50 protein-coding genes and 1 pseudogene (1 of these 51 running past the window's edge) are annotated in these 57671 nt (G+C 44.7%); 35 read left to right on the top strand and 16 right to left on the bottom strand.

Translation table 11 applies throughout. The features are described from left to right. From AC58PV_RS23145 to AC58PV_RS23125, 5 genes are all read right to left on the bottom strand, one after another. Positions 1-325, bottom strand: the 5' end (the start) of a protein-coding gene (locus AC58PV_RS23145; RefSeq protein ID WP_497435025.1) for a manganese catalase family protein. It extends 533 nt beyond the left edge of the window; the window shows 325 of its 858 coding nt (coding positions 1-325); its start codon is at positions 323-325; its stop codon lies beyond the left edge, outside the window. Between the two features lie 399 nt (positions 326-724). Beyond that, positions 725-1210 carry a hypothetical protein gene (locus tag AC58PV_RS23140; protein WP_497434823.1) on the bottom strand — a complete coding sequence of 162 codons (486 nt, stop codon included), beginning with the start codon at positions 1208-1210 and terminating at the stop codon, positions 725-727. A 103-nt stretch (positions 1211-1313) separates the two neighbouring features. After that, a complete protein-coding gene (locus tag AC58PV_RS23135; protein WP_497434822.1) occupies positions 1314-2402 on the bottom strand; it encodes a nucleoside-triphosphatase in 1089 nt (362 codons plus the stop codon). Between the two features lie 189 nt (positions 2403-2591). Continuing rightward, the gene (gene cyoE / locus AC58PV_RS23130; RefSeq protein ID WP_497434820.1) at positions 2592-3512 is read right to left on the bottom strand and encodes a heme o synthase; all 921 of its coding nucleotides are present in this window, start codon (positions 3510-3512) and stop codon (positions 2592-2594) included. 136 nt (positions 3513-3648) lie between these two features. Continuing rightward, on the bottom strand, positions 3649-4866 hold the full coding sequence (locus tag AC58PV_RS23125) for an MFS transporter (RefSeq protein ID WP_497434818.1): 1218 nt from the start codon (positions 4864-4866) through the stop codon (positions 3649-3651). A gap of 193 nt (positions 4867-5059) precedes the next feature. On the opposite strand from AC58PV_RS23125, the gene AC58PV_RS23120 reads away from it, so the two are divergent. The 4 genes from AC58PV_RS23120 to AC58PV_RS23105 all read left to right on the top strand — a co-directional run bounded on the left by AC58PV_RS23120 (position 5060) and on the right by AC58PV_RS23105 (position 7278). Then, positions 5060-5650 carry a TetR/AcrR family transcriptional regulator gene (locus AC58PV_RS23120; RefSeq protein WP_497434817.1) on the top strand — a complete coding sequence of 197 codons (591 nt, stop codon included), beginning with the start codon at positions 5060-5062 and terminating at the stop codon, positions 5648-5650. 159 nt (positions 5651-5809) lie between these two features. Continuing rightward, on the top strand, positions 5810-6199 hold the full coding sequence (locus AC58PV_RS23115; protein ID WP_497434816.1) for a hypothetical protein: 390 nt from the start codon (positions 5810-5812) through the stop codon (positions 6197-6199). 38 nt (positions 6200-6237) lie between these two features. Next, positions 6238-6942 carry a formylglycine-generating enzyme family protein gene (locus tag AC58PV_RS23110; protein WP_497435024.1) on the top strand — a complete coding sequence of 235 codons (705 nt, stop codon included), beginning with the start codon at positions 6238-6240 and terminating at the stop codon, positions 6940-6942. 156 nt (positions 6943-7098) lie between these two features. After that, complete coding sequence (locus AC58PV_RS23105; RefSeq protein ID WP_497434815.1) at positions 7099-7278, top strand: hypothetical protein; 180 nt, start codon at positions 7099-7101, stop codon at positions 7276-7278. 89 nt (positions 7279-7367) lie between these two features. Here the strand turns inward: AC58PV_RS23105 and AC58PV_RS23100 are convergent, their stop codons facing one another. Beyond that, positions 7368-7886, bottom strand: a complete 519-nt coding sequence (locus AC58PV_RS23100) for a DUF3231 family protein (protein WP_497434814.1) — start codon at positions 7884-7886, stop codon at positions 7368-7370. Positions 7887-7966: 80 nt separating this feature from the next. Further along, positions 7967-8239 (bottom strand): WGxxGxxG family protein, encoded by a 273-nt coding sequence (locus tag AC58PV_RS23095; protein WP_497434812.1) that lies wholly within the window; start codon positions 8237-8239, stop codon positions 7967-7969. A gap of 193 nt (positions 8240-8432) precedes the next feature. On the opposite strand from AC58PV_RS23095, the gene AC58PV_RS23090 reads away from it, so the two are divergent. After that, a complete protein-coding gene (locus AC58PV_RS23090) occupies positions 8433-8810 on the top strand; it encodes a hypothetical protein (protein WP_497434811.1) in 378 nt (125 codons plus the stop codon). A gap of 111 nt (positions 8811-8921) precedes the next feature. Beyond that, positions 8922-10289: an amino acid permease gene (locus AC58PV_RS23085; RefSeq protein ID WP_497434810.1), complete on the top strand. Its 1368-nt coding sequence runs from the start codon at positions 8922-8924 to the stop codon at positions 10287-10289. A 23-nt stretch (positions 10290-10312) separates the two neighbouring features. Here the strand turns inward: AC58PV_RS23085 and AC58PV_RS23080 are convergent, their stop codons facing one another. Together AC58PV_RS23080 and bcbE are read right to left on the bottom strand one after the other, a co-directional pair. After that, a complete protein-coding gene (locus AC58PV_RS23080; RefSeq protein WP_497434808.1) occupies positions 10313-10939 on the bottom strand; it encodes a LysE family transporter in 627 nt (208 codons plus the stop codon). 117 nt (positions 10940-11056) lie between these two features. After that, positions 11057-12280 (bottom strand): bacillibactin exporter BcbE, encoded by a 1224-nt coding sequence (bcbE, locus tag AC58PV_RS23075; RefSeq protein ID WP_497434807.1) that lies wholly within the window; start codon positions 12278-12280, stop codon positions 11057-11059. Between the two features lie 162 nt (positions 12281-12442). Here bcbE and AC58PV_RS23070 point away from each other — a divergent pair. Continuing rightward, positions 12443-14117 (top strand): annotated as a pseudogene (locus tag AC58PV_RS23070) (ribonuclease J). Between the two features lie 178 nt (positions 14118-14295). After that, entirely contained in the window at positions 14296-16191 is a 1896-nt protein-coding gene (locus AC58PV_RS23065; RefSeq protein WP_497434805.1) for an ATP-binding protein, read from the top strand. Positions 16192-16252: 61 nt separating this feature from the next. On the opposite strand, the gene AC58PV_RS23060 is transcribed toward AC58PV_RS23065, so the two are convergent. Then, positions 16253-16489, bottom strand: coding sequence for an NHLP leader peptide family RiPP precursor (locus tag AC58PV_RS23060; protein ID WP_497434803.1), 237 nt, complete (start codon positions 16487-16489; stop codon positions 16253-16255). Positions 16490-16720: 231 nt separating this feature from the next. Here AC58PV_RS23060 and AC58PV_RS23055 point away from each other — a divergent pair, with 231 nt between their 5' ends. Both AC58PV_RS23055 and AC58PV_RS23050 read left to right on the top strand, forming a co-directional pair. Beyond that, positions 16721-17035, top strand: a complete 315-nt coding sequence (locus tag AC58PV_RS23055; protein ID WP_497434801.1) for a hypothetical protein — start codon at positions 16721-16723, stop codon at positions 17033-17035. Positions 17036-17231: 196 nt separating this feature from the next. Further along, a complete protein-coding gene (locus tag AC58PV_RS23050) occupies positions 17232-18188 on the top strand; it encodes a sigma-70 family RNA polymerase sigma factor (protein ID WP_497434800.1) in 957 nt (318 codons plus the stop codon). A gap of 171 nt (positions 18189-18359) precedes the next feature. On the opposite strand, the gene AC58PV_RS23045 is transcribed toward AC58PV_RS23050, so the two are convergent. After that, positions 18360-18776: a VOC family protein gene (locus AC58PV_RS23045; protein ID WP_497434798.1), complete on the bottom strand. Its 417-nt coding sequence runs from the start codon at positions 18774-18776 to the stop codon at positions 18360-18362. 1026 nt (positions 18777-19802) lie between these two features. On the opposite strand from AC58PV_RS23045, the gene AC58PV_RS23040 reads away from it, so the two are divergent. From AC58PV_RS23040 to AC58PV_RS23010, 7 genes are all read left to right on the top strand, one after another. Beyond that, positions 19803-22124 carry a helix-turn-helix domain-containing protein gene (locus AC58PV_RS23040; protein ID WP_497434796.1) on the top strand — a complete coding sequence of 774 codons (2322 nt, stop codon included), beginning with the start codon at positions 19803-19805 and terminating at the stop codon, positions 22122-22124. A gap of 258 nt (positions 22125-22382) precedes the next feature. Next, positions 22383-24269 carry a chondroitinase-B domain-containing protein gene (locus tag AC58PV_RS23035; RefSeq protein ID WP_497434795.1) on the top strand — a complete coding sequence of 629 codons (1887 nt, stop codon included), beginning with the start codon at positions 22383-22385 and terminating at the stop codon, positions 24267-24269. Between the two features lie 158 nt (positions 24270-24427). Continuing rightward, positions 24428-26071, top strand: coding sequence for a type 2 periplasmic-binding domain-containing protein (locus AC58PV_RS23030; RefSeq protein WP_497434794.1), 1644 nt, complete (start codon positions 24428-24430; stop codon positions 26069-26071). 99 nt (positions 26072-26170) lie between these two features. Beyond that, positions 26171-27082 (top strand): ABC transporter permease, encoded by a 912-nt coding sequence (locus AC58PV_RS23025; RefSeq protein WP_497435023.1) that lies wholly within the window; start codon positions 26171-26173, stop codon positions 27080-27082. 13 nt (positions 27083-27095) lie between these two features. Further along, positions 27096-27974, top strand: a complete 879-nt coding sequence (locus AC58PV_RS23020) for a carbohydrate ABC transporter permease (protein WP_497434792.1) — start codon at positions 27096-27098, stop codon at positions 27972-27974. 20 nt (positions 27975-27994) lie between these two features. Next, entirely contained in the window at positions 27995-29119 is a 1125-nt protein-coding gene (locus tag AC58PV_RS23015; protein ID WP_497434791.1) for a glycoside hydrolase family 88 protein, read from the top strand. A gap of 21 nt (positions 29120-29140) precedes the next feature. Continuing rightward, positions 29141-29668, top strand: coding sequence for a chondroitinase-B domain-containing protein (locus AC58PV_RS23010; protein ID WP_497434790.1), 528 nt, complete (start codon positions 29141-29143; stop codon positions 29666-29668). Here AC58PV_RS23010 and AC58PV_RS23005 read toward each other — a convergent pair. Then, positions 29612-29890, bottom strand: a complete 279-nt coding sequence (locus AC58PV_RS23005; protein WP_497435030.1) for a hypothetical protein — start codon at positions 29888-29890, stop codon at positions 29612-29614. The genes AC58PV_RS23010 and AC58PV_RS23005 overlap by 57 nt on opposite strands. Between AC58PV_RS23005 and AC58PV_RS23000 the strand changes: the two genes are divergently transcribed. The 7 genes from AC58PV_RS23000 (at position 29771) to AC58PV_RS22970 (ending at position 37909) form a co-directional block, all read left to right on the top strand. After that, positions 29771-30679 (top strand): chondroitinase-B domain-containing protein, encoded by a 909-nt coding sequence (locus AC58PV_RS23000; protein ID WP_497435021.1) that lies wholly within the window; start codon positions 29771-29773, stop codon positions 30677-30679. The two genes, AC58PV_RS23005 and AC58PV_RS23000, sit on opposite strands and share 120 nt — an antisense overlap. A 148-nt stretch (positions 30680-30827) precedes the next feature. Beyond that, positions 30828-31436 carry a class I SAM-dependent methyltransferase gene (locus tag AC58PV_RS22995; protein ID WP_497434789.1) on the top strand — a complete coding sequence of 203 codons (609 nt, stop codon included), beginning with the start codon at positions 30828-30830 and terminating at the stop codon, positions 31434-31436. Positions 31437-31606: 170 nt separating this feature from the next. Further along, entirely contained in the window at positions 31607-32275 is a 669-nt protein-coding gene (locus AC58PV_RS22990; protein ID WP_497434788.1) for a Crp/Fnr family transcriptional regulator, read from the top strand. Between the two features lie 74 nt (positions 32276-32349). Beyond that, positions 32350-32904: a redoxin domain-containing protein gene (locus AC58PV_RS22985; protein WP_497434787.1), complete on the top strand. Its 555-nt coding sequence runs from the start codon at positions 32350-32352 to the stop codon at positions 32902-32904. A 472-nt stretch (positions 32905-33376) separates the two neighbouring features. Next, positions 33377-34762 carry a copper amine oxidase N-terminal domain-containing protein gene (locus AC58PV_RS22980; protein WP_497434785.1) on the top strand — a complete coding sequence of 462 codons (1386 nt, stop codon included), beginning with the start codon at positions 33377-33379 and terminating at the stop codon, positions 34760-34762. Positions 34763-34812: 50 nt separating this feature from the next. After that, complete coding sequence (locus tag AC58PV_RS22975) at positions 34813-35364, top strand: phosphotransferase (RefSeq protein WP_497434784.1); 552 nt, start codon at positions 34813-34815, stop codon at positions 35362-35364. 634 nt (positions 35365-35998) lie between these two features. After that, on the top strand, positions 35999-37909 hold the full coding sequence (locus AC58PV_RS22970; RefSeq protein WP_497434783.1) for an endonuclease MutS2: 1911 nt from the start codon (positions 35999-36001) through the stop codon (positions 37907-37909). A 103-nt stretch (positions 37910-38012) separates the two neighbouring features. Here the strand turns inward: AC58PV_RS22970 and AC58PV_RS22965 are convergent, their stop codons facing one another. Further along, complete coding sequence (locus AC58PV_RS22965) at positions 38013-39386, bottom strand: aminotransferase-like domain-containing protein (RefSeq protein WP_497434782.1); 1374 nt, start codon at positions 39384-39386, stop codon at positions 38013-38015. Between the two features lie 118 nt (positions 39387-39504). On the opposite strand from AC58PV_RS22965, the gene AC58PV_RS22960 reads away from it, so the two are divergent. The 4 genes from AC58PV_RS22960 to AC58PV_RS22945 all read left to right on the top strand — a co-directional run bounded on the left by AC58PV_RS22960 (position 39505) and on the right by AC58PV_RS22945 (position 44149). Next, positions 39505-40371: a DMT family transporter gene (locus AC58PV_RS22960; RefSeq protein ID WP_497434780.1), complete on the top strand. Its 867-nt coding sequence runs from the start codon at positions 39505-39507 to the stop codon at positions 40369-40371. Between the two features lie 200 nt (positions 40372-40571). Next, positions 40572-41063, top strand: coding sequence for an NUDIX hydrolase (locus AC58PV_RS22955; RefSeq protein ID WP_497434779.1), 492 nt, complete (start codon positions 40572-40574; stop codon positions 41061-41063). An 84-nt stretch (positions 41064-41147) separates the two neighbouring features. Continuing rightward, positions 41148-41540 carry a hypothetical protein gene (locus AC58PV_RS22950; RefSeq protein WP_497434778.1) on the top strand — a complete coding sequence of 131 codons (393 nt, stop codon included), beginning with the start codon at positions 41148-41150 and terminating at the stop codon, positions 41538-41540. Between the two features lie 260 nt (positions 41541-41800). Continuing rightward, the gene (locus AC58PV_RS22945) at positions 41801-44149 is read left to right on the top strand and encodes a helix-turn-helix domain-containing protein (RefSeq protein ID WP_497434777.1); all 2349 of its coding nucleotides are present in this window, start codon (positions 41801-41803) and stop codon (positions 44147-44149) included. Here AC58PV_RS22945 and AC58PV_RS22940 read toward each other — a convergent pair. Genes AC58PV_RS22940 through AC58PV_RS22930 form a run of 3 tightly spaced genes read right to left on the bottom strand, consistent with a single transcriptional unit; the run spans position 44146 to position 47640 of the window. Next, positions 44146-45765: an extracellular solute-binding protein gene (locus AC58PV_RS22940; protein WP_497434776.1), complete on the bottom strand. Its 1620-nt coding sequence runs from the start codon at positions 45763-45765 to the stop codon at positions 44146-44148. The two genes, AC58PV_RS22945 and AC58PV_RS22940, sit on opposite strands and share 4 nt — an antisense overlap. A gap of 36 nt (positions 45766-45801) precedes the next feature. Further along, positions 45802-46692, bottom strand: coding sequence for a carbohydrate ABC transporter permease (locus tag AC58PV_RS22935; protein WP_497434774.1), 891 nt, complete (start codon positions 46690-46692; stop codon positions 45802-45804). 18 nt (positions 46693-46710) lie between these two features. After that, positions 46711-47640, bottom strand: coding sequence for an ABC transporter permease (locus AC58PV_RS22930; RefSeq protein WP_497434773.1), 930 nt, complete (start codon positions 47638-47640; stop codon positions 46711-46713). A 249-nt stretch (positions 47641-47889) separates the two neighbouring features. Here AC58PV_RS22930 and AC58PV_RS22925 point away from each other — a divergent pair, with 249 nt between their 5' ends. The 7 genes from AC58PV_RS22925 (at position 47890) to AC58PV_RS22895 (ending at position 57538) form a co-directional block, all read left to right on the top strand. After that, positions 47890-48051, top strand: a complete 162-nt coding sequence (locus AC58PV_RS22925) for a hypothetical protein (RefSeq protein ID WP_497434772.1) — start codon at positions 47890-47892, stop codon at positions 48049-48051. Between the two features lie 19 nt (positions 48052-48070). Next, positions 48071-51673, top strand: a complete 3603-nt coding sequence (locus AC58PV_RS22920; RefSeq protein WP_497434771.1) for a fibronectin type III domain-containing protein — start codon at positions 48071-48073, stop codon at positions 51671-51673. A gap of 211 nt (positions 51674-51884) precedes the next feature. Further along, complete coding sequence (locus tag AC58PV_RS22915) at positions 51885-52634, top strand: 6-phosphogluconolactonase (protein WP_497434770.1); 750 nt, start codon at positions 51885-51887, stop codon at positions 52632-52634. A 31-nt stretch (positions 52635-52665) separates the two neighbouring features. After that, the gene (locus tag AC58PV_RS22910; RefSeq protein ID WP_497434768.1) at positions 52666-53691 is read left to right on the top strand and encodes a Gfo/Idh/MocA family protein; all 1026 of its coding nucleotides are present in this window, start codon (positions 52666-52668) and stop codon (positions 53689-53691) included. A gap of 362 nt (positions 53692-54053) precedes the next feature. Next, on the top strand, positions 54054-55208 hold the full coding sequence (locus AC58PV_RS22905; RefSeq protein ID WP_497434767.1) for an N-acetylglucosamine-6-phosphate deacetylase: 1155 nt from the start codon (positions 54054-54056) through the stop codon (positions 55206-55208). Between the two features lie 835 nt (positions 55209-56043). Continuing rightward, a complete protein-coding gene (locus tag AC58PV_RS22900) occupies positions 56044-57069 on the top strand; it encodes a DUF3231 family protein (RefSeq protein WP_497434766.1) in 1026 nt (341 codons plus the stop codon). A gap of 31 nt (positions 57070-57100) precedes the next feature. Beyond that, positions 57101-57538: a hypothetical protein gene (locus AC58PV_RS22895; RefSeq protein ID WP_497434764.1), complete on the top strand. Its 438-nt coding sequence runs from the start codon at positions 57101-57103 to the stop codon at positions 57536-57538. Positions 57539-57671: the final 133 nt, after the last annotated feature.

Genomic DNA, 57671 nt, shown 5'->3' with positions numbered 1-57671 from the left:
TTGCATGTTTGACGGTTTCATCTAACGGTGCGCCATCGTTACCCGCATTGCCTACTGCTAAGGAGTTGCCAGAATCGTTTAGTAATTGATTGATCGTATTTTGAACCAATTCCACATGCGCAATCTCTTCCAGAAATACGCCACGAATTAAGTCACGATATTGTGTAGCTTTGCCTCGGAAATTAGAGCTTTGAAAAGAATATTGCATCATGGTTCTCATCTCGCCAAATTGTCCGCCAAGTGCTTCTTGTAAAACCTTTGCTGCTGCTGGATCTGGTTGGTCAGGAACAATTTGATTAATTAATTCTTCTTTATAATAATACATACGATCACTCATTTCTCTTCCTGGTTGAATGTCATTTGTTATGTCATCTAATGTTTTCTCCTATGTGTAAATTATTTATACGAATGATATAGTACCCATTAAGCCCACATAATGGTTGGTGTAGTTTATTTCAAACAACATATAATACGGATGTTCCAAATTTATTAGAGATGGGTGGGCTAATGTCATGACTAACCAGAAAAAGAGCATAAAATCGGAAAAGCAAAAAAACCAAAAGCCAAGTAACAATAACAAAAACAGCAGTAACAATGGTATTGATGATGCAAATATTAATTCTGGTGGTTAATAAATACGTAGTGTAAGTAATCCATTCGTAGTCACAACAAACAACCTCACTTCCATTGAAGTGAGGTTGTTTGTTGTGTACAAAATAATTCATTACTCTTGCTGGATTGGTTTCATCTGTGTTTTGGCTACACCTAGTGCTAGATTTTTCCATAGTGTTTGCTCCACAAACTGAGACTGTTCATTAGAACACTGGACAATTAGTATAATTTCACCTAGTTTAATCTTTGCAGTTCGGATCTTCCTTCGTTTGATCAGGTTACTGATCAAATCGTAGATAAAACCAATAACAAATCCGCCAACAGCTCCGATTAACCCCCAAAAAACTGGCCCCCAGTCAAGAAAAAATCCCCTTGCTACCCCAATTGTGGAGCCCATCATGGCAAGAATAAGTCCAATATCAATTAAAGAAGTTCCATCTAAACCGTGTATGGTATCAACGAATTTCAAGTCCATTGAACGATTATCTAGTGGAACAGCATAGATATTATCAATCTCATGTTCTTTCAGTTTACTTATTGCAAGCTCTACATAGTGTGAATGCTGAAAAGTAGAGAAGAATTGGATACCTATCTCCATTAGAAACTTTCTCCTTTATGCCAAATAAAGTCCTGCGCTTAAACGTCTACTCATTATTTGCCATAAAATTCAATTTCATTCGTGTTTCACATGGTTGCCCATATTATAAAGACATGAGTCGTTCATCTATTTCTACCTGAATTTGTTGACTTAATTCCTCAACCACAAGATAATTCGTTGCGCTTACATAGATGGATTTAATTTGTGAATCAATAACCTCAGCTGATGCCAAATACGAAGTTGCTTCCTTCATTTTGGCTGTGTAGCGTTCTTTAATTGCTGCGATTTCTGCTGCAAATGCTTCATCGGTACCGGGGGACATCGTCAGTGTATACATATCCAGTATTTCATCCCCGTCTCGATCCGGAAAGTATTCATGAGGGGCTGTGCTATCAAAGATGGCAGTGCTGAGTTCAGGGAATATCAGCATATCCAGGCTGTTCGGATCAAAACCGCAATGGAACACTTGGACTTCGATTCCCTTCGTTTCAGCAGCTGCAGCTAGCTTTTTGAGCAGTGTCGATTTTCCAGAGCCCGGTCTTCCTTTGATGAAAATCCGTCTTTTTATGGAACTCGTCAGCCGTTGAATGAAATCGAAGGCACCTTTGGGAGTCGCCGCACCAAAAAACAAATGACGACCGGTTGTGGTTGTAGTTTTTTCATGTCCAGCGTACAGTTCTTGAATTAACCCCTGCGCCACTTCGTCTGCTTTCACGAAATCCATGCTCTCGATATAATATTTTTCCCATTCGTCATGAATCTGTAATGCCGTTAAAAAAGTTTCATACGCTTTGTCGTAGGAACTGGTAAGTTCAGCACGTAGCGTATTGATCGTTGTTTGATGCTCTGGGAAAATAAGACTGCTGTCAACGGCCTCCCCGAGATCGATATGAACAACTTCGCACGCCGTAATTACCCCGCTAACGCGCCCATCGACAATTCCTAGCTTCAATTCGGTTGCGATGATGCCATCTAGTTCATTCGACCGAAGAGGGGAGTGGAAGCATTGTACGTGCTGACCTTTCTCCAATAAACGATCCGCCAGTTTACGAATAATGGTGGATTTCCCCGTCCCGGGAGGACCTGTGAGGACGAATATTTTGTTCAAATCAGCAAAGGCGGATTGATATAAGAAATGGGCTCCGCGCGCTGTGTTGCCTCTTGCAAAGTAGTGGGATGATTGATCGATCAACCTGAAACACTCCTTTGATATTAGATAAATGCCTATGTTTTTATATATTCAAGGTCATGTTCAGAGGTGAATGGACGAACAATGCATGTAGCATTTCAATTGGTTTAATCACAATAGAAAAGAGCAAGGACAGTAGAAAGATTCTGCAGTCCTTGCTCTTTGTTATGTTATAACCAACTATCATCGTCATTAAAATAATGGAGCACTTACAGAGTAGCCAACAATCATCACTAACAGGATCGTAATATGATTCAGCGAAAAAATGAACATTGAGCGCGCCCACTTATCCTCTTGCTTCTGACGATATCCCGTGAAACTTAGAATTAACCAGCCTAAGCTCAAGATCGCGTTGACCACAGCGATGTAAGGGTTAAAGGACCAGAACAAAAAACTACTCAGGAACAAAGCTACCAAATAAGTGTTCATCTGCACGTACGTTCTGCGTATCCCTTTGACTACTGGCAACATCGGAATGTTGGCCGCACGATATTCCTCCATGCGACGAATCCCAATCGCGTAAAAATGCGGCATCTGCCAAATAACCATTAACACGAATAGTGCAATTGCACCGGGATGTAAAATGTCAGGCGAGATCGCTGCCCACCCGATTAAAGGAGGCATCGCTCCCGACAAGCTTCCAACCTCCGTGTTGTAGATGGTTCTGCGTTTCGTCCAAATCGTATAGGGCACCACATAGATGAAAAGCCCTAGAAAGCCTAGTAAAGCGGAAAGCGGAGAAGCAATATACAGCGCAATAATACCACCGACCGCGATCCAACTCCCAATGAACAATCCACTCCAGATGTCAATGATGCCAGACACGGTCGGTCTTTTTTTGGTTCTTTCCATAATAATGTCGATATCACGGTCGTATAGATTATTGAAGATACCGGCTGCTCCGATGACAAACACTGTTCCGATCAAAGCCAGCACTATGTTCCCTATTTTATCGAAAAATGGTATGTCGTGAATAAATAACGCCATGCTAAGTCCCGCGATCATCGCAATGAGGTTAGACTTAATAATACCAATCTTTATCGATTCAAAGAGTACCTTGGTCATTGATGTTGGAATCAGTTCAACACTAACCGCATTGTTTTGAAATCGCATGAAGTTAACACTCCCTTTAACTAGATTCACTTATAGGTTACCATATCTCGTCGTGCAAGTACCCTTCCTCAACCAAACCATCATGATTCTGTCATATTTCTTTGTCGCTTTCGTGAATAAAAGATGAAAATTATCCCTATTTTCCGTCCCGTTCCAGAACGGTTTTTTGGTAGCGGTTTTGCCGAATCATCATTCCCGCAAAACAACCCAGGAATGTGATTCCTGCAACAAGGTATGGGAGAGATAAAGACCAATCATACAATACCCCAGCAGCCATCGAGCCTGCGATCGTTCCCACACTCGTGAAAGTGGAATTCAATCCTGCTATGTAGCCCTGATCTTCACCTGCCATTTTAGATAAAAATGTAGTCGCGGCAGGTCGGAGAAGATCGCAGGCAGCGAAGATCAGGATGGTGAAGAATAAAACTGACCAATAAGAATGAACCAGTACAATGAGAAACATCGATGCGCCTGCCGAAATAAGGCCGATATACATCACTTGTATCTCACCGAACTTCTTGACTAATACGTCCAACAAGCCAATCTGAATGATGACTCCGACAATAGCACCGATTGTCATGATTAAGGCGATATCCCGCGGACCAAATTGATGCTTGGCATCTAAATACAAGCCAAATACCGTCTCGAAGTTCGAAAGGCCAAACCCGAGGATAAGCAACACAAGCAGCGCAAAAAAGTAAGGTGCTTTTCTGGAGTGTATCAATTGACTGATCAAACTTTGGTTGGTTGCGGTGCTGCTTGCTGGGTCGACTGTGCCAGACCTGACAATTTTCAGGGATTCGGGCAGAACTAGCCAGGTTAATATCGCAGAAAACGCGATAACGACAGCAGCGGTATAGAACGGCACGCGCATGCCGTATTCCGCAAGAAACCCTCCGAGTCCCGGACCAATGATAAACCCTGTTGACATGGCTGCGGACACGAATCCCATTCCTTTGGCTCGTTCATCCTCCGTAGTGACGTCGGCCGTAAAGGCCATAATGCCAGGGAAAATAAGAGCAAGTCCGACCCCACCAAGCAGCCTGGATCCGAACAGTAGGTAAAGGGAAGAGGCAACTCCGAATATAGCCTCGGAAACCGCAAGCAGCGCCAAACCAGCGACGATGGCCTTTTTCCTGCCAACTGTATCACAGAGCCTTCCTGCCCAAGGAGAGAAGAGTAGCTGAGTAACGGCAAACGCAGCTGTCAATGAGCCCACAGCAGCACCGCTTAATCCCAACTCTTTCATCAAAGTTGGCATGACGGGAACCACAAGTCCATAGGCCGACATAGCTAGGAAAATATTGACCATCAATAATGCTAGGGCTCCGTTGTTTTTCCATAATAACGACATAACGTATCCACCTGCCATGATGTAAATAATCGACTTAAATGTGCTTTAGTAATGTGACACTTGATATAGCGAATGAAAGTCGTCTATAATAATATAGAACGAACGGTCAGTATAAATCAAATTCTAATCATTTCAAATCGTTCTTCCGCAATTTAACTGCGAAGAAGTTTACACATAACGGAGGCGCAAACCGATGAATCAGAAGAAGCTGCAGAAAGAGGAAACGAAGAAAAAGATAGCGGAAGCCGCCGGCCAGTTATTTGCCCAGAAAGGGTATGCAGCGACTTCAATTGGAGACATCGTTGCAGCGACGGGTAAAAGCAAAGGTAATATTTATTATCATTTCGGCAGCAAAGAAGGGCTGTTTCTTCATTTGCTCGACGAATGGGAGCGCGGCTGGAAAGATACGTGGTCGGAGAAGCAGCCCTCACTGACGACCATTTCGGATAAGCTCAGCGGACTAGCGCAAATAATGGTAAATGACTTGAACCATCCATTAACTCAAGCGATGAATGAATTTTTTAGCAGCGAGTGGGATCGGAGCGAGGTACAGGCAAGCGTAACCAACTACTACACTGATCACATTGCGTTTAACCAGGAAATGATTCAATCTGCCATCGCAAACGGGGAACTGGCTGAGGATGACTCGCGAATGCTTGCCATTATTCTGGAAGCAATGCTGCAGGGTCTTTACCACATGTCCCCGCATATTGGGACGGAAGAGTCATTGGACCTTTATCGCAAGGCGGCAACCGTGTTCCTTAACGGTACAGTAATGAGGTGAACATAAGTTATAAAAAGGATTTTAGTATTATCTGAAGAATGATTCATTCTGGGATAAAACCACGGCGATGGAACCGATCCATCGCTTGTTTTCGTTAGTGTCCGCTTTGCACAACTAAATTGAAAACTACCACAAAACAGAAAAATAATGAGGTGAATTGTGAAATACTTCGAAGAGGCTAAGTATTTATGGAAAACATATGTACCAAAGCAAGGTCAATCAGAGACAGTACAAGGCGAATTGATAAGAGCAATAGAGAAATTAAGGGATGAAGCTCAGAGAAATGGAAATGCCAATTGGGATAAATGCTTCGATATGTTTTGTGATTACTTGGAAATAACTTTGTGTAATTCGGAAATTTTTAACATTATACAGAAAATGGAAATTAAAAATAAATTAAAGAGGCTTAGGAAATACAATAATCCTTACTTAGAGGACGACATTTATGATGATTTAACAGATAGAGTTGTTGAATGTATTTTAAAAATCAAGAACCGATTTTTATCGGAGAACATTAATTCAAAAGGATGGGAGAGGAAACATGTTTGAAATTCAGAGAGCATATTCAAAAAGATGTATTGCATAAGATGATACCCATACAAGGGGGAACCATTGAATTACGAGATTATATTAATATGAATAAATGGCTGAGTTCAGATTCCACTTTATCAGACCCTGGAAGCAATAAAAAGGAAGTTACATGGACCGAAACGATCGAACCTTTCCATGTCATGAAGTATCCGGTAACACAGCAGTTGTATCATTTTGTCATGCATGAAGAAGAAGTAGAACCGAACGTGAATAAACTGCCAATTACGGAAGTTTCGTGGATAGATTCAATTGCCTTTTGTAACGAATTGTCCAGAATACTTGGCAGGACGGAATGCTACACAATCACAGATGAAAGTGAGAACACGATATATAATAAAAAAGCAAATGGCTTTCGGTTACTAACAGACGCTGAATGGCAGTATGCGTGCAAAGCGGGAACGACGGGATATCGGTATGCACAAATTGATCAAATTGCATGGTATCAAAGTAACTCCAATGGATCAGCTCAACACGTCGGAAAACTGCTTCCTAATCCATGGGGGCTTTTTGATATGTTAGGGAATGTCTGGGAATGGTGCTGGGATCTATACGATTCTGAGCGATATGGGAACTATAGAGTCTTCCGGGGAGGCAGTTGGGCTGAAGCCCCGAACAATTGTGGTTCTACAAGTAGAAGAAAAAGCATGCCCGATTTCAAGATAGATGATCTTGGTTTTAGAATAGCACTTACAGAACCTTAAGAACACGACTTCTTAAAGGTGAATTATTTGGATTTCATTTTTGTATAGTTCTCAAAGATGAGAAGCACACTACTAGGGTGTTAAGCCATTTCTAATCGAAATATTTCATTGATCACATCGATGCAAACGAAAATTTGAGAGGTGAGCTACATTTAAATGTCCAATAAAAAAAGTTACTATGCATTTGAGGATCCTAACGGGACCACAGTTGAATTCCAAGCCACAAGTTTAAGACAAGCCATGGTGATTAAAAAGAAAAAGGCACATGACTTAGGTATTCCTAAAGAAGCTTTTGAACTTACACGTATACGCAAGAAACCGAGTCATGGCGGTTAGCACTTTAGAGTGGCCAGTAAGCATATTGAAAATTCAAGCCAGGATCCCCTAGATGGTAGGGATCCTGGCTTCTTTATTATCCTGGTTGCTTAAGCGTTCACAGTCTCAGGTCTTTTGATTTGCAGTGGTGGAGGAATTAACCAACCTTTATCTTTACTCATCTCAAGTATTTTTAACCCTAATGCTGTTTTAGTGATATGATATTTCGCAAAAAGAGCCCCAACATCCTCTCTAATCGCTTGTCCCATTACTTGACTACAAGCAACAAGTCCTAATGAAGTATCCGCAGCAATTTTAGCTGAAATTTCTGGATCGGTAAATCTTGCACCAACGGGGATATCCTCGAGTTTAACTGCCGGTCTTTCAGGAAGTGCAGGAATAGGTGAAATACCGTTATCAACAAGAATCTTATCCAGTTCTTTTATCTCAAGCTTTGCTTGATCGATTAGATCGTCTAGCACTTTTTTTAGATCTTTGTCACCAGCGTGATTTAAATAAGCCTGATAGCAAGAAACAGCCCCTTTCGCTACTGTTGAAGCTTGCCATACACTAAAAACCTCACCGAAGTGCAGAGGCTCATCTTTTGGATTTCCACTTAAAATTCCCATGATATTCATTTCTCCTTTGTTTTTCAATTATGAACCCAAGTCTGATGCCTATATGTTGAATCGAACAAAAAAGAGTAAATTTACCTTTCGCTGGCTTGATTTCTTGATCTTAAACCAGCAAGTCCAAGCAAACCAACTAACCCAAGCCAACCCCAATTTGATGCATCAGACTCTGTGTTTGAAGTCTCATAAGCGCGGATAGCATTAGAATTGTTAGAATATGATTGGTTTGTCATAGTACTAGTAGAAACATTAGGCGAGCTAATTGTTTCATTTTCTCGGGCTCCAACTGTTCCAAGACTTAAGGTTGAGGATAATACAACAGCTAAGGCGATAGTTTGAAGCTTTTTCATTTTAGATAATCTCCTCTCAATAATTAAGTTTTATGGTATTGCATAGTTAGGATGCTCAACAAGTGCATTATATAAAGAGGGATTAAAAGGAACTTACTTTGAAGTGCAACCAAAGCTGTGAATCCCTGAATATTTACCCTGAGCGCTTCCCATAATAGCTTAGTATTAAAAACTATTTTCAGGAGGAACTCACATGAATCAATACCAAATGAACAATCAATCTTATTCTCAATTGGGTCAAGCAGATCAAATTATTCAACAATTGATCAGACAAACCCAACAAGCATCCGTACAATATCAACAATTATTACAACAGGAACAACAAAATGCATCTCAACTAGAACAACTAGCACAACGTGAGCGCCAGGCCGCACAAGTGATCCAAACTGCTTTACAAGGTCACCAAACTGCCATTCAGCAATTGCAACAATTAACGAATATGAGCAATCAAATTGCAAATTATACGAATAATAATCATAGTCACTTCAACACGCCATATTCCTACACGAACGCCTCGCATACGAATTCGCTAAGCCAGCAAAACCAAACATCAGGTTTCTACAATAATTAATTACTAACAGATAAGCCAAAACTCCCAAGCATTTGCAAGGGTATTTGGCTTATTATGTTTGTTCTGATTATGAAGATCATGTATATGTCTGGCCATACGGGAGTTTAGGATATGAAATGGTGGCAATTATCACTTCTAGGCGTCGCTTGTACAATCGGTACGGGATATTTTATGGGATCAGGTATTGGGATCAAAATGGGGGGAAGTTCAGTCATCCTGCTGTTTGTCCTTGCTGGTCTTGTTACCTTTATTGTTTTTGATGTTCTAGCTCGGATGACAGCCGATAATCCCCAGAAGGGGTCATTCCAAGCCTATGCTAAGAACGCTTTCGGGCGTTGGGCTGGTTTTAGCAGCGGCTGGGTGTATTGGAGTTCTGAATTACTCATTATGGGCAGCCAATTAACGGCGTTATCTTTATTTGCACGTTTATGGTTTCCAGAAATGCCGTTGTGGCTGTTGGCCTGTGGCTTTGCCATTTTGGGTTTAGGGGTTATCTTATTAGGTACCAAAGTATTTGAAAGCGCAGAAAATGTATTTGCTATTATTAAAATTTCGGCCATCCTGATGTTCCTAACCATTGCGCTCATCGGGCTTTTCGGCTTCCTCAAAGGCAGCCCTTACCAACCCAAACTCCCCATTTCATCCGATGTTTTATTCCCACATGGCGCATTAGGGATTTGGTCTTCCTTTATTTTCGCCTTCTACGCATTTGGCGGAATCGAAATAATGGGCCTGATGGCGATCCGGCTAAAGAACCCAAAGGAAGCAGCAAAGTCCGGGAAATTGATGATTATGCTACTAACCATTATTTATGTGGCTTCCCTAGTTTTGGCGTTGACACTACTTCCTCTTTCAGAGATAGAAGGAAAAGAAAGTTTATTTCAGACGGCGCTGAACGTTTACAAATTACCATTTCTACCGCATATATTTACTTCAATTCTGATCGTAGCAGGATTTTCAACCATGGTTGCTTCTTTGTTTGCTGTGACAACAATCCTCGTTACCTTAGCAGAGAATCAGGATGCACCGCATATCTTTGCTAAAAAAACGAAGGGAAAAAGGGAATTGCCCATTCCGGCCATCCTTTTAACAACAACAGGAATTACATTTGCAGTGGTCATGTCGTTATGGCTGCCAGAAGAATTGTATACGTATGTAACAACAGCAGCAGGGATCATGCTTCTCTATAACTGGCTATTTATTTTACTCTCATCCGGCACACTCCTGGAACTAACGGTGTGGGGGAAAGTGAAAAGAATCACGGGCATGGTATTGATCGTAACAGCCATCTGCGGAACCATGTTTCACCCTACGAGTCGACCTGGATTCTGGATCAGTTTATTATTTGTGGCTGTTATCGGCAGTGTTACGTTCATTATGCATATCATTTGGTCAAAACATAAAAAGAAAAAAGCCAGGGTTATCGTCTCAAAGGGCTTTCCCAGGCCGAAAAAACGGAGGAACGGTGGTACCATCTAATGACGCTGTGCCTCATGACCGTGCTACACAAATAGTGCATGAAAAGCTTTAATGCCGAAATGTAAGCCAAAGCAAATGAGTGACAAACCAGATATAATCGAAATGACGGATAGTTTTCTTGCGGTCAAGTATTTACGAAATGTGCTCGCTAAACCAGCCATAGCGAAGTCCCAAGCAATGATGCCACTAAACATCGTACAAGTGTAAATTAATACATACTCTTTCTCGTAGGAAGCTATGGTTTCTGCCAACACGGAGCCATAAATCCCTACCCAGAAGAGGATATTTAGCGGGCTCGAAATGGACATGATCAACCCAGAAAAAAATGATTTGGCTAAGGTATCTTCGCCTCTAACGGCACTTACGTTTGTTTTGCCTGCGCTGATTAGGCTTTCAATTCCTGTGTACAGAAGGATAAAGCAGCCAAATAGCCACAAAAACGTTTTCATGAACGGTGTGGTGAGAAAATGGATAAATCCAAAATAAATAAGTGCCATTAAAATAACATCCGCGATTAAAGCGCCTATACCAACAATCCAGGCATGCAGGAATCCATGCTTAATGCCCTTGTCCAATTGCGCGGCATTAATGGGCCCGATAGGCGCTGCTAACGATAACCCCAGTATAAAAAAGCTAAGTAATGTATGCAATGACACGTCCCCATTCCGTGATGATTAAGCTTCTATCAACTTATTCTGACTATTGGGCTTGTATTACTACTTACGTTAAAGCAAAAAAGACCTCCAGTATGAATGGAGATCTTTGCATTATTTTGCAGTGGCAGCAGTAGCCTCTTCGTTGTTTGGTTTAATCGCAAATAAAGCAAGAAATGCCGCTACAACACACGTACCAGCTATACTATAAAACAAAATTTGCTGTGAACTTTTAACTAGGATGGATGCAAGCGGCGGACCGACTGCGACCCCTATGAACCGCATGGAGCTATAGATGGATGTGATGGTGCCGCGTTCCTCTTTCTCAATGCCTTCCGTAATTAAGGAATCTAAACACGGAAGGGTGACACCTATACCAATACCGGCCAAACTAATCAAACCTATCAACCAGTAGAGGGACTGAACAAAGCCGCAAACCACAAGAGAGGCCGTAACAATCGCAATACCTGAAAAAGTGATCCACTTCATTAACTTTTTGTTTTCACCAATTTTTTTACCAGTGATAAACGATGCAAGACACAACACGCCTGAAGGGATGGCAATCACGAAGCCTTTCCATATACCTTTAATATGATACTTGTCCTCGAGTATGTCTGATAAATAAAACAATGTTCCAAAAATAACAAACATACATATGCAGCCAATCGCAAAAATAGCGGCCAACCAACGGCCATTATTATGAAAAATCTTCTTAAGGTTCTGAAGAAAGTGTTTGAAAGTGATCTTTTCTTCTTTCTTCTCATTTTTCTTAGGCGCTTTAACGAGAAATGCCACTAATACCGTAGATATCGCACACAATACAGGGATCGTCAGAAAAGGGAGGAACCACACCACAAAAGCGAGTATTGACCCTAAAATAGGACTGAGCACTTTGCCAAGCGTATTCGCTGTTTCTACAACGCCAAGGCTTTTGCTAACTTCGCTTTCATCTTTGTATATGTCCCCGACTAGAGGCAGCACAATGGGAAAAGCTCCGGCTGCTCCTACTCCTTGTAAAGCTCTTCCTAGGATGATCACAACATAAGAGCTCTCCAGCCACCAAGCTCCTAAGCCAGCAACTAAACCGCCAATCCCTGTTACTAGTAAACTCGGGATGATAATAATTTTTCTGCCAAAGCGGTCCGACATATACCCAGCGATAGGGATGAGGATGATAGCAACGGCAGAGTACACGGTAATCAACAGACTCACTTGAAACGAAGTGATTTGCAATTCGTTACGAATCGCAGGTAGCACCGGAATCAGCATGGAATTTCCCAACGTCATGATTAAGGGGATGGACGCAATGGCAATTAAACTCCATTTATCTGTCTTCAAAATGCTGTGTTTTGCCGGCCAAGGGAATTCACGTTATCACTCCTCTTGCATTAATGTGTGCCGTTGTAATCTAACTATTCCTACTTGACTCAAATAGTATGTCCAAGCGAACTTGGACAGAATACAACAGAGAAGAATTACAAGTAAATGGAGGGTGTATGATTGAAATCAAACCAAGATAAGTTGTCCATCGCGGCTCTCGGTGGTGTGAACGAAATAGGCAAAAATATGTACGTCATTCAATATAACGATGACATCATTGTGATCGATTGCGGCTCTAAATTTCCAGATGAAAGCTTATTGGGGATTGATCTGATTGTTCCTGATATTTCTTTCTTACTTGAAAATAAAGAGCATGTAAGAGGCTTAGTTATTACACATGGGCACGAGGATCATATTGGAGGCATTCCTTATATCATTAAACAGTTGAATATGCCGATTTATGCGACTAGGCTTACAGTAGGACTTATAGAAGTAAAACTGAAAGAACATGGGCTTCTCAAGACGACGATACTGCATGAAATTGATTCCAACACGAACCTAACGTTAGGAGCTATTCCACTAAGCTTCTTTCGAACGAACCACAGCATTCCTGATTGCTTAGGGATCGTCTTTCATACCCCGCAGGGTGTTGTTGTACACACAGGCGATTTCAAATTTGATTTAACACCGGTCAACGAGCAATATGCCGATATTCATAAAATGGCCGCGATTGGTGAAAAAGGTGTACTAGCCCTACTTTCGGAAAGCACAAATGCTGAACGTCCGGGTTTCACACCTTCTGAGCGCATAGTCGGCGATCATATTGAAGAGGCATTCAGCAAAGCAACAGGAAAAATATTTTTATCAACGTTTGCCTCGAACGTCAACAGGTTGCAGCAGGTTATTCATGCAGCGGAAAAAACAAATCGCAAAATCGCCCTTTTAGGCAGAAGTATGGTCAATGTTGTCGATATCGCGATAAAACTGGGCTATTTGAAAATGCCTTCAGAGATGTTGATTGAAGTACAAGATGTGAATCATCATTCTCCCCATGAGCTTGTCATTCTCTGTACGGGCAGTCAAGGAGAGCCTGTAGCTGCCTTAGCGCGCCTAGCTAGTGGCACGCATCGTCAAGTCGGAGTTTCACCAGGTGATACGGTTATTCTAGCAGCCACACCAATTCCTGGTAATGAACGGAACGTTGCTCGTATCGTTGATAACTTTTTCGCCAAAGGTGTAAAAGTTATCTATGGCTCAGGATCCGTAACGGGCATGCATGTCTCCGGGCATGCTAGCCAAGAAGAACTGAAGCTCATGTTGACGTTAATGAAGCCGAAATACTTTATCCCGATTCATGGAGAGTATCGCATGCTGTATCAGCACCGATTATTAGCTGAAGCTGTTGGTGTGGAAGCGGAGAACATTTTTATCGTAAACAATGGTGAGGTTGTCGACTTTATAAAATGCAAAAGCACGACAAGAGCGCCATATTCCGAATGGAAATACGTTGGTCGATGGGCTCGGTATTGGTGATGTGGGTCATATTGTGTTGCGTGATCGGAAGTTGTTATCAGAAGACGGAATTATGATTTTTGTGCTTTCTCTAAGCAAATCGGATGGGACGGTTGTTTCAGGACCAGATATAATATCCCGCGGATTCGTCTACGTCAAAGAGTCCGAAGAACTTATGGAGGAAGTGCATCGAATTACCTTAACGACCATCACCCAACTTCAAGATGCCAAAGAAAACCAATGGGGGCTTTACAAGCAAGCTATAAAAGAAGCGGTTGGGAAATATTTATACACCCAGACTAAGAGAAGGCCAATGATATTGCCAATTATTATTCACGTTTAGTGTTCATTAATCAAAAAGTAGAAGAAGGCTTACTTCAGAATTTACCGCCTTATCTTTGATATGGCGGTTTTTCTTTTGGTCAGGCTTAATTTACGAACCTCCTGACAGTAAATGAAAAAAGGAGAATGTCGAATTATATAGAAAATAGAAGATTAACATTATATTGGGAAGGTGAGTAATGAAAATTTTACAAAGATCCCTTTGGTTGACATTATTATTGATTATAATCGGATGCGGTTTCAACTCATCACATCTGCTTGCACAGAGTCAAACTGATAACCACATTATTACAGAATGGAGTATTCTCTGGGGGCACGATAATCTGACAAGTGAGGAAATCGGGGATATTCCTAATTCTAATTGGAAAGTGATACCGGACTATAGGAATTTTCCAGAGAAACCAAAAGAGACGTCGACAGCTTGGGCAAAAGTGCAATTACCATCAAAGTTACCAAAGCAATATAGTATACTAATAAGCGAAATTTATGCGCAGAATATCTCTGTATATATTGAAGATCAGCTGGTATATGAAGTAAATTACGGTTTTCCTTTTGATGTACAACGCATGCTAATCCCAATAAGTAGCGAAGATGCAGGAAAGAACATTTACATAAAACTTAAGACTAGTCTAGATAGATTAGGAATAAACTCGGAAATTGAACTTGGTATACATACCTATCTAATGGGAAAGTATTTGTCACGTGATTTTTTAAGCATTATCATAGGTTTCGCATCTATATTTATTGGAATAATTATGATGATTTGTTCCATATTTTTAAAAAGGTCACAGCTGGCAAGTTGGATTTCTTTAAGTATCATCTTTATAACAATAGGTACTATTTTTATTACAAATACACCATTTACATTTGCATATTTTGGTGATTACGGAGCTTTTTATTCGGACTTATTTGATATTTCACTGGCTATTTTCTTGCCGACGCTAAGTTTCTATTTTGAAAAAGTATTTGAAAATGGACATCTTACGATTATTCGCAATTTTAGAAGATTTCAAATGATGTATTCACTTTTTTATGTTTTGTTCATGGCGATAAATCAATTAAGTAATTATAAATTTAATACTGCGTATTATTTTATGACTTCTACCGTTTTAGGTTATCTCATGATCATACAATTCCTATTACTTATTGGCTTCTCGCTAGTTTTTGCAAAAAGAGGAAATAAGGATGCTATAATTTTTGCATTTGGATTTGGGATTTTTACTTTATTAGCTACAATTGATCTCACTTGGTACTATGCTAGTCTTCAAACACATCAGATCTTTTTGTGGAAATGGGGAATTATAGGATTTAACTGTGCTCTAATCGTCATTTTGGGAAGACGTCTTGCAGCTTCTCAAACATTGCTAATCAATTACTCAAAAGAGCTTGAGTTTTATAACATGCATCTGCAACAGTCTGAAAAAATGGAGATAATTAGTTCGCTTACGGCTTCTGTTGCACACGAAATAAGAAACCCATTACAAGTAACACGGGGATTTTTACAGCTTATTACAGAAAGCTCCAATGAAAAAAATAAGGGTTATATAGAAATAGCTATTGGGGAATTAGACAGAGCTTCAGAAATTATTAGCGATTTCTTGACATTCGCAAAACCACAATTAGAAGAATTCAAAGAACTAAATATTTCAAAAGAATTGAAACAAATCGAAGGGATCATTGTTCCTTTAGCAACTTCTTATGGGGGTATGGTGTATATCAACATTCCAAGTGATTTGTTTGTGCTAGGGAACTCTTCCAAATTAAAACAGGCGCTTATTAACATTTTGAAAAATAGTATAGAGGCTTTTCAAACCGATGGGCAAATTCACATAAGTGCTTATGAAGAGTCGGGTGAAGTTGTCATACAGATTAAGGATAATGGAGTTGGAATTGAACCAGCCCAGTTAATAAAGCTTGGGGAACCTTATTTCTCTACGAAAACAAAGGGGACAGGGCTTGGACTAATGGTTACATTCAGGATCATAGAAGCAATGAGAGGAACAATAAAATTCAGCAGTCAAAAAAATGCAGGCACGGAGGTTGTTATTAAATTTCCGTCAATAGACCGAAATTAGTATATTAATGAAGGGGCACTTCTTAGAAGTACCCCTTTTGCTATTAATTATGACAAGAAAATTACCATTGCGCTTCTGTACCGTTCGAAGTTACCAAGACTTTAGCCGGATTTGCAGGTATAACAAGAACAAATTCAGTATCTGTCTCTTCAATAGCTTTAAGTCCAACATGAGCAGGAACATCTACTCCAAATGCTTCTTTAAGAGCAGCTTTTGGGTTAGAAAGAAGTTGTTCCCTGAATGAATTGTCTTCCCATGCTTTTTGAACGATTTTTTGTTTTAGAATTTCTGATGACATTATAACCCACTCCTAAAGTAAATTTTACTACAAGAAAATATTACCATGAGTCATCGACATTAATCTACTTTTTTTACAATTTTTGATAATAGAGCTGTCAAATTTGACAAAATATACTATATGGAATTAGAAATGTCAGAAAGATGCAAAGGATATAGATCGATATTCTTTTATACTATTAATAAAGCGAGAGCACGATAATTCCTATAATAAGACAAGTCAAAAGGTGGTTTGAGCATTAAGGGCCGCGGAATCCAGCTGTCTCCGTTCTGGAATTGGGCGGCGCGCGACATTCATTTGATCGAAGAATCGGAATTGGAAGCTGGTTATTTGCAAATAGAGGTAACCGGCTGTCAAGGGGATGTCATTGATGCGGTGCATGCCGAGGAATTGTGGGAAGGCAAGGCTTTAATCAATCTTAACAGCAGCAGGTCTATCGACCGATTCATTTTGGCTGAAGGGTGCAATGTGTTGGAAATTTTGTTTGCCTGGCGTGCTTGTAAATATGTGCAATTCCGTTTGCGCAATCACCCTGTCAGATCCTAGCGTTGAGATATTGCGATTTATTTTAAAAGTAAAGACTAGGATTCATTATTGGTTATTGAATTATTAGTACGATCATGCTAAATTTTTATCCATGTGTACTAAATCTTGTCTATTTATTCGAATTAAGGCTGTGCGCTTCTTTACATATAATTGAAAATAGCACCCTTCGGGGAGGAGATCGTTACGGGAGGTCGCGATGAACGATAACGCATTTGACGAACCATTATTTGCAAGCTTGAAGCCAGGCTTAACCTCGTTCTGTTACCGAATGCTAGGCTCTATGGATGATGCGGACGATGCCGTTCAGGAGACGAGTATTCGGGTCTGGCAGAGCTGGAGCACGTTCAGACAGGATTCCTCGTTCAAAACTTGGGTATATCGAATTGCGTCCAACCTGTGCTTGGACAAGCTTAGACAATCCAAACGCCGCGCGCTTCCCGTTGATATGTTCGACCCATCCGTTTCCATCGTCGAACCGCGCGACACGCTGCCAGACTCTGCCTGGATTTGGCCGTCTCCCGACTTTGGAGGCAATCCGGAAGATCGGCTCGTCCGTAGAGATACCCTCCAACTGTGCTTCATCGCTCTTCTGCAGACCTTGGCTCCACGGCAGCGCGCGGTACTCATTTTGAAGGATGTCTTTGAATGGTCCTCCAAGCAGATCGCGGAAACATTGGCGATGTCGCCGGCAGCGGTGAACAGCGCTTTGCAAAGAGCCCGAGACACGCTGGGCCGGGCGCAGCTCCGCTCGGATGAGCTCTGCAGCATGGACGTTCAACCGGAACATGAGCTGCTATCCCGGTATGTGGAGGCCTTCGAGCAATTCGATATCGCTGCGCTAGTCGCGTTGTTCCACGAGGAAGGCTGCATGTCGATGCCGCCATTCGAGATGTGGATCCACGGCAAGGAAGATTTGTCCGCTTTCTATTCGCTTACTCGCTGGCATTGCGAAGGTTCACGATTTGTGCCCATTACGGTGAATGGCGGTTATCCAGCGTTGGCCCAGTATATGCCGGGCAAAGAGGGCACTGGCCTGGTACCCTGGGGTATTCATGTCATCGAAACCAAAGATAATCAAATCCTACACGTTCAAAACTTCATTCATACGCCATTATTTTCACGATTTGGGCTGCCTGAGCGAATTGACCAATAAAAATCATTGAGAATAACCAAATGATAAATCACTAGATGACTGGCAGTCGCCGGCAAGTTTCTGACACGGATGGAAGACGGAAGAAGAGTGGATATCGCGAAGAAGACGCCGAGGAAGATACCCGGCGTCTTTCTTTTTAAACCCTAGTACGAGCGTGATTCTACATTAGTCTTAACCTTGTGCCCCGTCCATGTTCATGTAGTTTATGGCCCACAGGTGTCCGTCCAAGTCCACGAAGCCCCAATGATACATGGACCCATGATCTTCAGGATCAGCGTGCAATTTCCCACCTAAGGAGACAGCGGCATTCACGATTTCATCGACCTTTTCCCGGCTCTCGAAGGCTAATGCGATCGTCATCTGCGCATATTTGCTCGTATCGACGGATTCCTTCTCCGTGAGCGTATTAAAGAATGCTTGATTAATCAGCATGACCTGCAGGTTGTCGCCGATCACAATGGCTACCGAATTCTCATTATCTGGGAATTGCGGGTTGAGTTCAAATCCAATTCCGGTGAAGAACGCTTTCGATTGTTCTACGTTTTTTACAGGGAGGTTGAAGCTCGTGAATGCGGACGTTAATGCCATTTTCAAAACACCTCTTCGTCATATTTGTTTGTGTTTATTTATGCCTACATCTATATAGACGACTGCCGATCCGGAAATTCATCGGTTTCATGTTAGCCTAATGGAATTTAAAATAAGCTTCTTCACAAAATTTTAATTTAATTTGATGAAATCAATATACATTTTTGGAGAAATACGCTATTTTAGTAAGGTCTATATTACAAACGAACTTCACTGTCTTTTATAATACCAAAAAAGAAAGGGTGTGCAGATTCTTGCTGCCATATGTGACACTAGCGCAAGATATCTACTATAGTGATTTAAATATTTTCACTGCATATAAAATCTATGAGATTGTGACAGAAAACCAAGATACTATTATATTAATGAATGATAAAGGAGAAATAGATGAACTACATAAATCATTGATTCATGCAAGGTATCCCACTTATAAAATGGCTGTCGTACATAACAATCTATTTCTTTGGATTTGTTATACATTTATTGAAACAATTCGCCAAAGAATTGTGCAAAGAAAGCTATCAAGGTCAAGAATATAAATCGATTGCCTACAATACAAAAATACATATACATAGATATTTAAACGCTATTTATGCAAAAGTTTTCAGAAGAGTTTACCTATAGTGGCGTGTATCTCATAAACGAAGTTACAGACGGAAAACCGTGTGAAGCATTATTTTGTGGGGATGAGAATATGGACGCTTTATCAGCGAGCTGAAGGGTGGAAAATATCTTCACAATAAGACAAGTGAAATCAAGTAGACTACAAATAAAAAGCTGCCGGCATGTTTTCGTGCCAGCAGCTTTTTTCGGCAATCCGAACAATTTAATAAATCGTTGTTCTTGTTATGGAAATCGATGAGAAGTATAAACGCAGCCGTTTTATCTATATTTTACAAATTGCATATCAGTTTATATTTTGATGATTTACCAAGATTGTCCTTTCCCTGATAATGAAGGGTACCCTTCAAAAGCCTCATGAAGTATTATTTGTAATCGTTCTCATCGTGCAGGGAGGTCATTCGTATGCTGCAGAAGATTCGGAAATATAATAGGAGCGTTATAGCCACATGGCTAATCTCGTATTTGTCTGTGCTGTTGGTTCCAATAGTAATTAGTATGATTCTTTATTCGGCAACGCACAGTCTGGTGGAGAAAGAAATAAATCGGGCGAACGAGTTGCTTCTCACGCAGATCGAAATGTCCATCGATAGTAAGTTAAAAGGTTTGGAACAATTAAGTTTGGAAGTTGCTTTAAACAAAAATGTCTCTTCTTTCGCGAATGTTCAAAAGCCCCTATCCGACGATCAGTATTATCAACTCTTTAATATTGCCGAAAGTCTGAGAACGTACCAACGAGCCAATGACTATATTGAGCAAATTTATGTGATGTATGCGAACAGCGATACCGTTGTATCCACGTTCAATCATACCGATTCCCGTGGGCTGTTCTCCCTCATGAGGCCGGGGAAGGAGACTTCTTTTGAGGAGTGGAGAGGGCTATTTGACCAGAAGTATGTCTATAAGTATTCGCCAATGAAATATTGGAACGAAGGCACTTCAATATCTGGGGTGATGTTTGCCCGCTCACTCGTTTTGAATAATCCGCTTCAGCCTTATCCTATTCTAATTTTTCTGATCAATGAGAATAAGCTGCTGGAAAGCATTCCGAAATACAATGATTCATCGGTACTGATTTTGGATAAAGATAATCACTTCATAGCTGCGTCCAAAGATAAACAGGAGCTTCAAGATCACATGCCTTCAGAGCGCTTGTTAGGGAAAAAAGGTTTGGTGTACGCTGAAATGAATCAAGACAAAGCGGCTTTGTCTTATGTTACATCCGAGCTGACGGGGTGGAAATATGTGTCTGTTCTCCCGGCAGACATTTTCAATGAAAAGATGGAATATTTGAAAATGATAACGCGTCTGGGCATTGCGCTAGGGCTGTTAATTGGCATTATCGTCACGCTTATTTTCTTGAGAAAAAATTATATGCCCATTCAAGTCCTGCTGCAGAACATGACGCAGCGATCCGGCTTCCGGTTTGACGGGAAGTCCAATGAGTACTCCTTTCTGCAAAATGCACTTCATCATACCTTTATCGAGAGGGATGAAATCAGCAAACTGTTAAAGCTGCATAATAATACGATCCGAGCGCATTTTCTAACACGGTTATTGAAAGGCCAATTAGAGAGGAAGCTTCCGCTTCAGGAATCATTTAATGCCCACAACGTCCAATTTCATTCAGACCGGTTTGCGGTCCTGCTATTCAGTATCGATGCTTACGGCAAGCTGCAAGGGGATGACACCGAGGATACTTTCGACCAAAAGACCCAGATGCTTCATTTTGTGCTTAGCAATGTGATTGAGGAGCTGGCTGGTGACGATGCCACGGTTTATTCCACAGAACTGAATGAGCTGACCGCCTGCATCATTAATTTGAAACCGATTCCTTCCGAGGAGGAAGGTAAGTTATTAGTTCGAGTGGCCTCTCAAACACAAGCATTCATCAAGGAGCACATTCATGCAGTGATGACGATTGCCGTGAGTGATGTTCACAATGACGTGTACGGGATTTCGCAATCGTATCAAGAGGCACTAGAAGCTCTTGAGCATCGAATTGTGCTTGGCAACGGCCAGTTAATTCAGTACAAGGAAATCAGCATGGAAACTGCGCGGACCGAGCGGAATTATTATTATCCATTGAGTGTTGAACAACAACTCATTTACTACGTGAAGACGGGGAATTTGTCCAAATCCCAGGCGCTGCTAGGAGAAATTTACGAGGCAAATTTCAAGGTTCACCCAGTTTCAGTGGCGCTTGCAAAATGTCTGCTGTTTAACTTGGCAAGCACAATGCTGAAAACGCTCGACGAGGTGAGCTCGATTAGCAAACGAAATTTTGAAGCCCATGCTGAGGATGTGGAACGGTTGTTGAACTGTGACACGGTTCAGGACATGATGGCCCATATGAATCGAGTGCTTGAACAGGTCTGCGAATGGATTCAAACCGACAAGAAGAATCATCATACATATCTAATCGATGATATACGCGATTATATTGAGATGCATTTTCGAGATGTCAATTTGAATATCTCTATGATTGGTGAATCCTTTTCACTGACGCCTTCCTACGTGTCCAAAATATTTAAAGAGCATACGGGAGAATCCCTGCTAGATCTCATTAACCAAACGCGATTGAAAGCGGCCAAGACGCTGCTCTCAGAGAACAATCTGACGATTAACGAAGTCGCTTGGCGTGTCGGTTATGCAGATGTGAGCACCTTCTTGCGCATTTTCAAGAAATTTGAAGGCATGACGCCTGGGAAGTATCAGAAGATTTAGTTGAGGAGCAGGATGTTTCGCCATTTCACAATTCATTTGCGAAATTGATAGGGAGTGAGTTTATGTTTTGCAAGTCATTTTCGATTTTGCGTATTTCACAAACGAAGCCAAATGAGGTTCAATAATCATGAAATTGGACAAAAAAACGACTTGATGTGGAAGGGAGGGGGAGGAACGCGTCCTGTAAGGAATAATTTGGTAAGCGCTTTCGTTTCAAAGTGTTTCAACACATTCAGTGAAAAGGACGGTGTTAGTTACATGAGAATGTCACCGAAGAAGGCTGCGGCTTTCCTGTTATGCGTACTCCTGTTCATGAGTTTGATACCTGGTTTCGTTGCTGCTGCAGATACGAAGTTCTCCGTATCGGGTTCCAGCGTGACCGCAAGCTCCAACGATGGCAATGTTCCTGCGAATACGGTCGACGGAGATATGGGGACACGTTGGTCAGCGAGTGGAGATGGCCAATGGATCAAATTCGATCTTGGCTCCAACGTAACAGTAGCTTTTGTTAAAATTGCCTTTTTAAATGGCTCTACGCGTACTTCATCTTTTGATATTCAGACCTCTACGGACAATGCTACGTTCACGACGCGGCTATCCAATGTAACAAGCAGCTTGGTAGATGGGCTACAAACCTTTGATTTTCCAGATGTCACATCGGTCCGATATGTGCGTATCGTTGGTCATGGGAATTCGGAGAGCGCTTGGAACAGCTATTTGGAAGTCGAAGTTTATGGAAGTGGAGGCAGCGCTCCCGTTGAAGATTCAGTGACGGTTTCGACGTCGGCTCAGCTGCAGACTGCGATCAATCAGGCCATACCCGGCAGGATCATTTATTTGCAAAATGGCACATACTCACAATCCGGTCCCTTTACAGTCAATGGGATTAACGGTCAGGACGGCCAGGAAATCGTCATCAAAGCCTTGAATCGCGGGCAAGCGATTATTTCGGGTGGAGCTTATTTCAGCCTGTATCAGTCGTCTTATGTCACGATTTCGGGAATGAAATTTACAACTACGACCAGTGCAAGCAACAATGCGGTAAAAATAGATGCGTCCAGTCACATTCGCGTGACACGCAATGAATTTAATCTGAATGAAACCGGGGCCACGAACAATTGGGTGAAAATCAGAGGTGTTAACAGCGACAACAACCGGATAGATCGGAATAAATTCGTATCCAAAGCGGATCCTGGACCGATTATTGCCGTAGATGGCGATGGAAGTACGTATATGTCGCGCTACACGATCATCGACCGCAACTACTTCTATGACAGCACACCCAGGATTACGAATGGCAAAGAGAGCATTCGTGTTGGCTTATCCGGCGTCTCTTTATTAAACGGGAACGCGACCGTAGAGAATAATCTGTTCGAGAACAGCGATGGCGATCCGGAAATCATTTCCGTGAAAAGCAGCGGAAATACGGTTCGCTACAATACGATTCGGAATTCGCAAGGACAGGTAACGTCGAGACACGGCAATAACAATCAATTCTATGGGAACTTCTTTTTGGGCAATGGCAGTAAAGCCGGTGTAGGCGGGTTCCGAATCTATGGGACGGATCACCGCATTTATAACAATTATTTTGAAGGTCTTACCACGGATGCCCTTAATCTCGATGGTGGAGATTGGGATGGTGGGACTAATTCCACCAATTACAGCAGTGGGGATTTAAGCAAGCATTGGCGCGTGTACCGAGCACAAGTGACGAACAATACGATTGTGAATAGCGATTTTGGCATCATTATCGGCAGAAGCTATACATCAGCACCGGTTGATAGCCGAGTAGCGAATAACATCGTTAACAACAGTACAGGAACGCTATACGAAGAAGTGAAAACATCGAATACCGTGTTTGAAGGAAATATCGGCTTCGGCAGCACGGTTACCAATCGTTCGAGAACTTCTGCGGAAATTCGGAATATCACACCGTCATTCACAACGATTGGCGGTTTGCAAAAGTTAACCTCCGGCAGTGCAGCCGTTAATGCCGCTGTTGGCAGCTATTCTTACGTCACTGAGGATATGGATGGTCAAACACGTTCAACGAACGATGTTGGCGCCGATGAATACTTCAGCTCCTCTACGTCCACCGTCCGCGTGCCGCTCAGCGCCTCGGATGTAGGGCCTGACAGCCCGTAACATACAAAACGAAACAGGTATGCAAAACCTAAAATTTCAGGTTTTGCATACCTGTTTCGATATTGAAGATAGTTTTTTGGGAATGGATTCGGCAATATAAGGAATGTAGGCGCTTTCAAATTTGAAAAGACGGTTTAACTATGAAATGGGGGATGAACATGAAAAGTAACACATCGAAAAGGAAGTATCGGTCATACAGCGCTGCTGGACTAAGTGTTCTCATGTTAACAGGTATCGTACTCTCCGCTTGCTCAGAGACCGACAGCACAACTAAGAATAGTGCAAGTCCATCCGCAACGGATGCACCGAAGGCAGTTTATCCGCTCAATACGAAAGAAACGTTAACCTCATGGGAAAGTTTGAACAACAATGCGACTACGTTTTATCAAAACTTGGCAGAAACACCATTTGGTAAAGGGCTGACCAAAGCTACCGGGGTTGAGGTGAAATATATTCACCCGAATGATCAGCAAACGAAAGAGCAGTTCAATCTGATGATTGTTGCAGATAAACTGCCGGATGTCATTGAATATGATTGGACGGGAAGAAGCGCGGGGTCTTACCCAGGCGGTCCGGAAAAAGCGATTAACGATAAAGTCATTCTCGAACTCAATGATTTGATTGATAAGTATGCGCCGAATTTGAAGAAAAAACTGGCAGAAGATAAAGAACTCGACAAAATGATTAAAACGGATAGCGGCAAATATTATGTATTTCCAATGATACGCAACCCTTCCGGACTTGTATTCCGGGGACCTATCATTCGTAAAGACTGGTTAGATGAGCTGCAATTGCCGATGCCAGAGACGATTGATGAATGGGAGACGACGTTAAAGGCATTCCGTGATAAAAAGGGAGCAAAAGCACCATTTAGCGTCACTTACGTCAATGGCAATTTCGAAATTCGCGATGCTTTTATTGGCGCTTATCATACTTCGAACACGTTCTACCTCGATGATGCAGGGAAAGTTAAATATGGTCCGGTTGACCCGCAATATAAGGATTTCTTAGCGCTGTTCCGCAAGTGGTATGCAGAGGGATTGTTTGATAAAGATTTTGCACTGACTGACGGTAAAGCGTTGGATACGAAAATACTTGGCGGTCAAACCGGCGCAACGGTCGGCTTGCTGAGCGGTGGTTTAGGGAAATGGCTGGATGCCATGAAAACGAAAGATCCGAAGTTTAATCTGGTAGGCTCGCCGTATCCAACTCTCAAAAAAGGGGAGAAGCCTTTTACAGGACAATTAGACTTTAAATACAATCCAGGTCCAAGTAAGGCGGTTTCGGCAACGACGAAAAATCCGGAACTGGCGGTTCGCTGGCTTGATTATGCTTACAGTACGCAAGGCAGTCTCTTGTTCAACTTCGGCGTCGAGGGTGAAAGCTTTACGATGAAAGACGGGAATCCTGTATATACCGATCAAATAGTCAAAAACGAAAAATACAGCTTGCAGCAAATGGTTTCACAGTATACAAAGCCAAACGGCCCTTATGAAGCGGACGAAAGACGCAACTGGAATACATACCCGCAGCAAGATGCAGCAGTGAAACTATGGATGAATACCGACGCAGCGAAGCACACCATTCCAGCCTTTCTGACGCCTACTGCTGAAGAAAGCAAAGAGCTTGGCAAAATCGTTAACGATGTCAGCAACTATAAAGAAGAAATGTTCTCGAAGTTTATTATGGGCAAAGAGCCTCTTGAAAACTACGACAAATACGTCGAACAAATTAAAAAATTAGGCATTGATCGTGCGGTTGAGATTTATCAGAAGTCGCTTGATCGATATAGCAAGAGATAGAAGAACGCTAGGGTTTGGATACGGAAGGAGTGGAACGATATGTCAGCCAAACCACTGTTAGATTCGAGGACGGCCATAACTGTGAAAACCAAAACATCTATGTTACCAGGTTTGGGCATTCTGAAAGATATTCAGAAAAATAAACTGCTGTATGTCATGCTGCTTCCTATCATTTTGTTTTTCGGGGTGTTTCATTATGTCCCCATGTATGGCGCAATCATCGCCTTCAAGGATTTCTCTCCAAGGCTCGGCATTCTAGGAAGTCCGTGGGCGGGTCTTGAACATTTTAGAACATTCTTCGAAGGGATTTATTTCTGGCGGACGCTCAAAAATACGATCCTGATCTCATTGTATGACCTTATCTTTGGTTTCCCAGCTCCGATTATTCTGGCGCTGCTGCTTAATGAAATAAGAAAGACATTTTTCAAACGATCGATCCAGACCATTACGTATATGCCGCATTTTGTCTCGCTCGTTGTCGTGTGCGGCATGATCAAGGAATTCACTTCCAGCTCTGGATTAGTCAATGATGTAATTGCTTTTCTGGGCGGCGAGCGACTTTCTTTGCTGCTTGAAGCCCAGTTTTTCCGTACGATCTACGTTTCCTCAGGAGTGTGGCAGCATATTGGCTGGGGGACAATTATCTACTTGGCAGCCCTAGCGGGCATTGATACGGAGCAGTATGAGGCTGCGAAAATCGACGGCGCAGGGCGCTGGAAGCAAATGTTCCATATCACGCTGCCCGGCATCATGCCTACAATCGTGATTTTATTGATTCTTGAGATGGGACGCATGATGAACGTGGGGACGGAGAAAATTATTTTGTTATATAATCCTACCGTTTACGATACGGCTGATGTCATTAGCTCCTATGTGTATCGGATGGGCCTTCAGGAATTCAATTACAGCTTCAGCTCGGCCGTCGGATTATTCAATTCGGCAATTAACTTTACCCTGGTTATCGGGTCCAATTGGTTAAGCCGCAAGTTGAATAATACCAGTTTATGGTGACGGGGGGATGACCATGTATCGCAAATCAGTCGGAGAATGGACGTTTGATCTCGTAAACTACGTATTTTTATCGCTGCTAGCTATCGCAACAATATACCCTCTCGTATATGTCTTGTTCGCCTCTTTAAGCGACCCTACCCTTTATATGCAGCATAGCGGAATCCTATGGAAACCGCTTGATTTCAACCTAAGGGCTTACAAACTGGTGTTCGATAACGGTACCATTATGCATGGCTATGTCAATACGATGATCATCGTTGTGGTGGGCCTATGTCTGAACATCCTGCTGACTTCCCTCGGCGCTTATGCACTGTCCCGTAAATGTCTCGGTTATCGGAAGCCTCTGATGCTCTATATTGTTTTTACGATGTTCTTCAGTGGCGGCATGATCCCGTTTTATTTCACGGTCAAAGGACTTGGTCTGGCGAATACACTGTGGGCGTTAATTATTCCGCAAGCGATTTCCGCTTTTAATCTAATTCTGATGAAAACCGCTTTTGAAGCGATACCGGATAGCCTTGAAGAATCCGCGAAGATGGATGGGGCGAATGAATTTGTGATTTTGTTCCGGATTATGCTTCCGCTCTGTATGCCAGTTGTCGCCGTCATGCTGCTGTACTACGGGGTGAGCCACTGGAATGCTTGGTTTAACGCGCTGATTTTTTTGCAAGATCGGTCGCTTTACCCGCTTCAGCTTGTGCTCAGAGAGCTTCTGCTGCAAAACGATGCTAGTTCGATGGCAAGCGGCGCCGGTTCGGGCGATGTATCTGTCATTGGTGAGACGTTGAAGCATGCTACGATTATTATCGCGACAGTACCGGTTCTTATGATCTATCCCTTCTTACAAAAATACTTCGTTAAAGGCGCTTTAATCGGTGCAATTAAAGGATAATAAAGGAGAAACACAAAACTATGCAAAAACATACTGTGATTGAACCGGATGTTCTTGAACAATGGTGGAAAGGCGTACAGGTCAAAGCTGATGGGGTGCTGAGCCAAAATAGAGAGCTTGCGCCCCACGTGGCCAAATCAGGCGCTTATGACGGATTGAAGCTCGATCAGTGGATTTCTGGATTCTGGCCAGGTATGTTGTGGATTCTATACAATCTGACAGGTGAGGAACGCTATAAAGATGCAGCTTGGGATTGGGATGTACGGATGGAACGTCACTTGCTGGAAGAGAACCATTTTCATCATGATGTCGGGTTCCAATATTTGCCGACATCTGTCATCAAATATAAACTAACTGGCGATAAAGACGGAAGACGCCGGGGGTTGGCGGCAGCCAACTTCCTTGCGGGCCGCTTTAACCTGGCCGGGCAATTCATTCGAGCTTGGAATCGTGATTTGCACGGATGGGCGATCATCGATTGCATGATGAATTTGTCTATCTTATTCTGGGCTTCGGAGGAGCTTGAAGACCCGCGATTTGCTCAAATTGCCTGCGCGCATGCCGACATGGTACTTAAGTATATGATTCGCGGAGATGGATCGACATGCCACGTCGCAGTATTTGATCCAAGTTCAGGTGAACTGCTGGAGCATAAAGGTTGGCAAGGTTATGCGCCAGACTCCTGCTGGTCCAGGGGGAATGCTTGGGCGCTATACGGCATGACGAATACGTACCGTTTCACCAAGCAAGATAAGTATCTGCATGCTGCCCAGCAAGTCGCTCATCATTTCATTAGTTCACTGCCGGCAGAGATGGTACCTCCTTGGGATTTTCGAGTTCCCAATGCGGACGAAGCGCCTCGGGATACGTCCGCTGCGAGCATCGCAGCATCAGGGTTGCTTGAACTCGCTGCACTCGTTCGGGCAGAAGATGCCAGCAAGTACCGTTTAGCTGCTGAGCGTATCCTTCTGTCCCTATCTGAGACATATGCCGCTTTCGATGAACCGCACCATGAAGGTATTCTCCATGGAGGCACGGGGCATAAGCCGGCTGAGGCCAATATCAATGTATCTTTGATCTACGGCGACTATTACTATGTGGAGGCTCTTGCCAAGCTGCAAGGCTGGAAGCATCGGGTGTTCTAAGGGAATGGAGGAGCATATGAGATGAAAGATGTAGAATCGCCGAAGTTAACACACATACAGGTCTGTACTGCTGCAGCACTGCAGCAGGCACTTGACGAAGCAACCGCAGGAACAGTCATTGAATTGGCGAAAGGGTCTTATGAACAAAGCGGTCCTTTCGTTGTTAAGGAGAAGCATGGTTCTGCCCTGCTGCCAATACGCATCGAAGCTGCACAATTGGGGAGTGCCATTATTACAGGCGACAGCTATCTGCACATAGAAAATTCTACCTATATTGAAGTTATAGGACTCACCTTTCACGGCGGTATTGGTTCGTCCTCCAGCGAGCAGTCACTGATTGAGAGGGGGCTGTCCCACCGCATTCTGAAAGGCGTTCATCCCGGTATCCAATTGCAAAGCGCAAGCCGAATTTCCATTCTACGCAATACATTTGCCTTGAATGAGATCGGCCAGCCGTTCCGTTTTCTGGTGGAGAAGGTTCCTGTATGGGGATTATTCGGTATGGAAGGAAGCTGTCGGTACGGCAGTCGTTACGACCCGAATGGGTAAGTTTACAACGGCCCGACGCCATATGAAGACGCAAATCTGATCACCGACAATGGCACGCATCGCCATTTCATCCGGGTGGAGGGCGTAAGCAGCTACAATCGGATTGCCTACAATTCGATAGGGCCTAAGCGTGCATTTGGGGCCGTCCTTATTTATGACGGAGAAGGGCATGCCGGGCAGACCATATCTCAGCATGACGTCATTGAATATAATTATTTTCACAATATCGGACCGCGTGTGACAAATGGATTGGAAGCAATTCGGCTTGGCTTATCAAGCCTTTCATTAGCCCCTGGATATGCTACGATTCAGTATAATTTATTCGATGGCTTTGATGGCGAAGATGAGATTATTTCGGTGAAAAGCAGCGACAATAGGATCCGTTACAACACGATTCGCCAATCGTTCGGGGGCATTGTCGCTCGGCACGGGCATCGCAACACTTTCTATGGCAACTTCTTCTTCGGGGATGGAAAAAAGCCAGGGATGAGCGGTTTCTGCATTTATGGGAATGGTCATAAAATCTATAACAACTACATGGAAGGCCTCACGGATCGGGTGATCCGGCTCGAAGGCGGCTCTCATGATGCCGGCCCTGAAGGCGGTACGAACCCAACCGTCAAGTGGATGAAGGATGGCAAGGAAATGACTGCGACGCTGGAGGAAATTCCGGCTGAGCAGCGGACCGAGCTTCTTCGTGGGCATTGGCGTCCATACCATGTGCAGATTTACAACAATACACTGGTGAACATAAGCGACACCGATTGCCTCGTCCTTGGTGGAAAAACCTATCCCCCCGTTGAGACGAAGATTAGCAACAACTTGATTCTCAGGGATTCGAGTTCGATGCCACTTAGTGAGGACAGCTTGGGCCGATTGTCTGCACAGAGTTCAGCGATTGATGCAACAGTTAGCGCGGAAGCGTATTGTCCAGATGAAGTACCGTTCGTACGACCGCTCACTGTCGATGATGTAGGGCCACAAGCTCGTACGTTCAATAAGCCATACTAATAATTAGGGGACAAAGGGCAGCTCATCTAGAGTAGCCCTTTGTCTATAATTTACCAGCTGCGAGAATTGATGGTATAATACTTGGGATTATTTTGATATAGGCTAACGTCTCTAATGTTAATATTTTAAAGGTAAACAGGTGAAGCATATGAATCTACAAGAGCAGTTTGGCGATATTGATATCTATTTATTTGATCAACTATTAAAAGGTCGTATTACGCCAGGAATGCGAATTCTCGATGCCGGATGTGGCTCTGGTCGCAATCTTATCTATTTGCTGCGTAATGGGTATGAAGTGTATGCTGTGGATCGATCAGAGGAAGCGATAACCGCTGTTCAGAGGCTTGCCATGAAGCTAGCACCTGACTGGTCAAACGAACGCACTCGGGTTGAAGCTGTTGAGAAGATGAGCTTTGATGGTCACTATTTTGATTTTATTATTAGTAACGCCGTTCTGCATTTTGCCGAGAATGAGGCCCATTTCCAGCAAATAGTTCATGAATTATGGCGTGTACTTAAACCTGGCGGGCAGATGTTTGTACGACTCGCATCATCAATTGGAATTGAATCGAAAGTAATCCCGCTCGGGGATGAACGTTATCAACTTCCTGACGGGAGCATCCGTTTCCTTGTGGATGAGGAAAAATTACAGAAAACTACGGAAGAGTTGAAGGGGATACTATTTGAGCCTATTAAAACGGTTAATGTGGCCGGGCAGCGTTGTATGAGTACTTGGTGCGTGAGAAAGCCGATGTAAATCAAGTACTAAAGCTTTCATGCGACGCAAATGCAACAGATGGAAAGAAAAATTGCTGATGTATTTCAAACGAAAAAACATGAGTTCATTCAACTGGGAACTATAGAAGAGGGGCTTGCTGAGGAAATTGGATTTAAAAATAAAATGAAATTTTAAGGATGGGGACGGATATGACTTCAATCAGGGATATGGAAATGCTAGAAGTTTACCCGTGCTTGAGGGATGTTAGCCCCGAGAATTGGGCAGAAGCAAAGCCGGAAGTACGAACATTCCCCATAAAATCCTGTCTCTTTCAGCGAGAGGAAGCAACATTTTACGGAATGTTATTGCTGAAAGGTACTGCTCACATCAGCCAAATTGGGCAGGATGGGAGCAAGCATGTTATCAATAAACTTAACCCTGGCGAAATTTGCGCCTTACTTGTTCTTAGCGGCCTGAGTGGACGTGACTACCCTGCAGTCATCGAGGCTGAGACAGAAGTCGAGGCACTGTTTGTATCCAAAAAGAGCTTCCTCCACTGGGTGCAAGAATACGAGTCGATACGTAAAACCGTATTTGGTACCCTGCTAGATGGAATTATGCATATGGGTGAACAACTTCAAGCGAGACAGACCAAATCACTGGATGTGCGACTAGCTGAAAAACTGCTGAGTTCCACGTCAGAGCAGCAGCCGATTCTACGAATAACGCATTATGAGCTCGCCTCAGAGATCGGTACTGCCCGTGAAGTCGTGAGCCGCACGTTGCAGCGGTTTCAGCGTAAGGGGTGGGTAGTGACAGGTCGTGGCTTTGTAAGAATCACTTGCCGACCTGAATTAGATGAGCTACTTGGTGACTAGGTCACAGAAAAGGTGATGCTATTTCTGGTATATTGGGTCAGTAAATTAATTCCAAATACAGGAGGTATCCCCCTATGACTAACCAGCTTCAGCAGGGCATGTTTGCTCCAACATTCCGAACGGTTGACCACTGCGGCAACCCTATATCGTTTGATGACTATCGTGGCCGGAAAGTGCTACTCACGTTTATGCGCTTCTCTGCTTGCGCTCTTTGCAATTTGCGGGTGCATCATTTTATCAAACGTTTTCCAGACTGGCAGCGCCAAGGTATGGACGTCATCGCATTCTTCGAATCACCGGAAGCGAATATGCGGACCTACGTCGGAACTCAAAATGCTCCGTTTCCGCTTGTCGCGGATCCAAAGGCGGAATTATACGATTTGTATGGTGTCGAGACGTCCGAAGAGAAAGTACGTAATACAATGGCCGATGTGAACACGAAAATGTTTGTCGAAGTAGCAGCTGCTGCCGGGTTTCACCTTACTCCAGAGGAAGGTTCAAACTTCAATCGAATACCTGCTGATTTTTTAATTGATGAGAACGGTATCATACAGCTAGCGCATTATAGCCGGATTATTACCGACCATCTCTCGCTTGAGGAGATCGAGTGTTTCGCTGCAGGCGAATAACGACGTATGGTAAAAAAGCAAGGCAGCAACATGCCTGCTGCAATAACAGCATATACGATAGTCCCGCCCCCTTCCCTCCTAGGAAGGGGGATTTTTCGTTGTGGAAACAATCCAATCCATATTGGGGGCTATGAGAGATACTATGAACATAGCATGAAGACAGCATGTTGCAGAACAAGAACTCAGAGAGGATGTGAAATATTTGAAGATAACCCGCGAGATAAAGACCTTTGAGGATATTAAGATAATACATTTGATCTCAAATTTCGTAATCTGTATTTTCTGTTATACACTGAAGGATCCGAGAGCACAAAAGGACTAAGTGAAGTTATTCCTTCCCGAATCAGATCATGGTTATTTCCCAAGTCGTTCCCTATCCTTTGGGAAATGGCAGGCATTATACTAACATTAGACGTGATGCAAGGAGTTGTGGCTTGCAGTTCTCATTTTGATAATGTTAGGAGAGAGTACGATGATATGCAATAAATTGAAGGTAGCGATAACTTGTTCGCTATTGTTGAGTAGTATGACCCTAGGAAGCGGTGCGTTCGCATCCGATAAGGCTATTGATGCTGACGCTCAGATCAAGGAATTTGTCTATCTGGACAAGGAACTCGACCGGATTTCCCAAGTGTCGGCGTCGATTCCGGACGGCACACGTGATGGTCATCTCCGACTGCTGCTGGATGCGGGGGATGGCCTGGATATTCAATCAATCACACTGAGAACCGCCGACAGCAAGGGAAATGAGACGAGCCAAGGCATCTGGAAAACCTGGAAGTCCGAAGCTGGCGATATTGGCACGTTGCTTGCTGTCGTGCAGGACGGCAAATCGATAAACGAAACGTTCCAGGCGAAGCTTGGCTCATTCCAAGGCATCGTCGAGTTTGAGTTATTCGCATCCGATAATAATGGGATGAAGCCGGGTGTGTATTATTATTTGGAAATCGCGACAAGCAGCGGTATACTGCGGACGCCGATCACTCCCTATGCAGAGAACGAAACCTCCTATGCGCCTGTGGCTATTCGTGAGTTCAGCTGGCTGGATTTGACATCTGACCATACAGGTATCGCTGAATTCGGCAAAGATGGATCAACAGACGGCCATTTTCGATTGAAGTTGAATTTTGCACAGAAGTCGGAGGTGTTGGCTATTATTCTTCGCGCTACCGACGAGAAGGGGAATGAAGCTCCTGGGATTTGGCGTACGAACCGGGCTGGTGTCGGTTGGCTGCTCGGCATTGCGAAAGGAGATACAGTCATTACACCTGGGTTCAAAGAGGATGTGAAAGAACCAGTCGGCACGTTCCAGGGGACTGGAGTCTTCGACTTATACGCCAACAACAACGGGTCGATCAAGAATGGGCAACACTACGTCATTGAGGTGGAGACGACTTACGGCACGGTTATCTCTAAACCGGTGAAGTTCGGCGATCCGGCATCTAATTATGTCAATAACAATCCGCTCGGGTTCAAAAGCATTGTGCTGACACTTGATGCGATTACGGCTTTCGTCGATGAGGAGCGGCATATGCTTGACGTGGCGCCGTTCACGCTGGAGGGTCGCACCATGGTGCCAATCCGCTTCATTGGCGAAGCACTTGGCGCAAAGGTGGACTGGCATGGCGATAAGAACCTCGTCATGCTAACCAAGGGAGACACGAAGGTCGAACTAGTGATTGATCAGAGAGAGGCTTATGTGAACGGCAAGGTAGTTATGCTGGATACGCCGGCTATCATTCGGAACGGCTTCACCCTGGTGCCTGTACGGTTCGTCAGCGAGGGATTGAACATGAAGGTGTTCTATGATGATGGGGAAATTCTGATTACGGATGCAAAAGTGCGTGAAGTAAAGTGAAGTAGCGCGCCTTCTCGGTTGAATGGCAGACGTCGATAGGCTCTGCCTTTTTGTTGTTGGCGCTAAGCCAAGTTATTACAAAGTTTAAAAATTATGTACCTAATGAGATGCTTCAACAGAAACTTGAGTTAATAATAAGTCAAATTCAATCACTGTCAAGAGACAGAGACTCATTTGGGCTTATTCATGGAGACATTAGTCTGGGGAATTACCTGAATCATGAAGATTACCCGAGCATCATTGACTTTGATCAATGCGAGTACAGTTGGTTTGCTTCTGAAATTGCAACATCGATATTCCATGAAACTCCAATTCCATTTGTTATTACAGATGTAAATAGACGTAGAACAATAACAAAACGATTTTTTTCAAACTTTTTTCAAGGATACTCCAAAGAAAATTCATTAAGCCGTAGTTCACTAGATGCTATTCCACTATTTATTAATTTAAGACAAGCTATTGTTATTGGTCTTATATACCGTAGTTCTGAAATGGGGAACTTTGATAATTGGAGTAATTGGAATAAGGAAGCATTAACATTTTATATGAATAATATAAAAAATGATATACCTTACATTGACTTGGATTTAACAAGTCTATGATGATGGAAATATATAGAAGATTGTAATACTAGGGAGAATGTTAACAATACAAAAGGCTCTCTAGTCGGAAGAATAAAATACATAAAGTGGAAAGCCTTGTTAAAGTAACGGATAACGATTGGGCAGGACAGTATTCAAATACTTCGGAAAGTGTTCCACCAGCCAAATGATTATTTAAGAATTGACTATCGGTCATTAAACCCTTGACTTCCCACATCAAATCATTTATCCTACTTACATCATACGATTTCAATGCAAGACACATTCCCTACGAGGTGTTTTATGAGTGTAGCAGGTTTTCAACAGGCATAACTTAAGAAGATAACATTCTATTCTATAGGTGAAGCGGGATACCGTTTCTAAAAATCCTATATGATAGTTTTATTTAAGTTACCTATGAAGAACCCTGCGAATACATCATGAAACATGACTCGAACAGAGGAAGTAAACTGCGGCTTTGGATATAAATCCTTGTCAGCTGATGGCTTTTTCCTATGTGTAACATCATGTAAATTGAGTGTAATGAGCTGTGGGTTTCCCGCAGCTTTTTTTGCGCTTATTTGGGCATAAACGTTGAAATCTTATGGTGCAGGGTTCTTCATCATGATCACCTAATCGTGAGGAGAATGTAAAGATGAATCCAAGTACAAAGGAAAAATTACAATATAACGAATTGAAGACGCTCGTCCAAAGCTATTGTGTAAGCAGTCTGGGCAAGCAACTGATCGATCAACTCGAACCAAGTTCAAACCTCAAAGTAGTGAAGCAACGTCTCCTTGAAACAACGGAAGCCCGCGCGATTCTAGATACCGAGGGACATGTGCCGCTGTTGGGGATTTCGAATATTACATTCATGATGGAGAAGCTGGATAAAGGGATGGTGCTGGATCCCTCCGAACTGATTACCATTGCTGATTTTCTACGGGGTTGCCGGAAAGTCAAGAAGTTCATGACCGAGAAAGAATTCTACGCTCCTAAGCTAAGTGCTTATGCCAACTCCATGTGGGATTTCCAGAACATTGAAGATGCAATTCACCAGGCTATTAAAGGGAATCGGGTGGATTCAGGAGCGAGTAAAGAGCTCAAACGAATCCGTAAGCATATTGATATTGCCGAGGCGAAGATTGAGGAGCAGCTACAAAAGTTTTTGAAGAACAGCGCGAACAAGGAGGTTATTCAGGAGTTTTTTGTCAGCAAAAAAAATGACCGCTTCACCATCCCGATTAAAGCTGCCTATAAGCATCAAGTGGCTGGAACGATTGTCGAAATATCTTCCAAGGGTTCGACGGTGTTTATAGAGCCGTTAACTGTTGCCAAGTATACCACAGAGCTTTCGGGTCTCAAGATGGAGGAGGGGATGGAGGAGCTTCAGATACTGTCGGCTCTATCGGATTTTGTCGCAAATCAGACCCAGCCGATAACGGTCAATATTGATTTGATTAGTCTGTACGATATGATTTTCGCCAAAGGAAAATTTAGCAAAAGCATGGATGGAATCGCACCTAAAGTGAACGACCATGGGACGATTAAATTGGTTCGATGCAGGCATCCATTATTGTCCAGAAGTGCGGTTCCGCTGGATTTTGAAATTGGGGATAGATATCGAAGTTTGGTCATTACGGGTCCGAATGCGGGGGGCAAGACGGTTGTCCTGAAGACGGTCGGTTTGATCGCGCTGGCGGTGATGTCCGGCTTTCACATCTCGGCGGATGCGTCTACCGAAGTGGCTGTGTTTGATCGTATGTTTGTTGATATTGGGGATAATCAGAGTCTGGAGAATGCGCTTAGTACCTTTTCGTCCCATATGAAAAATATAGCCGAGATCATGCGCCAAGCGAATCGCAATACGTTGTTGTTGTTTGATGAGATTGGTAGTGGAACGGAACCCAATGAGGGGGCGGCACTGGCCATTGCGATTCTGGAAGAATTTTACCAAATGGGTTGTATGACAGTTGCGACCACGCATTATGGAGAGATTAAGGAATTTTCGGAACGACATCCGGATTTCATGAACGCAGCGATGGCATTCGACAACGAAACCTTAGAGCCGCAATATAAGCTGCTGATTGGGCAATCGGGCGAGAGCAATGCGCTTTGGATCTCGAAGAGGATGGAGTTGAAAGATGCGGTATTGGGGCGGGCGAAGCTTTATATGGAAAGTAAGAACTATCGGTTTGATCTCCTGCATGAAAGTAAAGTAATGAAGAAGCCAGCAGCGGCGCTTACGGATGAAACGGAAGTTGTACACGAGGAGTACGGGATAGGCGATCGTGTGCGATTATTGGAGCATGATGAACCTGCGATCGTATACAAAGGCCGAGATAGCTTCAACCATATGACAGTTTTATTTGAAGGGCAGCTCATAGAGGTGCATGCCAAGCGGGTATCCTTAGAACTACGAGCTAGCGAGTTGTATCCTACGGGATATGATCTGAATACGCTGTTCACCAGTTATAAAGACCGCAAGTTTCAGCACGATATGGAGCGTGGCTCGAAGAAGGCGTTGCGGCAAGTGCAGAAGGAAATGCGGAAGCAACGGGAGTGACGCACCACGAGCGAACGCTCCTCGTCTCAATAAGACGAGGGGCGTTTTTGCATTTTCAAAAATACAGCCCGATCAACTCCTTAAGTTTTCCAAATTAATGATTTCAGATCCATAAGAATGGCTTAATGGTATGACGTGCCTGTTTTACAATTGCTAATTCTTCCGCAAGAATTTGAATGCCTCTCTCAATATCCTGTTCATCTGTTCGCATAATACTCATGCGTAACAAGTTCATCTTGGGGAAGGAAGACAGGTATTGTGGATCCGCGGGTAGCACATCAACCCCTCTTGTGTGTAGTGCCTTAACCAATTCCTCGGTATTAATGTCATGGAGGTTAATCGCTGAGAATAGGCCTCCACTCGATGGAACGGAATATAAGAATTCCGCAGGCAATAGCTGGCTTGAGACTGCTTTCAATGTGTTGATACGTTGATTATACAAGGCTCGCATTTGCTTCGCGTGATGATCATACATGCCTGATTGCAAAAAAATCTCTAGTACGCCTTGGGATAAAACTGAAGTGCTCAGATCCGCTGTTCGTTTATGTTGCTGAAGAGTGGGGACAATGTTATGCGGCACTGTCGCTGCTGCAAGTCGTAGTCCAGGCAGCATGACTTTAGAAAAGCTTCGAAGATAAATGACATGACTGGCGCCATTAAACGTCCAGATGGGGTCCGCTTTGTTGTTTGTATCAAAATCGGCCAAATAATCGTCTTCAACAATATAAACATCGTACCTTTGTGCGAGCTCCGCTATTCTTTGTTTTTCCTTTGGGGTGTAGGACGTACCTAACGGGTTATGGAAACGTGGGATGGTGTAGAAAAACTTGATCATGTTGCTTTGAAAATGTCGCTCCAGTGCGGCCCAGTCCAATCCGTCAGGTGTTCGTTCGATCCCAATGACCGTTTGATTCTGTGCCTTAAGTGCCTCCAACATCCCCCAGTAAGTAGGCTGCTCAACCAAGATGTTTGTCTTCCCATTAGGGAAAGGCATCCCAGCGAGGAGATAAAGAGCCTGCTGCGCTCCTGAAAATACAAAAAGCTGCTGCTCCGAAGAAAAGACCTGCTGCTTATGAAAGAGCTTCACCAGCTCCTGGCGTAAGGACAATAACCCTTGCGGATCGGGGTAAGCGAAAATGGAAGCTTCAAATAGTTCCATCGCTTTGTTCAAACATTGTCGAAAGTCCATTTGGGATATGGAGGAAGGGGCGGGTGCCGCCGATGTAAAATCGATTCGTTTGTTTTCGAGTAAGGGTAAAAGGGCTTCTTGAGCGACAACATAATACCCACTTTTAGGACGTGAATAGATCAGATTATCTTTTTCGAGATCTTGGTATGCACTGATTATGGTATTGAGACTACAGGCAAACGTTTGACTCTGTTCTCGAATCGAGGCTAATCGTTGGCCAGGTTTAACATGGCCATTAGCAATGTCCAAGCGGATGCGTTCGATCACCTTTTGTTTTTTGTTCGGCATAGCAACCCCCGTGTATAGAATCTGTATCCTTACAGATGTGATCTTTGAAGATATACACCTTCATCTGTAACTATTATAATGCAAACTATCATGCAAAAGTAAACGCGGGGTGGACAGATTGAACAAAACAAGAAGTGGTTGGATCAATGGATGTATAGGTGTTCTTTTTTTTAGTGGCTCCCTACCAGCTACACGATTGGCCGTTGCGGATTTTGATCCGTTGTTTCTCACGGTATGTCGCGCGGCAATCGCTGGAGTATTAGCTGGTGGATTGCTTCTTATTTTCAGGCAGCAACGACCTGTTCGAAGTGAAATCATTCCACTAGCCTTAGTAGCGCTTTGTGTTGTCGTGGGATTTCCGCTGCTGACAGGCGTAGCCCTTCAATATGTCACTTCCGTCCATGCAATTGTCTATATTGGTCTTTTACCACTCTCGACAGCTATCTTCGGGGTATTGCGCGGGGGAGAACGCCCTAAACCGATTTTTTGGGTATTATCCGCATTAGGGAGCTGCCTCGTAGCAGGGTTTGCTTTAGCAAATGGAGCTACATCTTCGCCAGTCGGTGATGGACTCATGCTGGCATCGATTATTGTATGCGGATACGGGTATGCGGAAGGTGCACGTCTCTCACGTAGACTTGGCGGATGGCAAGTGATCTCTTGGGCGCTTCTCATTTCGCTTCCCTTAATGCTGGTGCTCACGCTTTATTACTTGCCTGCGTCATGGGAAAGTATCAAGGTGTCATCCTATATAAGCCTTGCTTATGTCTCATTATTCAGCATGTTTATTGGCTTTGTGTTTTGGTATCGAGGTCTTGCTCAGGGAGGCATAGCAGCAGTTGGACAATTGCAACTCCTCCAGCCGTTTTTCGGCCTGATACTCTCGGGTCTTGTATTGGGCGAATCCATCGGCTGGCCTGTCTTTATTGTCAACATTGGCGTTGTCATGTGCGTGACGTTTGCCAAACGTTTTTCTTCCATATAAAGATGGATTACGCAGACTCGGCGAAAACGATATTGTTTGAAATTTTCCTGGAGAAAAACGTTACTTATATAAACAATAAATTGGAACTGTTATTTGTCATTAAGCTAGTTGACAGGAGAGTTTGAAGTTCATGTAGAATAATTTGTTTTAATAAAACCATTTTTGGATAATTATGATGGTGGAAAACGGAGTTGTTACAAATGTTTTTAGTAAATTCTCGTGCCATAATTGAAAGAATCGTAAACGGAAAATTAGAAATAGTAGTACAGACAAGGGATAAAGCAGGAGAAGCGAAAAAAATTGAGCTTCCTGGTGGCAGAATTGAGCAATATGAATCATTAACACAAGCTCTAATAAGGGAAGTTAAGGAAGAGACTGGACTGGATGTAGTTGAAATTGAAGGTGAGGATACACGGGTTTATACAACAGGTGTCGACCCAGATTTCCAAGTGGAATGTATTAGACCGTTTGGAGCTTATCAAACAATAAAAGGTCCTTTCGATTCAGTTGGAGTTTATTTCCGTTGCAAGGTGCAAGGAGAGTTAGTATCTTCAGGTGATGATACTAAGAACCCAAGATGGATTTCAGTAGACGAATTACGAAGTATGATGGTTGAGAATCCTTTGGAATTTTCGCATGTAGACAGAGCAGGGATAATGTTTTACTTAAAATTACTTGAGCTGAAGGTTTGATTGTAAATCTTGTTACGGAGTTAAAACTACAACTCTTGACAAGCCAGGTTGGCAAATACTAGACCGATTGAGGAGAAAGCATGCATGAAGGATTATAAGTTATATATGCTTTTCCTTCCCGAAAAGATATATTCGATCGAATTTATTAAACAAAATGGAGTATTAGAAGGTACGCTAGCTATATCTGAAGTAGTCAGAGAGGTAACAGAGATAATTACTTCAGTACCTAATATATCAAATAGTTCACATCCATTCACAGCCGTACAAGAAGACGAACAAATAACTATTACTTTTGTAGGATATCAGTCTAATTATTTAAATTGGACTGATTGGATGGAAGGAACTATTTGGTCTGGTCATATTTCTAGCAAAAATTTAATATTAACAGATAAGGATGAATTTCAATATGAGTTTACATCAGGCGAGCTAGAGGAATTTCACAATCGATTAAACGAGTTATACGATCTTATTGGCTGATTTCAACCACCTTGCGACTAACTATCGTATCGTGGTTTCTTTTTGTCCGCCGTTGTATCGCAATAACACATAATGATTTGAAGAGATTGAGCAATTCGAACGAATGCGCTTTTTTCTTGTAGACGTGATAATAGTTGCCTTTACTGTAGCAGGAGATTGTGAACAGCTCCACAATGTTAATATCACAAAAGAAGATACTCTCCTCTCGTGAATTGTGTTAAAATAACCCGATAATACTGCATATCACTGAGGTGGTTCGGATGCTCTTGCGTGGGAAGTCCAGTACAAACCATGTGTTCAAACGTTTTATGATTTCTTTCTTATTCATGTTGATCATCCCGATCGTGCTGTCGAGCTTTACCTACTATGAAGCGGTTCAAATCGTAGAGACGCAGTCCCGCGAAGCCAAGCTGAATGTGCTGGAACAAGCACGGGATTTGCTCGACAAACAGTGGAGGGATATGGACGAAGCGGCGATTAAACTGTCCTATGATTCACGCTTGATGGGGCTGTTTTATTTGCACAAGCCGCTTGGCAACTCTCCGGAGCTCTTTGACATTTGGAATTATTATAAAGATTTTCATTCGTCGGCCATAACTGGAAGCGCATTCACGAATACCTTCTTCGTGGTGCTGAAAAATAGCGACCTTGTGTTCTCCAAAGTCCAGATGACCGACTCGTCAAAGACATTTTATGAAGACGAGTTTCATTATCAAGGTATGTCGTACGAGGAGTGGCATTCATTGTTGTTCGATAAGCCGCACTTGCGCGACATGCTCCCTTCGCGGAACGTATGGGTGAGCGGGAAAGAGACATCAGGCATTACCTACATGACATCCCTACCGCTTGGCACGAACCAGGAGATCCAAGCTGTGGTCGTATTCGCGATGGAGGACAAGGATATTATGAAGCTTGTCGGAATCGACGAAACAGAAGGAGCAGTTGAGACGGAAGGTCAGACGTTTGCCATTTTGAATGACAAGGGTGAAGTCGTAACCGCAAGTGCGGACATTCCAATTCCGGCGAAAATCCGCAGTGCGACCGAGCAGCACGGCTATATGCATGCGGCAATAGAGGGAGAAGATCACCTCTTCGTCTACACGCGTTCGGCTTACAACAACTTGACCTACGTCGTTTCCTTGCCGATTGAACAAGTGATGGGCAAGGTCAATTACATCCGCACGATTGCTCTGTCTGTTGCTGCAGCTACGCTCGTCGTTGGCACGATCATTTCTTTGTGGATGGCCAATCGGCACTCCAAGCCGTGGAAAGATATTGTCAAAGTCCTCAAAGCGTTTTGGGGCAACGACCCGCTCGGCAGCAAGTCGGAGCCGTCCGAACGCCCGAATGAGGTCGATTATTTACAGACGAGCATTACCCGGCTAATCGATAACAATCAGTCGCTTCAGCAAATGCTGCAGCGACAGGCAGAGACGCTCAAAAACGTGTTCATCGAGCGTCTGTTCAAAGGTGAGTTTGAAGACCGTGCGCAAATGCATGCGATGTTGGTTCATGCAGGTCTCGAGATGCACGGGAGAGGCTTTGTCATTGCGGTACTCCATATCTACAAGCATAACGAAGTGCTTGGTGCAGAGAGTCTAGAAGAATTGAATATCCTCCGGGCTGTGATAGAGGGAACCATTCGTGATCACCTCCAGGAGAGAGGCTACATTCACACGATGCATGAGAATGAACTCGCGATTTTGATTCGATCGGATGCGATGGAAAAGAAGGCGTTTGTTAGCGAATTAGACGACCTGTTCCTCCAAATTAACCAGGACATTAAGGAACGGTATGTCATCGTCCCTATGATTGGCGTCGGCAGCATCTATGAAGATCTGCTCGATGTGCACTATTCATACCAGGAAGCGAAGCTGGCCGTCACGGACAGCCATGCGGCAGACAGCGGAAAGTCAGCGATTGGATGGTATGCCCGGATGGCCAAAGAGCAGACCGGTTATTATTACCCGACAGAAGTGGAGATCCGCCTCATGAATGTCATTAAGGCGGGGAACGCCACGGAGCTCACGCATATTTTGCAGCATCTGTATAACGAGAACTTCTTGATCCGGACGTTGTCTGCCGGCATGAAGCAGCATCTGTTCAGCGAGCTACAGGCGACGGAGCTTAAGCTAAAGGAGGAGATTGGACATCAAGTCGTTCTCCTGGAGGAAACTGACGCTGATTTCACGCTGGACATCTCCGGCGCCGAGCCGGGCCTGCGAGACATCTTTCTTCAATTCCATCACCTTTGCAGCTCGAACGAGAGAAACAAGAAGAGCCGAAACACGCATCTCCAGGACAACATCGTGGCGTATATCAACGATCATTTTCAAGATCCGAACATCAGCTTATACGCGATTGCTTCTCATTTTAATTTATCTGAATCATACTTGTCGCAGTTTTTCAAAGAGCAATCCGGGGAAACGTTCAGTTCGTATCTGGAACAGCTCCGCATTTCACTTGCCTGCCGATTGATTGCACAAGGTTCGTTGTCGATTGACAATATCGCGGTGCAGGCAGGTTACAACAGCACGCATTCGTTCCGCCGAGCGTTCAAAAGGACGATGGGCGTGTCCCCATCGTCCTATAAGGACATGCAAGCTTAACCGTTATTCGCTTTGTTGTAAGCGTCCGTCCGCAGCTTCATGACTTCCGGCAGGCCGGCCTTGTTCGCGGCATCCATGAATTTTTTCCAATCCCCATCGTTGGACGGGTCGAGCGCTCCCATAATGAATTTCAGCCAGTACTCGTCGCGCACGCCGTTCAATGTCGTTTCAAGCCCAACCAGTTTCTTGCGATCGGCGTCGCTTAATTGCAGGATCGGCTCGATAGGTCCGTAGTATTTAGGCTTGGCCGGGATAACCGTGCTCATCTCCAGCTTCGCTTTGTTGAAGGTTTGGTCAAAAGTTTTGTAAGGTGTAATGAAGCCGCCTAATCCGATCACCCCGACATTGATGCCGTAGTTCGCCAGCTTGTCTCCCTGCACTTGAATTGGCGTGCTCATTGTCGGTAGGAACGCAGGAACGCCGTCCTTCTTCTCGTACGTAACGCCTTCCTTGCCATACGTGTACCAGAGCTGGCCTTCATCCGAGACGGCCCAGTTCAAGTAATCAAGCAGGCGGTCGACCTTCTCCTGGCTTGTGCCTTTCTTGATCGCCGGTCCCCAGAACGAATAGTACGATTCTTTCTTGTAAATCGTCTTGTTCGGGTCGTTGGACGGATGGTCGTAATTGTCGACCCACGCCCATTTGGCGTCGGGAGCGGCAGCTTTTTGCTGTCCGTCCATAAAGGAAGGATCGTTGATCGTTTGCGCAATGACGTGATTGCCTTGCGCGATCAGCTTGTTGGTCTGGTCGGCTGTGGCTGTGGCGAAATCTTTCATGAGCAAGCCGTTTTTATACATTTTGTTCAGGAATACAAGAATATTGCGGCTTTGGTCGCTAGCAAGCGGGTAAGCATAGAACTGTTTGGTGGCCGGGTCCACGTAGGAGTTCCAAGTGAGCAGCAGGTCGGGAAATCCGAACATTTGGAAGAACGTACTGACGGCCCACAGCGGCGACGACGAGTTTCCTGGCACCACGAACGGAATAAGGCCTGTTTTGTCCTTGATCGTTTTAAGCGTGTCAATCATTTCATCCGGCGTTTTCGGGAATTTCAAACTATATTTGTCAAAAAGATCCTTGCGATATTGCCATGCCGTCTGTACCGGTATCGTCCGCTTATTCGGTAAGAAGTACAGTTTGCCATCGGAGAAGCGCGTCGACTTGAGCACAGTATCCCATTCTTCGTCACTCCAAATTTTCAGGTAATTCGGCAATTTTTGCTTGATTTCATCCAATTCAAACGGGCGCAAGTAGCCCGCTGACATCCATTCGATCGATTTCCATTGATCGCGGGAGTAGGGGACGAACTCCGGGCCGTCTCCCGTGGAGAACAGCAAGGTTGTCTTGGTCGCCCAGTCGTTGCGGCTGTAGTCCTCTGTCTTGAATACAAGGTTAAATTTCTCTTTCAACATTTTCGCTTCCAAAGTATCCTTAACCGTCGAGGCATCCAATATCGCTCTAGACACGGTAATCGTCAGTTCCTTATCGTATTTGCCAGTGGATGCGGAAGATGCTGCAGTTGGCGAGGCGGACGGTGCGTCGCTGCTCTTGGTGCAGCCGACGACAAGTGTGAGAGGCAGGATGATGGCTACCACGAGTGTAAACGGTTTTTTTAACATGTGAAATTCCCCCTTGGTTTCGTATTCTTCGCAAAATCAACCTTTTAACGAACCAATCATGACGCCCTTGACAAAATATTTCTGAATAAATGGATATAGAATCATCATCGGGCCGATGGACACGAACAATGTGGCGTATTTGATCGACGTTACGTCAGTAGAAGCCATCTCGCTGGCCGATGCTTCGCCTGCCTTAATGGATTGCATGAGCAACTCCGAGCGGATGATGATCTGTCGCAAAACCATCTGCAGCGGGTATTTATCTGTATCTTTCAAGTATAGCAGCGAGGAGAACCAGGCGTTCCAATAGTTCACGGCGTAGAAGAGACCAATGGTAACCATCGCCGCCATCGATAAAGGTAGTGTAATCCGTATGAAAATGACAAGATCGTTGGCCCCGTCCAAGTAAGCGGATTCATTTAATTCTTCAGGAATCGCTTGGAAGTAAGACCGCATGATGATTAGATAATACGTGGATACGGCCGTAGGCAGGATAATGGCCCAGAGTGTGTTATACATTCCCAAGTTTTTCACGAGTATAAAGTTGGTAATCATGCCGCCATTAAAATACATTGTAATGAGTATGAACACCATGTAGAAGCGGCGCAGCGTCAGCTTTTTCCGCGAAATGGCGTAAGCAAGCGAGGTCGTGAGCAGCATGCTGATCGCTGTACCGAGCGTCGTATAGACGACCGAATTCAGGAAAGAGAGAGGAACAGTTTTGGCTTCCCAGATGAGACGATATGCTTTTAGTGTAACATCCACCGGGAAAATCGTCACTTTGCCAAGGTTGTAAGCGGTCGGACTGCTGAGCGATGCGGACAAGACATAGAGCACCGGGTAAATGGTCACGATCAGGATCACAATCATGACGACATGCACGACAATGTCCAACATTTTGGACGATAACGAATGATCTCGAATCATAGAATCACCTCCTTCGGTTTAGAATAAGCTGTTGTCGGTCGTCTTCTTCACGAACCAGTTGGCGCTTAGCAGTAGAAAAATGTTAATCACGGAGTTGAAAAATCCAACCGCCGTGGCGAAGCTGTATTCGCCGAACTCGAGGCCTCGACGGTATACGAACGTGCTGATCACATCCGATACTTCGTAGGTGACGGGGGACTGCATGAGCAGGACCTTGTCCGCGCCGAGCGACATCATTTTGCCGATCTGGAGCAGCAGCATGATCATGATCGTAGGCTGGATCGCTGGCAAGGTAATGTGCCAGATCATTTTCACGCGACTTGCCCCGTCCAGCGAGGCGGACTCATACATATCCGGGTTGACGTTCGTCAAGGCGGCGAGGTAGATGATCGCGCCCCACCCGAGCGTCGTCCAAATATCGGACAGAATGTACAACGGCCGGAACCATTCCGACACACCCATGAAATTGATCGGTTCCATATGGAACACTTTGACGAGCAGCATATTGAACGGGCCGTCCTGGGGCGAGAGGAACATGAACAGCATCCCGACGATCGCCGGCAGCGAAATGAAATGCGGCAAATAGCTCACCGTCTGCACGAATCGCTTATAGAAGCGGCTTCGGATCTCGTTCAGGAAGATGGCGAACAGGATCTGCAACGGGAAAACGAACAATAATTCGAGAAAGCTGAGCAGCAACGTATTGCGGATGACCCGCCAAAAGTACATATGCTGGAAAAACGCTTTGAATTGATCGAAACCTACCCAAGTACTGCCCCATACCCCTTTCATCGGCTGAAAATCTTGAAACGCGATCAAGATGCCATACATCGGAACATAATTGAAAATCAGATAATACAGAACCCCCGGCAAAGCCAATAAATGAAGATATTTCGAGCGCGCCCACCCTTTCTTGAACGCAGATGCCCAGTTGCTCCGTCTTTTCACCGGATCTTTAACAAGGGGCGCAACATGATTCACTTGCTTCAACTCCTTTCATTTTGCATGATGATAAGCTTATTGTACGGGAGGCCGCCATGCCGTTTCGGATTATGGCAGCGTTTCCATCAGCGCTTACCGTCATATTACGAAGCTCCCTACAAGTGCACAAGGTACATCTCATAAGAGGGGTACTTTTGATTAGATTACGTAAGGGAATCTCTCTTTTTCTAAAAAATTGTACGGTGCCCGCAGCAGATGGAAGTGGTTCGTACGGGTGAACAGGGGTATGATCGACAGGAAGGGGGCAGAAGCTCACCACAGAAAGAAAGCGATTACAACATGGCTCCTGCTGATGAAAAGGAGGTGGTTGGATGGAACTCGGGAGAGAAGAATGAGTTGAGCTTCAGATTGGCTTAAAAATAAGAGGAGGAACAAGATGAGGAAGAAGACGATTTCTTTACTGCTTACACTCCTGTTTACGATGCATCTGTTGCCCGCTTTACCGGTACGAGCTTCGTCGAGTGGCATCAGCAATCTTACGCAAAACGACCTGTGGTATGATCCAGTTACCTACGCTGTATATGACGACTTGCAAACTGGAAAGCCCATGTACGTCAACGATCCCTCTACGACTTTTTCCAACATCGGTCCCTATGCCGGCTTGTCGTTTATCCAAACGAGTGGGGGAACGGACCATAAGAACGAACCGACCAATCCTTTCCTCACTTTCGAGATTGACGAGGATGCGACGATTTATGTGGCCATGCACGCTAGTAACGCTTCAACGGATCCGTTCAACGCCGATTACTGGCTAACTCCACAATACGGTTGGACGTTTACGGGGAATACGATGGAAACCCAAATCAAGGATGTGGACGGTAACGTAACGGAGACGAACATCTATCGCGTCTATTCGCGCACCTACAAGGCCGGAACTGTCGCCCTCGGTGGGAACCAAGCCACGGGGCATATCGGATTCGGCCGGATGTATTCGGTCCTCGTCGGTCCTGCCGTCGGTACACCGCTGGATCCCCCTCCGCTGCCGCCAAGCGTAGTCCCCGGCACGATTCCCGCTTTCCCCGGAGCTGAAGGCGGCGGTAAATTCGCAACAGGCGGGCGCGGAACAGACGTGTACTACGTCACGAATTTAAACGATTCCGGACCCGGCTCGTTCCGCGATGCGGTCAGCGAGAGCAACAGGACGATTCTGTTCAAGGTGTCCGGGACGATCGAGCTGGAATCGATGCTGTACGTAACGGCCTCCAATTTAACAATTGCCGGGCAAAGCGCGCCTGGGGACGGCATTACCTTCAAGAAGCATACCGTTGTGTTCCAAGGTGATAATCTGATAGTGCGCTATATTCGCTTCCGTACAGGAGACGGAGCAGGCGTCGATATGGACGGCACCACAGGTCGTCATCGCGCGCAGCTCATCTTCGACCATATTTCGGCAAGTTGGGGAAGCGATGAGTCGTTTTCTTTTTATCAGAATGTTGACTTCACACTGCAATACAGTACGATTGGCCCAACAATCGTGAAATCGAACGTGGAAGGTAAAGGGTTTCACGGTTATGGAGGCATTTGGGGCGGTGACAATGCCACCTTTTACTACAATTTGCTCGCCCACAACGACAGCCGCAATCCACGGTTTTCGGGCAAATCGATGGACGTGCGCAACAATGTGATTTACGACTGGGGCTACAAGAGCATGTACGGCCAGAACGATCGGGGCAACATGGTCAACAATTACTACAAGGCCGGGATCAGCACCTTGATTGAAGACCGGATGGCAGAGACAGATGTGGTGGATGCGAGTCCACCGTATAGCTCCAATATCGCGCTCACCGGCAACAAGAGTGTTCGTCGGGACGGCAGTTTGTCCGCCAGCAGCCACCCGAACAATTTCAATGGCATCTACAAAAACCCGCAGATGTTCGTCAGCACGCCGTTCGCGATGCCGAATCCGTCACCGCAGGACAGTCCTGACGTCGCTTACGAGAAGGTGCTGAATTACGCCGGAGCCAGCCTCAAGCGGGATGAAGTCGACCGCACTCTCGTGAACGACGTTATCAACGGGACAGGGAGCGTCATCTACACGAAGACTAACGTAACGGCTGAGGAGCAAGCTACCCTGGATGGCAAGCATGCGACGAAAGTCACGCTGCAATGGCCGGTGCTGCAAACGACCGAAGTGCCTGCAGACACGGACGGCGACGGGATGCCGGATGTGTGGGAGCTGGAGCACGGTTTGAATCCGAACAGCGCTCTCGATGGGAAAGCCGATTTTACCGGCGACGGGTATACGAATTTGGAGAAATACCTGAACGAATTGACGATAGGCACTTTCCCGGAAGGCGTCGTTCCGACAGTGCCGAAGGCTGTTGTTAGCGGGGCTCCTAGCGATTTGCAGGCTCAGGCGTTGGACCGGGATTCGATTCGACTGGCGTGGACACCCGTGGCTGGTGCAGCCGGGTATCACGTCTACCGGGCAGCTGGCGTCAACGGTGCGTACACGAAGCTGACGACAACGGCGCAGACGGCTCCGGCATTCATTAACAACGGATTGACTGCCGAAACCGAATATGCGTACAAAGTGACGGCTGTTACATCTAGCGGAGAATCCGCTTTATCGCTGCATGCAGCCGCCACGACGAAAGCGCCGCTTCAGCCGATCACCGTCGATTTCAACGACGGAACGAACGGATCGCCTTATTACGCGCCGGCCGAATGGCCGACGGCGTGGACAGTATCGCCTACGCCTAGCCCGTCCGACAAGAGCCTCAGCGTTGAGCCTAATGCAATCGGGACGTTCACGTACGATTTCACATCGACCGGCACGACCTCGCATCTCGAGTTCGATTACATGCGGGAGGCGAACTCTGATCTGGATAAGCTCTTGTTCTATACAGGGACGAACTTCCTGGAGACGGTGTCCGATTCCGTCTATGGATTGCGCTATCGACTAGGGACGACGTCCGAGTACCGCAATCTGATTCCAGGCTTCCAATTGAACAACTGGTATACGGTGGCGATCGATTTGGATTTCTCGACGAATACCGTAACGTTCCGCACGGGGCAAAAGGGCGAACCGCTGACAGTACGGGCACAGGAATCATATACGGGAGCAAGCTCCAAAATCAGCGCCATCCGCGTCTACAACCAGCGCTCGAGCGGTAACGTGTACTTCGACAACGTGACATCCTGGAACGGGCCGGCTGAACCGTCCGGTATCATCGGCACAGCGAGAAGGAATGAAGTCGCGCTCAGTTGGAATGCGGTAAGCGGAGCTGACGCTTACGCGATCTACCGGGCAGAGAGCCTGGACGGACCGTACAGGAAGCTGGATGTCGGAGCGATCACGGACACATCTTACCGGAATAAGGGTCTGCTTTCAGACACGACGTATTACTACAAGATCACTGCAATCAATGCGGAGGGTGAATCGCCGTCATCGACTCCTGTACAAGTGACCGTCGGCGGACAGTCCTCGGATCTGGTCGTTGATTTTAACGACGGCACGGTAGGGCAGCCGTATTCTGCCTATCCTACGGCATGGCCGGCATCATGGCTGATCGCAGCGGTGCCGAGCAGTGCGAACCGCAGCTTGAGCGTCCCGAACGGAGCAGCAGGCAACTTCGTCTACGACTTCATGGCCGAGGGACCGACCGCGCATTTCAGCTTCGACTATATGCGCGAAGCGAATTACAATGGAGACAAGATTCTACTTTATACCGGCTCGAACTTCTTGGAGATTCAGACGGATGCAGCGAACGGTCTGAAATACCGGCTAGGCACGAGCAGTACTTATCGCAATCTGATTCCAAGTTTTCAATTGAACACTTGGTATACGGTGACGATCGATTTGGATTTCTCGACGAATACCGTAACGTTCCGCACGGGGTCACAGAACGGCACGCTGACGCAGCAAGCCCAAGAATCGTATACGGCTGCGAGTCCCAAGATTAGCGCCTTCCGTGTCTACAATCAGCGGTCGGCGGGCAATGTGTATTTTGATAATTTCAATGTGACTAGAAATTAAATCGTTAAAGCTCCCGCACCGCATTCAGCGGTGCGGGGTATTAAAATGGAAGGAAGAGGATGTTGCTTTAATTCCGCAGATAGCTTCGCCGTATGAGCAACAGTGGAGGCCTGCTGGTTCATAAGTCCACGCATCTTTTCGATTTGGTGATCAGTTACAACTTTAAACAATGTTAATCAACCATGGGAAATATTAAGGGAGGCTATTCGAAATGGAAGTAATCGTGCTTAATACTTCAGATGAATTGGGCAAAACGGCAGCTATACATGCAGCGGAAGTACTGCGTACGGCGATCCAAGAGCGCGGCATAGCCCGGCTTACGCTGTCCACGGGAGCGTCGCAGCTCGATTTTTTCAAATATTTTGTGGAAGCGGATTTGGATTGGGGGAAGGTCGAGATGTTTCACTTGGATGAATACGTCGATTTGCCGGAGACGCATCCAGCTAGCTTCCGCAAATATTTGAAGGAGCGGTTCCTGGCCCATGTCGCTGTCGAGCGCTATGCATTGGTGAACGGTGAGGGCGATATTCGCCGCAACATCGAGGAATTGAACGCGCGCTTGAATGAAGCGCCGGTCGACCTAGCCTTAATTGGCATCGGGGAAAATGCGCACGTCGCCTTTAACGATCCACCGGCCGATTTCGATACCGAGGAGCCGTATCTAGTCGTCAATCTTGCCGAATCTTGCAAACAGCAGCAGGTGGGAGAGGGATGGTTCCTTTCGAAGGAAGATGTGCCGAAGCAGGCCATTACGATGAGCATCCGGCAAATTTTGAAAAGCGCCGTCATTATCTCTTGCGTACCGCATCGGGTAAAAGCGAACGCGATTAAGCTTACGCTGGAAAATGAGTTGACGAATGATATTCCTTCCACAATTTTGAAAACCCATCCGCAGTGGACGCTTTATCTCGATCGGGAATCTGCCTCGGCGGTGGACGCCGGACTGTTAAATCACGTATAAAAGTTTGGACCAACGTGGGAAGGTGAGCCTAATGATATATAAAATAGCGGTCATAGGAGCCGGGCATAATGCAGAAGGGCATTTGAAGGCGATGCGTGAGCTGCAGGAGCAATTGAAGCCTGTCGCGGTAGCGGACATCCGGCTCGATCGGGCGGAACTGCTATCCGAAGCGGCTGGCATTACGGCGTATACGGATTACCGCGAGATGGTGATGAGGGAGAAGCCGGATATCGTCGTCATTACGCTGCCGCATCATTTGCATAAGGAAGCAGCGGTCTTTTGCGGCGAGGCGGGTTGTCACGTGCTGCTTGAGAAGCCAATGGCGCTAAATGTGCAGGAATGCAGCGAAATCATGGATGCCGTGCGGCGCAGCAACGTTCGACTAATGGTCGGCCATACCCAGCATTTCCTCGCGGAGAACTTGCTGGCGAAAAAACTTATTATAGACGAAAGCGAGCAACTAGGGCAGCTTGTCATGATGAATGACACGCGTCACACCACATACTACACAGCGGAGCGTCCTGCTTGGTTTCTCGATAAGCAGCGTTCGGGAGGAGGTATCCTGTTTAATCTGGGCTCCCATTCGGTTGATCGGATCATGTGGTTCGGAAATGCCCCCATCGTAAAGGTCCGATCTTCGATCAGCCATTACGGATCAGTAGGCGACGTAGAGGGCAGCGGAGTGATTTTTCTTGAGAATGAGGGTGGCGTTCCTTCAACTATTGTACAGTCGGGTTACGGCGGCGTGCCGAGGAACGAGCTTGAGCTTGTTTTTACGAAAGGGATGGTGAAAGTTGTTCCAGGCCAAGGTGTGTGGATCAGCCGCAAGGGTGTGTATGAACAAGTCCCCGTACAGTGTGTAGAGCCCCCTTTCGTCCTGCAATTTCGTGAGTTGCTCGCAAGTATCGAAGAGGGGCGCGAACCCCAATGCTCGATGGAATATTCAAGAGATGTCATTGCCGTACTGGAAGGCATATACCGCTCTCATGAGCTGAAATCGGAGATAGCACTGCCTTTAGGGGAGTGTAGTATAAAAGAAATCGATTATTACAACTAAAGAAACATGCGATTCTCCATGAGCAAGCGCGTAACGATTCACGCTATCGCTCAATAGCACGATTATATTTGAAAATCAGGTGAAAGGCTTCATTCTGTTGTCGATCTCGTTCAACCGTGCATTTTTGGCTAAGCTAATAAGGTTGGGACTTAACGTTATCGCGATCGATCTACCGGCCGTTTTTGCCTGCAACGAATTGACCGCTTTTAATGCTATGAATGAACTTACTGACCGCGGTGTGAAAATACCTGAGTAAATTGATGGAACTAATGAGAAGCGGGCAAATGGAGATCGATATTGTCTTGCAGCCCAAATTGCTCGAACGCAGCACCATGGCAGATTTTAAGGGAGGTGCATAGACATTGAAATGGAAAGGGCGACTTGCGGATACGGGAACGTATGTTGAAATTACAGCAGAGGATAGCCTTATTCGGTCTGTGAGAGAAATTGACGAGCAGGAGCAGACGGTTCCGTGGATATCTCCCGGTTGGATCGATTTGCAAGTGAATGGTTTCGACGGGTTTGACTTCAATGGGGAAGTGACAACTACGGAGGACGTTGTCGGTATAACGAACGCTATGTTAGCAAAGGGAGTGACAACCTACCTGCCGACCGTGATAACCGGCAGCTCCGGGCGCATCACGCAAGCATTAACCGCCATAGCCGAAGCCTGCGATTCATCGGAAAAGGTGGGAGGCTGCGTCCCCGGTATCCATCTCGAAGGCCCCTATTTGTCCGAAGAAGACGGTCCGCGTGGGGCCCATGACAAGGCGTATATCCGTAATCCCGATTGGACGGAATTTGCTGAATGGCAGTCAGCTTCGGGTAATCGGATCCGTCTCGTAACAATTGCACCTGAACGAGAAGGCGCGATACCATTTATCAGCAAATTGGCCGAATCAGGCGTAGTTGTTAGCTTAGGGCATACGAAGGCGACGACGGAGCAGATTGAAGCAGCTGTCAAAGCAGGTGCAGTACTCTCCACGCATTTGGGGAATGGCTCACATCCTACGCTGCCACGTCATCCTAACTACATTTGGGACCAATTGGCAAACGATGGTTTGTGGGCGACTTTCATACCGGATGGGCATCATCTTGCCCCTAACGTATTAAAGACTATGTTTCGAGCTAAACACGACAAAGCGATCTTCGTCAGCGACTGTGTGAAATTTGGCGGCATGCCTGCAGGACGCTACAAGAGCAACATCGGCTCGCAAGTCGAGCTGCATCCGAATGGCAGACTGACGACGGCGGAGAATCCCTATATTTTGGCCGGTTCGGCACAATCTCTTGACTGGGGAATTGCGGCAGCGATTCAACTGGCGGGTATCAGCCTTAAAGAGGCAATCGAAGCGTCAACTATCCGCCCCGCGACCGTAATGGGATTTAGCAGGTTGGGCAGGTTGGCCGAAGGGATGACCGCTAACCTGACATTGTTCGATTACCCAGATTCCGGCAGAAAGCTGCATGTTCGAGAAACAGTGCTGAATGGAAAGACATATCATCGTTCGGAATGAAGAAGGATAAGTTCATTTAAATGAGGGTGTCCCATAAGCCATGAAAATGGCAAGGGGCACCTTCTTTTCAGTTTTGTAAAACAAAAAGAACCCGTTCTTGGGTAAAATGGAAGCACGACCCACCATTTACGATAAGAGCGGTTTCTTTGTACATTCAATATACGATGTATCAACTTTGAAGTAGAAGTCACGGTCAATGGGACGAGCACATTCAGAGTTGATTCGTGTAATCCAGGTAAGGAATTAGTCTCACGCAAATTTACCCAACTGGCTGAAGTACATGAGGAAGGACTCCCATATACTGTTGTTGTTGGGGAAAGCGGATGTTCTAATATATTTTAAATATCACAAATATGACAAGTTTATTACGGGGGTAATTGCGGGGACAATTAGTAGCTAGGAGAAGGACGCTGCGATTTATTTTATTAGGTATCCTAGTATTGAATATCATCTGCTATTTATATGCACCGAACTTCGTTCCGCCTGCATTTGCAGCAATGATCATAATGATCATTGGTAATCGCTCTAATGATAACTATTGCAAATAGAATTGGAGCTCGAGTTCAAGGAGATGAAGGCGAATATTATGATAATCGCAAAGATCAATATCCTGAACTGTCAGAGCATCTGCGTATGGAGCCAGTAGTAAATATCTAACAATGAAATCAATATAAGACACGACTGGCAGTAGTTCCTTTATCATTAAAGTAATGGGTTAATTCGGGTAACCATCAAGCAAAACTAATTGGTAAACATGCGTTTGACAATACATAATAAGCTCGAACTCTTGGAAATCTAAAAATAAACTGGATGACCATGATAGGAGACAACCATAATGATCCAAAATAAAGAAATAGTCGAAAAGGAACATGATATCCGATTAACTTCTGGTGAACTCACCCCCCTTTGGACAGGTTATCTAAGCGATAGTATGGCAAATTGCGTGCTCAAATACTTCCTGAATAAAGTTGAAGACGCGGAAGTGAAACCAATCGTTGAGTATGCACTAGGATTGACAGAGGAACATATGGAATTTATAAATTCGCTATTTAAAAATGAAAAGTTTCCTATTCCTATTGCCTTTACTGATAACGATGTTAACATTAACGCCCCAAGACTATTTTCTGATGGTTTTATGCTACTTTATTTAAGAAATATGGGCATCGCTGGTACAACTACTTACTCCATGGCTTTAGCAAGCAGTTCTAGAAAAGATATACGCGCGTTCTTTAATCATAATCTGAAGACTGCAGCTGAGTTGCAAGAAAAAGCAATAACTACGCTGCAATCTAAAGGTTTAATTCCTAGAAGCCCATATATTCCGTATCCTGATTCTGTTGAGTTTGTACAAAAGGAAGGTTGGTTAAATGGATTATTAGGTGACCGTAGGCCCATTAATGGTGCAGAAATTGCTCAGTTATTTTTAAACATAATGACTAACTGCGTAGGTCAAGCATTGATGCTAGGTTTTTCTCAAGTAGCAAAGACAAAAGAAGTTGTCGAATATATTTTGCGCGGCAGAGATATATCTTCTAAGCACATTGAAGTATTCAGCTCTGTATTACGCGATGACAAATTGCCAGCACCTATGACTTTGGAGACAGATATTTCGAATTCTACGGAAGCCCCATTTTCTGAGAAGCTTATGCTGTACCATACAGTCTTACTTTCAACCTTAGGTTTAGGGAATTATGGAGCAGCTCTTGCAGCAAGCACAAGAAGGGATTTATCGGCTTTATACCTGCGGATTGCAGCAGAAACAGGAACATTTGCAGATGACGGTGCAGAACTCTTGATAAAGAATAAATGGATGGAAAAGATGCCTGGTGCGATAGAACGTAATGCTCTGTTATCCGTGTAAACCGTGATGCCAAATGGTTAGGGGACAGAAGTTGGAGAAGCTTTTGTGGAGCATTGCATTTCCTGGTTTTGGGCAACTATTGAATAGAAAGTATATTAAGGGTATCTTACTAATTACACTAGAAATAATAATCAACCTCCAATCTCATTTAAATAAAGTAATACAAAGTAGTTTTATGGGGGACATCGGAGGAGCAATTTCGGAGACGGATTATCAGTGGCTCATGTTTTACCCTTGCATTTACATGTTTGGAATTTGGGACGCTTACCGTGATGCGGATAATGAACAAAAACCATTTTCTTTTCTTCCCTTTGTATTTGCTGCTTTTTTTGCAACTACTGGCTTGATATTTTCCCCTTATTTATTAGGACCAGTGTGGCTAACATTAATCTTCTGTTTTGTTGGTGTAGGAGTTGGCATTTTTCTCAGAAAAATGGTGGTTGACCATTCCGCTAACTGGGAACAATAGTTCAAAATTAGAGATATTCCGAAAAATCGAGTAGATAGGAGCGGCTAGCCCCTGACCTCTCACACCACCGTACATGCGGGTCCGCATACGGCGGTTCCGAATGGTTAACAAAGTTCCAAATAACGTGAAAGTA

It is taken from the genome of Paenibacillus sp. J22FR83, from assembly GCF_059691955.1.
Note: the sequence above shows the minus strand (reverse complement) of the source record. Positions and strands in the feature narration are given on the sequence as shown.

Coding starts and splice junctions, on each gene's coding strand:
- AC58PV_RS23140 (WP_497434823.1), bottom strand. CDS start 1,210: ATGGAGATAGGTATCCAATTCTTCTCTACTTTTCAGCATTCACACTAT.
- cyoE (WP_497434820.1), bottom strand. CDS start 3,512: ATGCGATTTCAAAACAATGCGGTTAGTGTTGAACTGATTCCAACATCA.
- AC58PV_RS23125 (WP_497434818.1), bottom strand. CDS start 4,866: ATGTCGTTATTATGGAAAAACAACGGAGCCCTAGCATTATTGATGGTC.
- AC58PV_RS23120 (WP_497434817.1), top strand. CDS start 5,060: ATGAATCAGAAGAAGCTGCAGAAAGAGGAAACGAAGAAAAAGATAGCG.
- AC58PV_RS23110 (WP_497435024.1), top strand. CDS start 6,238: ATGATACCCATACAAGGGGGAACCATTGAATTACGAGATTATATTAAT.
- AC58PV_RS23105 (WP_497434815.1), top strand. CDS start 7,099: ATGTCCAATAAAAAAAGTTACTATGCATTTGAGGATCCTAACGGGACC.
- AC58PV_RS23100 (WP_497434814.1), bottom strand. CDS start 7,886: ATGGGAATTTTAAGTGGAAATCCAAAAGATGAGCCTCTGCACTTCGGT.
- AC58PV_RS23095 (WP_497434812.1), bottom strand. CDS start 8,239: ATGAAAAAGCTTCAAACTATCGCCTTAGCTGTTGTATTATCCTCAACC.
- AC58PV_RS23090 (WP_497434811.1), top strand. CDS start 8,433: ATGAATCAATACCAAATGAACAATCAATCTTATTCTCAATTGGGTCAA.
- AC58PV_RS23085 (WP_497434810.1), top strand. CDS start 8,922: ATGAAATGGTGGCAATTATCACTTCTAGGCGTCGCTTGTACAATCGGT.
- AC58PV_RS23065 (WP_497434805.1), top strand. CDS start 14,296: ATGAAAATTTTACAAAGATCCCTTTGGTTGACATTATTATTGATTATA.
- AC58PV_RS23060 (WP_497434803.1), bottom strand. CDS start 16,489: ATGTCATCAGAAATTCTAAAACAAAAAATCGTTCAAAAAGCATGGGAA.
- AC58PV_RS23050 (WP_497434800.1), top strand. CDS start 17,232: ATGAACGATAACGCATTTGACGAACCATTATTTGCAAGCTTGAAGCCA.
- AC58PV_RS23045 (WP_497434798.1), bottom strand. CDS start 18,776: ATGGCATTAACGTCCGCATTCACGAGCTTCAACCTCCCTGTAAAAAAC.
- AC58PV_RS23040 (WP_497434796.1), top strand. CDS start 19,803: ATGCTGCAGAAGATTCGGAAATATAATAGGAGCGTTATAGCCACATGG.
- AC58PV_RS23035 (WP_497434795.1), top strand. CDS start 22,383: ATGAGAATGTCACCGAAGAAGGCTGCGGCTTTCCTGTTATGCGTACTC.
- AC58PV_RS23030 (WP_497434794.1), top strand. CDS start 24,428: ATGAAAAGTAACACATCGAAAAGGAAGTATCGGTCATACAGCGCTGCT.
- AC58PV_RS23025 (WP_497435023.1), top strand. CDS start 26,171: ATGTTACCAGGTTTGGGCATTCTGAAAGATATTCAGAAAAATAAACTG.
- AC58PV_RS23020 (WP_497434792.1), top strand. CDS start 27,096: ATGTATCGCAAATCAGTCGGAGAATGGACGTTTGATCTCGTAAACTAC.
- AC58PV_RS23015 (WP_497434791.1), top strand. CDS start 27,995: ATGCAAAAACATACTGTGATTGAACCGGATGTTCTTGAACAATGGTGG.
- AC58PV_RS23010 (WP_497434790.1), top strand. CDS start 29,141: ATGAAAGATGTAGAATCGCCGAAGTTAACACACATACAGGTCTGTACT.
- AC58PV_RS22995 (WP_497434789.1), top strand. CDS start 30,828: ATGAATCTACAAGAGCAGTTTGGCGATATTGATATCTATTTATTTGAT.
- AC58PV_RS22990 (WP_497434788.1), top strand. CDS start 31,607: ATGACTTCAATCAGGGATATGGAAATGCTAGAAGTTTACCCGTGCTTG.
- AC58PV_RS22985 (WP_497434787.1), top strand. CDS start 32,350: ATGACTAACCAGCTTCAGCAGGGCATGTTTGCTCCAACATTCCGAACG.
- AC58PV_RS22980 (WP_497434785.1), top strand. CDS start 33,377: ATGATATGCAATAAATTGAAGGTAGCGATAACTTGTTCGCTATTGTTG.
- AC58PV_RS22970 (WP_497434783.1), top strand. CDS start 35,999: ATGAATCCAAGTACAAAGGAAAAATTACAATATAACGAATTGAAGACG.
- AC58PV_RS22965 (WP_497434782.1), bottom strand. CDS start 39,386: ATGCCGAACAAAAAACAAAAGGTGATCGAACGCATCCGCTTGGACATT.
- AC58PV_RS22955 (WP_497434779.1), top strand. CDS start 40,572: ATGTTTTTAGTAAATTCTCGTGCCATAATTGAAAGAATCGTAAACGGA.
- AC58PV_RS22950 (WP_497434778.1), top strand. CDS start 41,148: ATGAAGGATTATAAGTTATATATGCTTTTCCTTCCCGAAAAGATATAT.
- AC58PV_RS22945 (WP_497434777.1), top strand. CDS start 41,801: ATGCTCTTGCGTGGGAAGTCCAGTACAAACCATGTGTTCAAACGTTTT.
- AC58PV_RS22940 (WP_497434776.1), bottom strand. CDS start 45,765: ATGTTAAAAAAACCGTTTACACTCGTGGTAGCCATCATCCTGCCTCTC.
- AC58PV_RS22935 (WP_497434774.1), bottom strand. CDS start 46,692: ATGATTCGAGATCATTCGTTATCGTCCAAAATGTTGGACATTGTCGTG.
- AC58PV_RS22925 (WP_497434772.1), top strand. CDS start 47,890: ATGGAAGTGGTTCGTACGGGTGAACAGGGGTATGATCGACAGGAAGGG.
- AC58PV_RS22920 (WP_497434771.1), top strand. CDS start 48,071: ATGAGGAAGAAGACGATTTCTTTACTGCTTACACTCCTGTTTACGATG.
- AC58PV_RS22915 (WP_497434770.1), top strand. CDS start 51,885: ATGGAAGTAATCGTGCTTAATACTTCAGATGAATTGGGCAAAACGGCA.
- AC58PV_RS22910 (WP_497434768.1), top strand. CDS start 52,666: ATGATATATAAAATAGCGGTCATAGGAGCCGGGCATAATGCAGAAGGG.
- AC58PV_RS22900 (WP_497434766.1), top strand. CDS start 56,044: ATGATCCAAAATAAAGAAATAGTCGAAAAGGAACATGATATCCGATTA.